Annotated in this window: 59 protein-coding genes and 2 pseudogenes (1 of these 61 running past the window's edge); 23 read left to right on the forward strand and 38 right to left on the reverse strand. The window is 39.9% G+C overall.

All coding sequences use genetic code 11. The features are described from left to right. Positions 1 to 391: 391 nt before the first annotated feature. The 24 genes from CVS91_RS06920 to obgE form a co-directional block, all read right to left on the reverse strand. Complete coding sequence (locus CVS91_RS06920) at positions 392 to 1150, reverse strand: tRNA 2-thiocytidine biosynthesis TtcA family protein (protein ID WP_021093450.1); 759 nt, start codon at positions 1148 to 1150, stop codon at positions 392 to 394. After that, positions 1147 to 1830 carry a 5'-methylthioadenosine/adenosylhomocysteine nucleosidase gene (locus CVS91_RS06925; RefSeq protein WP_021084954.1) on the reverse strand — a complete coding sequence of 228 codons (684 nt, stop codon included), beginning with the start codon at positions 1828 to 1830 and terminating at the stop codon, positions 1147 to 1149. The genes CVS91_RS06920 and CVS91_RS06925 overlap by 4 nt, the downstream gene beginning before the upstream one ends. Then, positions 1827 to 2756: an ACP S-malonyltransferase gene (gene fabD, locus CVS91_RS06930; RefSeq protein ID WP_107831224.1), complete on the reverse strand. Its 930-nt coding sequence runs from the start codon at positions 2754 to 2756 to the stop codon at positions 1827 to 1829. Before fabD ends, CVS91_RS06925 begins: the two co-directional genes overlap by 4 nt. 9 nt (positions 2757 to 2765) lie before the next feature. After that, positions 2766 to 3350: an FKBP-type peptidyl-prolyl cis-trans isomerase gene (locus CVS91_RS06935; protein WP_234409687.1), complete on the reverse strand. Its 585-nt coding sequence runs from the start codon at positions 3348 to 3350 to the stop codon at positions 2766 to 2768. A gap of 55 nt (positions 3351 to 3405) precedes the next feature. Next, on the reverse strand, positions 3406 to 4248 hold the full coding sequence (locus CVS91_RS06940; RefSeq protein ID WP_107831228.1) for a tetratricopeptide repeat protein: 843 nt from the start codon (positions 4246 to 4248) through the stop codon (positions 3406 to 3408). Between the two features lie 13 nt (positions 4249 to 4261). Continuing rightward, complete coding sequence (locus CVS91_RS06945; protein WP_002939415.1) at positions 4262 to 4768, reverse strand: OmpA family protein; 507 nt, start codon at positions 4766 to 4768, stop codon at positions 4262 to 4264. Positions 4769 to 4821: 53 nt separating this feature from the next. Beyond that, positions 4822 to 6078, reverse strand: coding sequence for a Tol-Pal system protein TolB (gene tolB / locus CVS91_RS06950; RefSeq protein WP_021086247.1), 1257 nt, complete (start codon positions 6076 to 6078; stop codon positions 4822 to 4824). A 24-nt stretch (positions 6079 to 6102) separates the two neighbouring features. After that, positions 6103 to 7050, reverse strand: coding sequence for a TonB C-terminal domain-containing protein (locus CVS91_RS06955; protein ID WP_002939376.1), 948 nt, complete (start codon positions 7048 to 7050; stop codon positions 6103 to 6105). 1 nt (position 7051) lies between these two features. Beyond that, a complete protein-coding gene (locus CVS91_RS06960; RefSeq protein ID WP_107831230.1) occupies positions 7052 to 7450 on the reverse strand; it encodes a biopolymer transporter ExbD in 399 nt (132 codons plus the stop codon). Continuing rightward, complete coding sequence (locus CVS91_RS06965; RefSeq protein ID WP_009294341.1) at positions 7451 to 8035, reverse strand: MotA/TolQ/ExbB proton channel family protein; 585 nt, start codon at positions 8033 to 8035, stop codon at positions 7451 to 7453. Next, positions 8036 to 8425: an ATP synthase F1 subunit epsilon gene (gene atpC / locus CVS91_RS06970; protein WP_002939398.1), complete on the reverse strand. Its 390-nt coding sequence runs from the start codon at positions 8423 to 8425 to the stop codon at positions 8036 to 8038. Positions 8426 to 8443: 18 nt separating this feature from the next. Then, positions 8444 to 9841, reverse strand: a complete 1398-nt coding sequence (atpD, locus tag CVS91_RS06975) for a F0F1 ATP synthase subunit beta (RefSeq protein WP_002939420.1) — start codon at positions 9839 to 9841, stop codon at positions 8444 to 8446. Between the two features lie 11 nt (positions 9842 to 9852). Further along, complete coding sequence (gene atpG / locus CVS91_RS06980) at positions 9853 to 10740, reverse strand: ATP synthase F1 subunit gamma (protein ID WP_002939426.1); 888 nt, start codon at positions 10738 to 10740, stop codon at positions 9853 to 9855. 9 nt (positions 10741 to 10749) lie between these two features. Further along, the gene (gene atpA / locus CVS91_RS06985; RefSeq protein ID WP_009294343.1) at positions 10750 to 12267 is read right to left on the reverse strand and encodes a F0F1 ATP synthase subunit alpha; all 1518 of its coding nucleotides are present in this window, start codon (positions 12265 to 12267) and stop codon (positions 10750 to 10752) included. Positions 12268 to 12281: 14 nt separating this feature from the next. Further along, positions 12282 to 12812: a F0F1 ATP synthase subunit delta gene (locus CVS91_RS06990; protein WP_103578919.1), complete on the reverse strand. Its 531-nt coding sequence runs from the start codon at positions 12810 to 12812 to the stop codon at positions 12282 to 12284. Then, the gene (locus CVS91_RS06995; RefSeq protein WP_012001332.1) at positions 12812 to 13324 is read right to left on the reverse strand and encodes a F0F1 ATP synthase subunit B; all 513 of its coding nucleotides are present in this window, start codon (positions 13322 to 13324) and stop codon (positions 12812 to 12814) included. The genes CVS91_RS06990 and CVS91_RS06995 overlap by 1 nt, the downstream gene beginning before the upstream one ends. Before the next feature lie 9 nt (positions 13325 to 13333). Further along, positions 13334 to 13756: a FoF1 ATP synthase subunit B' gene (locus CVS91_RS07000; RefSeq protein WP_009294346.1), complete on the reverse strand. Its 423-nt coding sequence runs from the start codon at positions 13754 to 13756 to the stop codon at positions 13334 to 13336. A gap of 95 nt (positions 13757 to 13851) precedes the next feature. Then, the gene (locus CVS91_RS07005) at positions 13852 to 14712 is read right to left on the reverse strand and encodes a ParB/RepB/Spo0J family partition protein (protein WP_107831232.1); all 861 of its coding nucleotides are present in this window, start codon (positions 14710 to 14712) and stop codon (positions 13852 to 13854) included. Positions 14713 to 14727: 15 nt separating this feature from the next. After that, a complete protein-coding gene (locus tag CVS91_RS07010; RefSeq protein ID WP_002939402.1) occupies positions 14728 to 15510 on the reverse strand; it encodes a ParA family protein in 783 nt (260 codons plus the stop codon). Further along, complete coding sequence (locus tag CVS91_RS07015; RefSeq protein WP_107831234.1) at positions 15507 to 16142, reverse strand: biotin--[acetyl-CoA-carboxylase] ligase; 636 nt, start codon at positions 16140 to 16142, stop codon at positions 15507 to 15509. Before CVS91_RS07015 ends, CVS91_RS07010 begins: the two co-directional genes overlap by 4 nt. 1 nt (position 16143) lies before the next feature. After that, positions 16144 to 16932 carry a bifunctional hydroxymethylpyrimidine kinase/phosphomethylpyrimidine kinase gene (thiD, locus tag CVS91_RS07020; protein WP_107831236.1) on the reverse strand — a complete coding sequence of 263 codons (789 nt, stop codon included), beginning with the start codon at positions 16930 to 16932 and terminating at the stop codon, positions 16144 to 16146. A gap of 16 nt (positions 16933 to 16948) precedes the next feature. After that, positions 16949 to 17854 carry a methionyl-tRNA formyltransferase gene (gene fmt, locus CVS91_RS07025; RefSeq protein ID WP_107831238.1) on the reverse strand — a complete coding sequence of 302 codons (906 nt, stop codon included), beginning with the start codon at positions 17852 to 17854 and terminating at the stop codon, positions 16949 to 16951. Between the two features lie 16 nt (positions 17855 to 17870). Further along, positions 17871 to 18206, reverse strand: a complete 336-nt coding sequence (locus CVS91_RS07030; protein ID WP_107831240.1) for a GDP-mannose dehydrogenase — start codon at positions 18204 to 18206, stop codon at positions 17871 to 17873. 46 nt (positions 18207 to 18252) lie between these two features. Next, the gene (obgE, locus tag CVS91_RS07035; RefSeq protein ID WP_107831242.1) at positions 18253 to 19311 is read right to left on the reverse strand and encodes a GTPase ObgE; all 1059 of its coding nucleotides are present in this window, start codon (positions 19309 to 19311) and stop codon (positions 18253 to 18255) included. A 175-nt stretch (positions 19312 to 19486) separates the two neighbouring features. Here obgE and polA point away from each other — a divergent pair, with 175 nt between their 5' ends. Beyond that, the gene (gene polA, locus CVS91_RS07040; RefSeq protein ID WP_107831244.1) at positions 19487 to 22123 is read left to right on the forward strand and encodes a DNA polymerase I; all 2637 of its coding nucleotides are present in this window, start codon (positions 19487 to 19489) and stop codon (positions 22121 to 22123) included. 98 nt (positions 22124 to 22221) lie between these two features. On the opposite strand, the gene CVS91_RS07045 is transcribed toward polA, so the two are convergent. Continuing rightward, positions 22222 to 22656, reverse strand: a complete 435-nt coding sequence (locus CVS91_RS07045; RefSeq protein WP_234409685.1) for a DUF2809 domain-containing protein — start codon at positions 22654 to 22656, stop codon at positions 22222 to 22224. Positions 22657 to 22990: 334 nt separating this feature from the next. Between CVS91_RS07045 and CVS91_RS07050 the strand changes: the two genes are divergently transcribed. Further along, entirely contained in the window at positions 22991 to 24658 is a 1668-nt protein-coding gene (locus tag CVS91_RS07050) for an anaerobic C4-dicarboxylate transporter (RefSeq protein WP_107805659.1), read from the forward strand. 44 nt (positions 24659 to 24702) lie between these two features. Here the strand turns inward: CVS91_RS07050 and flhB are convergent, their stop codons facing one another. After that, positions 24703 to 25776: a flagellar biosynthesis protein FlhB gene (gene flhB, locus CVS91_RS07055; RefSeq protein ID WP_002942594.1), complete on the reverse strand. Its 1074-nt coding sequence runs from the start codon at positions 25774 to 25776 to the stop codon at positions 24703 to 24705. Positions 25777 to 25920: 144 nt separating this feature from the next. Between flhB and CVS91_RS07060 the strand changes: the two genes are divergently transcribed. The 3 genes from CVS91_RS07060 to rpmA all read left to right on the forward strand — a co-directional run bounded on the left by CVS91_RS07060 (position 25921) and on the right by rpmA (position 27574). Then, complete coding sequence (locus CVS91_RS07060) at positions 25921 to 26883, forward strand: hypothetical protein (RefSeq protein ID WP_107831246.1); 963 nt, start codon at positions 25921 to 25923, stop codon at positions 26881 to 26883. 107 nt (positions 26884 to 26990) lie between these two features. After that, positions 26991 to 27305: a 50S ribosomal protein L21 gene (gene rplU, locus CVS91_RS07065; protein WP_002942523.1), complete on the forward strand. Its 315-nt coding sequence runs from the start codon at positions 26991 to 26993 to the stop codon at positions 27303 to 27305. 11 nt (positions 27306 to 27316) lie between these two features. Continuing rightward, the gene (rpmA, locus tag CVS91_RS07070; RefSeq protein WP_002942569.1) at positions 27317 to 27574 is read left to right on the forward strand and encodes a 50S ribosomal protein L27; all 258 of its coding nucleotides are present in this window, start codon (positions 27317 to 27319) and stop codon (positions 27572 to 27574) included. A gap of 117 nt (positions 27575 to 27691) precedes the next feature. Here rpmA and uvrA read toward each other — a convergent pair whose 3' ends face one another. After that, positions 27692 to 30520: an excinuclease ABC subunit UvrA gene (gene uvrA, locus CVS91_RS07075; RefSeq protein ID WP_107831248.1), complete on the reverse strand. Its 2829-nt coding sequence runs from the start codon at positions 30518 to 30520 to the stop codon at positions 27692 to 27694. A gap of 173 nt (positions 30521 to 30693) precedes the next feature. On the opposite strand from uvrA, the gene CVS91_RS07080 reads away from it, so the two are divergent. The 14 genes from CVS91_RS07080 to CVS91_RS07145 all read left to right on the forward strand — a co-directional run bounded on the left by CVS91_RS07080 (position 30694) and on the right by CVS91_RS07145 (position 42776). Further along, positions 30694 to 30978, forward strand: coding sequence for an NADH-quinone oxidoreductase subunit I (locus tag CVS91_RS07080; protein ID WP_002942606.1), 285 nt, complete (start codon positions 30694 to 30696; stop codon positions 30976 to 30978). Between the two features lie 102 nt (positions 30979 to 31080). Further along, the gene (gene ndk, locus CVS91_RS07085; RefSeq protein ID WP_002942517.1) at positions 31081 to 31494 is read left to right on the forward strand and encodes a nucleoside-diphosphate kinase; all 414 of its coding nucleotides are present in this window, start codon (positions 31081 to 31083) and stop codon (positions 31492 to 31494) included. A gap of 14 nt (positions 31495 to 31508) precedes the next feature. Then, positions 31509 to 31868, forward strand: a complete 360-nt coding sequence (locus CVS91_RS07090) for a hypothetical protein (RefSeq protein ID WP_002942543.1) — start codon at positions 31509 to 31511, stop codon at positions 31866 to 31868. A gap of 11 nt (positions 31869 to 31879) precedes the next feature. Next, on the forward strand, positions 31880 to 32026 hold the full coding sequence (gene rpmF / locus CVS91_RS07095; RefSeq protein ID WP_002942540.1) for a 50S ribosomal protein L32: 147 nt from the start codon (positions 31880 to 31882) through the stop codon (positions 32024 to 32026). A 3-nt stretch (positions 32027 to 32029) separates the two neighbouring features. Continuing rightward, complete coding sequence (plsX, locus tag CVS91_RS07100; protein WP_021084931.1) at positions 32030 to 33019, forward strand: phosphate acyltransferase PlsX; 990 nt, start codon at positions 32030 to 32032, stop codon at positions 33017 to 33019. Positions 33020 to 33022: 3 nt separating this feature from the next. Further along, positions 33023 to 34027, forward strand: coding sequence for a beta-ketoacyl-ACP synthase III (locus CVS91_RS07105; protein ID WP_107831250.1), 1005 nt, complete (start codon positions 33023 to 33025; stop codon positions 34025 to 34027). A 197-nt stretch (positions 34028 to 34224) separates the two neighbouring features. After that, on the forward strand, positions 34225 to 34824 hold the full coding sequence (locus CVS91_RS07110) for a peroxiredoxin (protein ID WP_002942572.1): 600 nt from the start codon (positions 34225 to 34227) through the stop codon (positions 34822 to 34824). 122 nt (positions 34825 to 34946) lie between these two features. After that, positions 34947 to 36029, forward strand: coding sequence for a PilZ domain-containing protein (locus CVS91_RS07115; protein ID WP_107831252.1), 1083 nt, complete (start codon positions 34947 to 34949; stop codon positions 36027 to 36029). 8 nt (positions 36030 to 36037) lie between these two features. After that, positions 36038 to 38326 carry an ATP-binding protein gene (locus CVS91_RS07120; RefSeq protein ID WP_107831254.1) on the forward strand — a complete coding sequence of 763 codons (2289 nt, stop codon included), beginning with the start codon at positions 36038 to 36040 and terminating at the stop codon, positions 38324 to 38326. Positions 38327 to 38385: 59 nt separating this feature from the next. Continuing rightward, positions 38386 to 38997, forward strand: coding sequence for a glycerol-3-phosphate 1-O-acyltransferase PlsY (plsY, locus tag CVS91_RS07125; protein WP_107831256.1), 612 nt, complete (start codon positions 38386 to 38388; stop codon positions 38995 to 38997). Then, entirely contained in the window at positions 38994 to 39320 is a 327-nt protein-coding gene (locus CVS91_RS07130; protein WP_002942574.1) for a dihydroneopterin aldolase, read from the forward strand. The genes plsY and CVS91_RS07130 overlap by 4 nt, the downstream gene beginning before the upstream one ends. Before the next feature lie 76 nt (positions 39321 to 39396). Next, positions 39397 to 40068, forward strand: a complete 672-nt coding sequence (gene hsrA / locus CVS91_RS07135; protein WP_002942555.1) for a homeostatic response regulator transcription factor HsrA — start codon at positions 39397 to 39399, stop codon at positions 40066 to 40068. A gap of 38 nt (positions 40069 to 40106) precedes the next feature. Next, positions 40107 to 41324 carry a sensor histidine kinase gene (locus tag CVS91_RS07140; RefSeq protein WP_199906247.1) on the forward strand — a complete coding sequence of 406 codons (1218 nt, stop codon included), beginning with the start codon at positions 40107 to 40109 and terminating at the stop codon, positions 41322 to 41324. Positions 41325 to 41327: 3 nt separating this feature from the next. Beyond that, the gene (locus CVS91_RS07145; protein WP_107831258.1) at positions 41328 to 42776 is read left to right on the forward strand and encodes a Ppx/GppA phosphatase family protein; all 1449 of its coding nucleotides are present in this window, start codon (positions 41328 to 41330) and stop codon (positions 42774 to 42776) included. 858 nt (positions 42777 to 43634) lie between these two features. Here CVS91_RS07145 and CVS91_RS07150 read toward each other — a convergent pair. The 10 genes from CVS91_RS07150 to CVS91_RS07195 form a co-directional block, all read right to left on the reverse strand. Further along, a complete protein-coding gene (locus CVS91_RS07150) occupies positions 43635 to 44513 on the reverse strand; it encodes an excinuclease ABC subunit A (RefSeq protein WP_103586188.1) in 879 nt (292 codons plus the stop codon). Beyond that, positions 44510 to 44827: a flagellar motor switch protein FliN gene (gene fliN / locus CVS91_RS07155; protein ID WP_002942551.1), complete on the reverse strand. Its 318-nt coding sequence runs from the start codon at positions 44825 to 44827 to the stop codon at positions 44510 to 44512. The genes CVS91_RS07150 and fliN overlap by 4 nt, the downstream gene beginning before the upstream one ends. Further along, positions 44824 to 45243: a chemotaxis protein CheX gene (locus CVS91_RS07160; RefSeq protein ID WP_107831260.1), complete on the reverse strand. Its 420-nt coding sequence runs from the start codon at positions 45241 to 45243 to the stop codon at positions 44824 to 44826. The genes fliN and CVS91_RS07160 overlap by 4 nt, the downstream gene beginning before the upstream one ends. Before the next feature lie 77 nt (positions 45244 to 45320). Further along, positions 45321 to 46070 (reverse strand): tryptophan synthase subunit alpha, encoded by a 750-nt coding sequence (gene trpA, locus CVS91_RS07165; RefSeq protein WP_107831262.1) that lies wholly within the window; start codon positions 46068 to 46070, stop codon positions 45321 to 45323. Then, the gene (trpB, locus tag CVS91_RS07170) at positions 46063 to 47244 is read right to left on the reverse strand and encodes a tryptophan synthase subunit beta (RefSeq protein WP_107831264.1); all 1182 of its coding nucleotides are present in this window, start codon (positions 47242 to 47244) and stop codon (positions 46063 to 46065) included. The genes trpA and trpB overlap by 8 nt, the downstream gene beginning before the upstream one ends. Next, positions 47237 to 47848: a phosphoribosylanthranilate isomerase gene (locus tag CVS91_RS07175; protein WP_107831266.1), complete on the reverse strand. Its 612-nt coding sequence runs from the start codon at positions 47846 to 47848 to the stop codon at positions 47237 to 47239. Before CVS91_RS07175 ends, trpB begins: the two co-directional genes overlap by 8 nt. Further along, positions 47835 to 49451, reverse strand: coding sequence for an anthranilate phosphoribosyltransferase (gene trpD, locus CVS91_RS07180; RefSeq protein WP_107831268.1), 1617 nt, complete (start codon positions 49449 to 49451; stop codon positions 47835 to 47837). The genes CVS91_RS07175 and trpD overlap by 14 nt, the downstream gene beginning before the upstream one ends. An 83-nt stretch (positions 49452 to 49534) precedes the next feature. Next, complete coding sequence (gene recR / locus CVS91_RS07185) at positions 49535 to 50107, reverse strand: recombination mediator RecR (protein WP_009294391.1); 573 nt, start codon at positions 50105 to 50107, stop codon at positions 49535 to 49537. Continuing rightward, entirely contained in the window at positions 50104 to 51360 is a 1257-nt protein-coding gene (locus CVS91_RS07190) for an ArsS family sensor histidine kinase (RefSeq protein WP_103580839.1), read from the reverse strand. Before CVS91_RS07190 ends, recR begins: the two co-directional genes overlap by 4 nt. After that, positions 51357 to 52028 carry a response regulator transcription factor gene (locus CVS91_RS07195; RefSeq protein WP_009294394.1) on the reverse strand — a complete coding sequence of 224 codons (672 nt, stop codon included), beginning with the start codon at positions 52026 to 52028 and terminating at the stop codon, positions 51357 to 51359. Before CVS91_RS07195 ends, CVS91_RS07190 begins: the two co-directional genes overlap by 4 nt. 123 nt (positions 52029 to 52151) lie before the next feature. Between CVS91_RS07195 and dnaJ the strand changes: the two genes are divergently transcribed. From dnaJ to CVS91_RS10710, 3 genes and pseudogenes are all read left to right on the forward strand, one after another. After that, on the forward strand, positions 52152 to 53294 hold the full coding sequence (gene dnaJ, locus CVS91_RS07200; RefSeq protein WP_107831270.1) for a molecular chaperone DnaJ: 1143 nt from the start codon (positions 52152 to 52154) through the stop codon (positions 53292 to 53294). Positions 53295 to 53592: 298 nt separating this feature from the next. Beyond that, positions 53593 to 54189, forward strand: a pseudogene (locus CVS91_RS10705) (HAMP domain-containing protein); the annotation flags it as partial. Positions 54190 to 54537: 348 nt separating this feature from the next. Continuing rightward, positions 54538 to 55047, forward strand: a pseudogene (locus CVS91_RS10710) (methyl-accepting chemotaxis protein); the annotation flags it as partial. An 896-nt stretch (positions 55048 to 55943) separates the two neighbouring features. Here CVS91_RS10710 and pyk read toward each other — a convergent pair. Further along, positions 55944 to 57395, reverse strand: coding sequence for a pyruvate kinase (pyk, locus tag CVS91_RS07215; RefSeq protein WP_107831275.1), 1452 nt, complete (start codon positions 57393 to 57395; stop codon positions 55944 to 55946). Between the two features lie 92 nt (positions 57396 to 57487). On the opposite strand from pyk, the gene CVS91_RS07220 reads away from it, so the two are divergent. Beyond that, positions 57488 to 57671, forward strand: the 5' end (the start) of a protein-coding gene (locus CVS91_RS07220; protein WP_021089010.1) for a TRAP transporter substrate-binding protein. The gene runs 878 nt beyond the window's last position; 184 of the gene's 1062 nt are visible here — the first part of the coding sequence; its start codon is at positions 57488 to 57490; its stop codon lies off the right edge, out of view.

Here is a 57671-nt window from a genome sequence, read left to right on the forward strand (position 1 = left end):
AAGCCTTTGGTATGCCTATTTCGCTCCTATCTTGCTTTGTAATTATTTGATAGTTTTTATATACACTAAGAGCCTCGTCAGTTATCCTTGTTGTACCACCTTGCAGCACAAGACCTTGCTCGTTTTTGTCTTTAAATTTCACGCTATAAATGCTTTGCTGTGTATCTTTTATGAGCTAAAGAATTTATAAATTTCGTGCAATGTCTTTTATTATTTGCAAGAGCGTTTTGAAATTTGGCACTTTTTGACTGCTCTCTTTGAAGTATCCTTGCTTTTGCCCCAGTTACTACTGAGATATACTTTATAAAAATAGTCGTGACTTTTTTGGGAGGTGATTATAAAAATTTAATTTTTAAATTTAGCTCAAAAGGGCAAAAATGAAGAGTTAAATTTACTCTTCACTGCCTTCATTGATACCAAAAAATGTATCTGTGTGGATGTTTTCAAATGCTGCTTTAAGCGAAGTGAAGAGCTTTGGATTTTCTTTCTCTAAATTTGCTAGAAGTTGCTTGGTCTCATATCTAGCGTGTGGCATCTTCACGTCAAATCTCATCGCAGGACACGCCTCATCGCCAACAACTCTTAGCTCATTTTTGATCGCATTTTCGCGAAGCTGTCTCTCACGCACAAAGATAAATGGCCTGATCACGACGATGCCATTTTTTGCTTTATATTTTGGAGCAAGCGTCCTTAGCGCGCCATTGTAGGTGAAATTCATAAAAAAGCTCTCTGCTGCATCGTCCAAGTGGTGAGCGATCGCAAGCTTGTTAAAGCCGTGATTTAGCGCATAAGTGTAAAGATAGCCCCTTCTCATGCGCGAGAAAAAGCTGCAAAAGCTAGAATTTTTGCGGATCTTCTCCTTTGATATCTCAAATATCGAGCTATCGATCACCTCGTGCTCTATGCCATGCTCGTTGCAGTGCTTGGTAAGATATGCGTAGTCTTCGCCCATGCCGTAGCTTAGCGTCACAGCCTTAAACTCAAATTTCTCAGGCGTGACATTTTGGATGTGCTTTAGCACGTGAGCGAGTGCGAGGCTATCTTTGCCGCCGCTAAGACCAAGCAAGATCTTATCTCCGCCCTCTATCATCTTGTATCTAGCGTTTGTCTGACCAACTTGCCTTAGTAGCCTTTTGCTAAGCTCTATCATAAGCTCTCCACCATTTCTAGGATAAATTTAGCGCTGACGTTTGCTGAGTCTTGCAAAAATTTATCAAAGTCAAATTCAGCCTCATTGCCAGCTCCGTCGCTGATGGCTCTAAGGATGAAAAATGGCACGCCAAGCGTCTCGCAAACTAGCGCAACGCTCGCACCTTCCATCTCGGTAGCACTCGCGTTAAATATCTTTTTGATCCACTCTTTTTTCTCGTTGTCACAGATGAACTGATCGCCAGTTGCGATAATACCTGAATTTAAGCTCATGCCCTTTTTGCTAGCGACATTTTTAGCTAGCTCATTTAGACCTTCATCGCTTTTTACAAATATGCTAGTCCCTGGCACAAAGCCGTATGGATGCCCAAATGCCGTGATGTCAAGGTCGTGCTGCACAAGGCTAGTGGCATATAGCATATCGCCTATCTTTAAGCTCTCATCAAGCGAGCCAGCAACGCCCGTAAAAAGCAGCTTTGAAGCCTTAAATTTCTCTATCATCAAGGTCGCAGTGATCGCCGCATTTACCTTGCCGATCTTCGAGTAGGCGATGACTAGGTCCTTGCCTTTATAGTTTGCCTCGTAAAATTTGTTATTTGCATATTCGGTAGTTTTATACTCGCCAACCATCTCAAGGATCGGCGTTATCTCCTCTTGCATCGCTCCAAGTATCGCTATCATCTCTCCTCCAAAATCTTCACAACCTCTTCAAAGCTCGCCATGTCAGTGGCGCTGTATGTTGGTTTTTCTGTGATCTTTTTGTTTATGCCTTTAAGTGTCGCAGCACCTAGTTCGATAAAGCAATCAACCTCGTTTTCATAGTTTTTGATGCTTTGCTTATAGCGAACTGGATGCGTTAGCTGCTCTTTTAAAAGCACTAGCGCTTCGTTTTTATCAGTGTAAATTTTTGCATTTACGTTTGAAACGACTGGGGCAAAATTTGCAGCCAAAACGCCCTCAAGCTCGTTTGCTAGTTTAACGCTAGCTGGCTCAAGTATCGGGCAGTGGCTAGCTACTGACATATTTAAAAGCATCGCTCTTTTTGCACCTGCTTCTTTAAATTTTGCTTCGTATTTAGCAAGGTCAGCCCTCACGCCAGCTACAACTATCTGACCATCGCAATTGTAGTTCGCAGCGTAAATTTGCAGTCCCTCATCCTGAGCTTCCTTACAAATCCCCTCAACGACTTCATCGCTAAGACCTAGCACCACCATCATGCCGGCGTCTTTGCCAACGCAAGCTTCTTGCATAAATTTACCACGTAAATTTACAAGTCTAATCGCTTCAACAAAGCTAAACGCACCACTAACCGCAAGGGCTGTAAATTCTCCTAGCGAGTGACCTAGGCTAAACTCTGGCTTAGCTTTTATGCGCTCACTAAAAGCTAGATAGCTCATAAGCGAGTTTAAAACGATAGCAGGCTGAGTAAATTCTGTCTTATCTAGCTTGTCGTTTTGAGTAAATAAAAGCTCTTCAAAATCAATGCCTGTGTCGTTGCAAGCGTCATTTAATAGAAGTTTTGCCGAAGAGAAATTTTCATAAAAATCTTTCCCCATGCCAACACTTTGCGAGCCTTGACCCGCAAAAATAAAAGCAAATTTCTTCATTTTGACTTCTTAGTGGTGGTGATGTCCATGACCGCCGCAACCGCAACCACCTTCGCCATGTCCGTGACCGCCGCAGCACTCATGCTCGTGATCATGATCATGTCCTCCACAACCGCAAGTGTGAGCGCCTGCTACCATGCCAGTTGCTTTTTCATCTTCAGTTGCGTCTCTAACTTCTAAAATTTCAACATTAAATAGCAAGTCTTTGCCAGCGTATGGGTGGTTAAAATCAACTGTTACTTCATCATCTTTGATCTCTTTAACGATGACGCGAACACTTGAGCCATCTTCGTTTTGACCAAAAAGCTCCATGCCTTCATGTAGGTCTATACCAGCAAATTGCTCTTTTGGAAGTGACTGGATGGCATCTTTATTGTATTCGCCGCAACCCTCAACTGCTTTAATGTTTATAGTAGCTTTGTCGCCTGATTTTAGTTTGCTAACTTCTTCTTCAAGCTTTTCTATAATATGGCCATGTCCTGTAATAAAAGAAATTTGACCACCTTCTTGCATATTTGACTCTAAAATTTCGCCAGTATTAGCGTCTTTTAGTTCATAAAACATTGTTATAACTTGATCTTTACTCACAATAATCTCCTTGGAATTTAGTTTTGATTAATGTGAGATTATATCTAAAAAAGAGTAAATTTTAGTTTCTGTTGGGAGCGGCTTTGGCTTCTTTGCTATCTGGATAGCCTACTTTTAAAGCCTTATAAAACCTGTTGGCACTTTGAGTATCACCGATCTTATCAAAGCTTATAGCTGTGTGATACAAAAGTTTTGGAGTGTAATCAGCCTTATCTTCACTTTGTATACTTTTTTTATAGTATTGTATGGCTGTGCTGTATGATTTTTGACTATAAGCAACTTCACCTAGATAATAATTTGAAGCACCAGTTTTATAGCCTTTTTTATTTAAATATTCAAAATATTCAGCTGCTTCTGTGCTATTGCCAGAATTTAAAAGCTTAATGCCATCAGCTAAAATGTCTTTGTCGCTTTTGCCACTAAAATTTGAAGTTGGCTTATTTTGTTGTTTTGCATTTGCATTTTGCTTTGGTTGAGCAGCGTTTTTATCCATTATTGCACCTAATTTATTTAAGGCAGCAGTAATATTTTTATAGTTTTTATCTTGTATATCTCTAGTCTCATCAACATAAGCTTTTAATGATGTCAAACTTACACCAGAATCGCTTATACCGCCATTGACTTTGGTTTCGATATCGTTCATTCTTTGCTCAAGCTTGTTCATTCTAGCACTCATGCTCTCGATTAAGCTTTGCAAACCTTGAAGTTGCTCTGAAACATTATCCATGTTTTCTTCGATATTTTGAACGCTTCTTTTGTTGCTTAGAGTTGCCTTTTCATCATCTGTTAGTCCATACGGATTTGCGCTATCCATATTACCTGCATCAAATGCTGAAACTTCTTGAGCTGAACCTATAGAGAAAGCGGCTCCAAGAAGAGCCGCAATGATTATTTTTTTATTCATTATTACTTACAGATTAAGGAAGTACTTTGAAATCTGCACGTCTGTTTTGAGCGTCGCAAGCTTTTGTTTTGTCTGTACAAACTGGGTTGCTTTCGCCAAAGCTTACTACAGCGATTCTATCAGCGCTAACGCCATTTCTTACAAGAGCGTCTTTAGCACTTTTAGCACGTTTTAGACCAAGAGCATAGTTATACTCATCTGTACCCCACTCGTCGCAGTTACCTTCTACTTTTATAGAAAGAGCTTGAGCGTCAGCTTGGTTAAATACTGATGCATTTGAGCTAACAACACCTTGTTGGTCAGCTTTGATATTAAATTTATCAAAGTCAAAGTATACACTTTTAACTTGGCTCTCGATGTTAGCGATAAGAGCTGCTAATCTATCAGCATCACTCATGCTACCTGAGTTATCTGCAGATTGATTTGAATTTGCATTCATATCAACTTCAGGGTTTTTAGAGCTACAACCGCTCAACAATAAAGTTGCAACTGCAACACTTGCTAGAACTACTTTTTTCATTCCTTATCCTTTTTGAAAAATTTGGTCGAATTATAACATATTTTTTTTAAATATTACCAATCAATAGATTGAATTTTACCTACTTTTAGTGGAAATTGGAAACTTCTGTTTTCATTTAATCTAACAACGCCAAGCGAGCTTTGACCACCAAGTTCTTTGATAAATACGACACTTTGACCGTCACTTGAAAATCTTGGATAGTTATTTTTACCATTTGCTGTAAGCTGACGGATAAAATCTGTTTGAGTTGAGATTAGATAGATATTAAAGCCACCACTAGCCTCTCTACTTGAATAAACTACATAGTTTTCAAAAGTGCTTACTGAGTTGTTGTTTTTACCATGAAATACCATTTGCTCAACGCTTCCGCCTGAAGTTGCAGGTGTTGCAAAGATGTTTGGATATCCAAGTCTATCTGAGACAAAAACTATTCTGCTGTCATTATCTACGAAATTTCCATTTACATCAATGCCTGGATAGTTTGTGATCTGAGTTAATTTTTTGCTACCTGTATTATAGATGAAAATATCTGGTTGATCTTTTGGAGCCATAGTTAATAGAATTTTACTTCCATCTTTGCTAACATCAGATGCTATAAGCATACCCATACTATCTATTATCTTTGTTTTTGTGCCTGAATTTAGATCATATCTAAACAAAGTTGGTCTATTATTTACATAAGATGTATAGTAAAATTTACTCTGATCAGCGCCTGCCCATTTAGGGAAGATATTTAGACCGCCACTTACGATTGTCTTTTGATATGTAAGTGTGTAATCAGCCACTATAATAGAGCTTTGGCGAGCTGAAGTGTATTTTGCTAGAATGATAAATTTCTCCATCCAGCCAACTGGTGGTAAATTTAGCTCGTTTGTTAGCTCAACTATACTTTTGTGTGCCAAAAACGGATACTTTGCGCCATCTGGCATATTATAGACTCTCTCATACCTTGTAGTTGCAGTCTTTGCATCGATGAGTTTTACTCTTAAAGTAAGAGGTGAGCCCATAGAGCCCTCAAGAGCATATCTAAAGATAAGCTCAACACCTTTGTCACTCATTGTATTTGTAGCTGCTGTTCCTTCATAGCTTGAAGGCACGTGATCTTCGATAACCTCAAAGTCAGAGCTAACTTTCAAGTCGCCTAGCATGATCTTAAAGAATTTATCTTTAAAGCCTGCATCACTAACAGCTGTAGTTGCATCTTGCAAAGCTATCTTTGGCAAAGCAACACCTTGGTTTATAACAGATATGGTCGCATCAGCAGCATAAAGCCCTAGAGCAACGCACAAAAAAAGAAAAATTTTCTTCATCTCTACTCCGTAAATTTATAAATTTTAGTTTATTTTATCTTCTAAATTTAAATTAAAAGTAGTACTTTTGTCTGGATTAAATGGAAATTTCTCTGCAGTAAGCTTTTCCAGGCACTCTCTAACCTTTGCATTAAACTCTTCATTATATGATAGCTCTAAAATTTCATAGCTAAAATTTCCACTCTGATCTATCATGACTTTTACTTTGGCAAGATTTGCAGAGTCAGCTTTATAGCTTTGCCATCTTCTTTGAATTTGCTTTGTTATGGCTCCCATCAATGGATCATAAGTGCCGGTCATTTGTGACTTTGGAGCTGTTGGGTTTTGATCTATCTTTAAGCTCTTGATGATGTCGCTAGCCTCTTTTGCAGCTTTTGAGCTAGAAGCCTCGCTTTTTTTGCGACTTTGCACTTTATTTTCAGCCTTTTTTATACCATCATCTTTTTTAAGCTTAGTCGAGTCTATGTCGCTAAAGAGATCTTTTATATTTGGCTCTTTTGGTTTTGGCTTTTCAACTGGCTTTGGTGTAGGTTTAGGCTCAGGTTTTGGCTCTGGTTTGACATCCTCTTTAGGCTCTTCACTAGGTTTTGGGATTTCAGGCTTTGGTTCTGGTTTTTTAGGCTCAGGTTTTGGCTCTTCTTTTGGAGGAGTTGGCAAGCTTGGGGTTGGCAATGGCTCATCTGGCACAACAGGTTTATTTGTAGTCTCTTGTTTATCTTCTTCTGACTCTTTTTTAGGTTCTGGTTTTGTCTCTTTTACGACCTCTTTTGCTTGTTTTGGCGCTTTTATGGTTTGGTCAACTTCTCTATCAACCATAACTACATCCATAATAGCATCTTTGTCATCAGTATATTTTTTAGGAGGTTCGCTAAAAAAAGTAAGCTTTATAAACAAAGCAAGCACAATGATAATGTAAATACAAAACGCTACAAAAAACGAACTAAGCGTTGGAAATTTAACTTTATTAGGCATCTTAACCGTTTGTCTCTAAAGCTACTTTATTAAAACCAGCACCCTTTAAAGTCTTTAATACAAACATAACATCATCGTATTTTAAATTTTTATCAGCCTTTATATATATAGGCGAGGTTTTGTCATATTTTGCACTAATTAGTGCAATGTTATCTGGAAGTTCAGCAAGGCTCATTGTACTTTGATCTATTCTAACTTGTCCTTGTGCATTTATAGACACTATAAGATCTTTTTGTTTAGATGTAGATGTTTTTGCCTTTGAGCCATCTGGCAATGTTATATCTTCTTGATATGTTATAGTTGGCATTGTAACCATTAAAATAGCCAGCAAAACAAGCATGATATCAACAAGAGGCGTTATGTTTAGCTCTGGTGTTTCGTCGTCAAATTTAAGAGCCATCTATAACGTCTCGTCATCTTTTTTAAGTGCTATCATAACGTCAGCTTGACGCTCGATAACGCTCATTAATTCATAAGCTTTTCTTTTTATAAGCAAGTTAAATGTATATGCTGGGATGGCAACAAAAATTCCACAACCTGTCGCAACAAGCGCTTCTGAAATAGCTGGGGCTATAACTCCAAGAGATGAGCCTGCACCATTTCCTAGCTGCGAAAATGTCTCCAAGATAGATACGACTGTTCCAAAAAGACCGATAAATGGAGAAGTAGAAGCTATTACGCTAAGCCATGTAAGCCCACTTGTAGCATTTTTTTCGGCAATGCTTATGCAGACATTTAGCTTTTCTTTTGAGATTCTACCGCTTGCACATTTCTTTAAAGATGAGTCATTTGGTATATTCTTAGCGCCCATAAGCAATGCTTCAAGCGCATTTTGCTCGCGTTTTTGCCAAGCTCCTATGCCAGCCATTCTTGAAAAAAGAATTGTAAAACTAACTATAAAATATATTGACAACCAAGTTAAAACTATAATTGTAATAAAACTACTTCTTTGAATGTAATTTAAAAATATATCTATTCCGCCCACTTATCTTGCTCTCACTACATTTTCCATTTTTGATATAGTTGCTGCAAAAGCATTTGTATCACTGCTCATACTCTCTATCAAATTTCTAGCAGCTTCTAATGAATTTGCAAGCTCGCTTTCGCTGTTGCCAGAGACATAGACCGCGCCGTCAGCTAGTATAACTACTTTGCCCTCATCGATCTTTGCATAGCCCCAGTTGATAGCAACTACATCATGCTTTTTATGCTTATCTTCTATATCTATAATACCTGCTTTTAAAAGAGATATTAATGAGGCGTGGTTTGGCAAAACACCAAACTCACCCTCGCTACCTGGAAGCACTACACTACTCACGTCATCATTAAATATCTGACCTTGAGGAGTTACGATCTCTAAATGTAATTTATCCATTACGCTTCCTTTTTAAATTTAAGCCTTAAGTTTCTCAGCTTTAGCTAAAGCCTCATCTATATTTCCAACCATATAAAATGCTGCTTCTGGTAGATGGTCATATTTACCTTCCAAAATTCCCTTAAAGCCAGCGATATTTTCGTCAAGACTTACATATTTACCAGGGCTGCCAGTAAATACTTCAGCAACGAAGAATGGCTGAGATAAGAATCTCTCTATCTTTCTTGCTCTATCAACTGTTAGCTTATCTTCTTCGCTAAGCTCATCCATACCAAGGATGGCGATGATATCTTGAAGGTCTTTATATTTTTGAAGCACAGCTTGAACGCCGCGAGCTACCTTATAGTGATCTGCTCCTAAAATTTGAGGATCAAGCATTCTTGATGTTGAATCAAGTGGATCAACAGCCGGATAGATACCTTTTTCTGCGATCGATCTATTAAGAACTGTTGTAGCATCAAGGTGAGCAAAAACAGTTGCAGGAGCTGGGTCTGTAAGGTCGTCAGCTGGAACATAAACAGCTTGAACAGAAGTAATCGAACCTTTTTTGGTTGATGTGATCCTCTCTTGGAATTTACCCATCTCACTTGCAAGAGTTGGCTGATAACCAACAGCTGACGGGATACGTCCAAGTAGAGCTGACATCTCTGCACCTGACTGAGAGAAACGGAAGATGTTATCTATAAACATCAAAACGTCAAGTCCCATCTCATCACGGAAGTACTCAGCCATTGTAAGACCAGTTAGCGCGATACGGTTTCTTGCTCCTGGTGGCTCGTTCATTTGGCCATAGCACAAGGCAACTTTATCCAAAACGTTACTTTCTTTCATTTCGTGATAAAGGTCGTTTCCTTCACGAGTTCTCTCACCAACGCCTGCAAATACAGAATAACCGCTATGTTTAAACGCAACATTGTGGATAAGCTCCATAATAATAACTGTTTTACCAACACCAGCACCACCAAATAGACCAACTTTACCACCCTTTGCATAAGGAGCTAGAAGATCAACTACCTTTATACCAGTTTCGAAAATTTCACTCTTAGTGCTTTGCTCTTCAAATGGAGGAGGATCGCGGTGGATAGACCAGTGCTTATCAAAATTTATACCCTCGCCCTCGTCGATCAAATCACCAACTACGTTAAAAATTCTACCCAAAACTTTTTCGCCAACTGGCACACTTATAGGTGCACCAAGCGCTTTAGCCTCTAAGCCACGAGTAAGACCCTCACTCATATCCATAGCGATCGTTCTAACTCTATTATCACCTAGGTGAGCAGCAACTTCTAATATTAGTTTATGTTTCTTGCCCTCAACCTCAAAGAAAACTTCGATAGCTTCATTGATCTTCGGCAAGTAGTCATTAAAGTCAACATCGACCACAGGGCCCATAACTTGACTAATAACACCCTTCATTCATACTCCTTTTATTTCATTGATTCAACACCACTGATGATCTCGATAAGCTCAGTGGTAATAGACTCTTGTCTTGCTTTGTTGTAAGCAAGATTTAACTGTTTGACGCGTTGTTTAGCATTGTTTGTTGCATTATCCATAGCTTGCATTCTAGCGCTGTGCTCAGCCGCCAAAGAGTCAACTAAAGCATAATACATACTATACTCAAAATATTTATTGAGCAATTCATCCATAATCTTAGTATAGTTGTCCTCTGGCTCAAATTCCATCAAAGAATTTGTCTCAACCGCAACTATCTTAGAGGGCTCTATAGGCACAATATCATTTACTCTAATCTCTTGAGAAATCATATTTTTATAGCCATTGTGTATTAGCACAACCTTATCTGTTATGCCGTTTGTAAAATCATCAATAGCGTCTTTTATGATCTTTTGAGCTTTTTCATAAGTAGGAGAAGAGCTAGCTCCGACGTAAGTCTCAAGTAGTTCAACACCTTGAAAATTGAAAAATTCAATGCCTTTTTTACCAACAGCTCTTAGTCTAACTTTGATCTTTTTGGCTTTTAGCTCATCGATCATGCGCCTAACTGTCTTTATAGTCTGGACATTAAAGCCACCGCAAAGCCCTTTATCAGCGGTAACAAATATAATATCAACCTTTTCTACACTTTTTGTTGTGTTAAAAAATTTACTCTCAGTCATAACTGAAGCGTATTGATTGATCTTATAAGCTATCTCTGATAAAACCTCATTGATTTTAAGTGCGTAAACTCTAGAGTAGCGTGCAGCCTCTTCGGCTTTGCGAAGCTTTGCTGTTGAGACAAGCTTCATCGCACGCGTCGTCTTTTGAGTGTTCTGGACGCTCTTGATCTTTCGTTTTATATCTTTTAAATTTGACATATCTTAGCCCTAGTTAGCGGCAAAAGTCGCTTTAAAATCTTTCAACGCTTTATGTAAAATTTCTTCTACTTCTTTATCAAGAACTTTTTTAGTTCTGATCTGCTCAAAAATTTCAGGGTATTTTGCCTCGATATATGGATATAACTCAGCTTCAAATTTTGTTACATTTGCAGTTGCAACGTCATCTAAATAGCCCTTAGCACCAGCAAATATAATAACTACTTGATTCTCAACTGGAAGCGGAGAATATGGAGGTTGTTTTAGTACTTCAACCATCTTTTGACCACGCTCTAGTTGTTTTCTTGAGCTCTCGTCAAGGTCGCTTGCAAACTGAGCAAAAGCTTGTAGTTCGCGGTACTGAGCAAGGTCTAGTCTTAACGTACCAGAAACTTGCTTGATAGCTTTGATCTGAGCTGCACCACCGACACGAGATACAGAAAGACCAACGTTGATCGCTGGGCGGATACCTGAGTTAAATAGGTCGCTCTCAAGGAAAATTTGACCATCTGTAATAGAAATAACGTTTGTTGGAATATAAGCTGAAACGTCGCCCGCTTGTGTCTCAATAATAGGCAGAGCTGTCAAAGATCCAGCACCTAGTGCGTCATTTAGCTTACTTGCTCTTTCTAGAAGTCTTGAGTGAAGGTAGAAAACGTCACCTGGGTAAGCTTCACGACCTGGTGGTCTTCTTAAGATCAAAGACATCTCACGATAAGCAACCGCGTGTTTTGACAAGTCATCATAGATGATTAGCGCGTGGCGAGAGTTATCTCTAAAGTATTCACCCATTGTTACGCCAGCGTATGGTGCAAGGTATTGAAGCGCAGCTGCGTCACTAGCACCAGCGTTTACAACTATTGTGTAGTCCATAGCGCCATACTCTTCAAGTTTTTTAACGACTTGAGCAACGGTTGATTGTTTTTGACCGATAGCTACATAGATACAAATGACATCTTGACCTTTTTGGTTGATGATAGTATCGATAGCAACTGTTGTTTTACCAGTTTGGCGGTCGCCGATGATTAGCTCTCTTTGACCTCTACCGATTGGCACAAGTGCATCGATAGCTTTAATACCTGTTTGAAGTGGCTCATGAACGCTTTTTCTTGCCATGATACCTTTTGCTTTTTCTTCGACGAAGCGAGATTCAGTAGCTTCGATTGGACCTTTTGCGTCGATTGGCTCACCAAGTGAATTTACAACACGGCCGATCAATGCGTCGCCAACTGGCACACGTAGAAGTTTTTTTAGTCTTTTTACAGAGCTTCCTTCTGTAATGCCGCTAGTTTTTCCAAGGATAACTATACCAACACTGCTCTCTTCAAGGTTAAGAGCCATACCCTTTTCGCCGCTTTCAAACTCAACCATCTCACCAGCCATAACGTTTTTCAAACCATAAACGTTAGCAACGCCATCAGCGACTGAGATGACTTTACCGGTCTCTTCTACATCAACACTTAAATCAAAATTTTCAATACGCTCTTTGATTATCGTGCTAATTTCGTCAGCTTTAATTTTTGCACTCACGCTTTCACTCCTTTTTAAATTGCTTTTAATATATATTCACTCATTTGACTTTTTAGTCTGTCGATAGAGAAATTTACCTCGACACCTAAATCATCTAACTCAACTTTTACACCGTTGTAATCGCTCTTTGAGCCATCAAGCTTGATCTTAGAGTTAAATTTCTTAGAGAAATTCTCTTCCAAAGCTTTTAGCTGCTCAGCGCTTAGATCAAAATTTCCAACAACCTCGCCGCGATATGTATTTTCAAGTAAAGATTGCTCTATCTTCATCTCATCTAGTATCGCAGGTATAAGCTCTAGCCTTTTGTTTGCACCAAGAAGCTTTATAAAATTTGCAAATTTAACATCTTGATTTTTAACCAAAGATAGTACAAATTCAACCTTTTGTGAAGCCTTTAATGTCGGCAAACTTATAATGCTTTTAAATTTATCGCTAGCAAAAGCAGCAGCTAGTTCTGATAAATTTTCAACAAATGCATTAAGTTCATTGGACTTTACGTCGCTTAAGATCGCCTTTACGTATTTTTTAGCTACTACTTCATTCATTAGCTAACCTTTTTAAGTATGATATTTACAAGCTCTTTTTGATCGACTTTTAGGCTATCACTTGAGAAAATGTCGCTCAAAATTTCATTTACAACGCCTTTTGTCATCTTGCGCTCTTCAAATTCTTTTTGCTCTTTGTAGCCTTTTTCGATATTTGCGATATCGTTTTGAGCCTCTTTTTTAACTTTAGCAGCTAAATTTACAGCCTCTTTTTTCGCAGTTTCGATTAGAGCATTTGCATTTTGCTTAGCCTCTTCTACACGCTTTAAAACGTCATCTTTTTTAGCTTTTGACTCACGAAGCTTCTCTTGAATGCTCTCAAGCTTATTTGCGATCCTATCGATCCTGCTTTGATAAAGAGCTTTTAGTGGCTTAGCAGCAAAATAGACCAAAATAGCAAAGAAAAGTAAGAAGTTTAGCGTTCTCTCGACTATGTCGTAGTTTGTTCCACCATGCTCGCTAGCGTATGCTAGAAATGGAAGTGCTAGAAAAAATAAAATTTTTATCTTCATAAATTTCCTTTAAATTTTAGAGAGCTTAGCGTTTAAAGCTGCTCTAAGTTCAGGTAGTTTAGCTGATAGATCTGCCTTTAGGCTATCTTTTTGAGAGCTTAAAGCGTTTAAAAACTCATTATAATCAGCCTCTAAACTACTTTTTACCGCATTTATCTCTTTTAAAGACTCTTCTTTTGCCAAATTTAAGGCTTCTTGTCTTATTTTGTTAGCCTCAGATCTTGCATTTTGTATGATCTCCTCGATCTCTTTTTCATGAACGCTTAAGTCGCTTGCATTTTTGCTAGTGCTCTCTTCGTCATTTTTTATAGAGGCATTTCTGTCATCTATAAATTTAAGCATTGGCTTGTATAGCAAAGGATTTAAAATGGCGATCAAGACAAAGAGAACGATAGCCGTTAAAAGCATCAATGGCACATCTATTTCTAACATCCACTCTCCTTATTTTGTTATTAAGTTTTATTTAATATTCAAATCAAAGTCTGATTTTACAATAAAATACTAAAAATAAAAATAAATTTGTAATTCTATTTTAGCTTAGCGATAAATTCTTCTACCTGCGAAATGTCGCTAAATTCTAATATTAAATTTTTAGATTTTACTTTTGTTTTTATCTTCAAATTTTTAAAAATTTCTTGTAAATTTGATAACTTTTTGCTCATTTCCTCTGAAATTGGAGGCTTTGGCTCTTTTACTTCTTCTTTACTTTTTATCTTTTTTACTAAGATTTCTGTATCTCTAACACTTAGTTTTTGTCCGATGATCGTATCAACAACCATTCTTTCTTCTTCGCTACTAAGTCCTACGATGACTTTAGCGTGGCCTTGCGTGAGCTTGTCTTCTTGCAAAAGTCTTTGTGTGTAGTCGCTAAGTAGCAAAAGTCTCATTGTATTTGTTATCTGGGTTCTACTCTTATGGATGATGTTCGCTAAGCCATCTTGCGTGATCTTATACTCATTTATGAGCTCTTTATATGACTTTGCAAGTTCGATTGGATTTAAATTTTCACGTTGTATGTTTTCGATAAGCGCAAGCTCTCTTAAATTTTGAGACTTGATATCAGCGATGATCGCCTTTATCTTGCTTGCTCCAAGCATCTTTGTGGCGCGGTATCTACGCTCACCAGCTATTAGCATATAGCCGTCATCTTTTTTGATGACGATTATTGGTTGTATTAGTCCGTGTCTTTTGATGCTGGCGCTTAGCTCCTTTAAAGCCTCTTCGTCAAAATGCGTCCTTGGCTGGTAAGGGTTTGGTAAAATTTCATCTATATTTATCTCTTCGACTATCTCAGAGTCGTTTAAATTTGCGATCTCTTTGCTGTAGGCCTGCTCTACATCTTCAAGTATCGCGCTAAGTCCGCGCCCTAATCCACCTTTTTTCGCCATTTTTTTCCTTATTTTTTAGTTTAAAATACAATATGCCAAATTTTGATATGCGATCGAGCCTGGTGATTTTATATCATAAAGTATCACCGGCTTACCAAAACTTGGGCTTTCAGCAAGTTTTACATTTCTTGGGACGACTACAAATTCCTCCTTGCCGTCCTTGCTTTTAAAGAGCTTATTTTCAAAATGCTGCTTTAAATTTGCAATTGTCTCTTTTGAGAGATTATTTTGCGAGCTAAACATAGTTGGCAAAAAGCCCTTTATATTTAGCTTTGGATTTATCGTTTTTTTGATGATCTTAACTGTGTTTAGGATCTGCGCCAAGCCCTCAAGTGCGTAAAATTCGCACTGGATCGGGATGATCACACTATCGCTTGCGCTAAGAGCATTTATCGTGATGCTGCCAAGCGCTGGAGGACTGTCGATGATGATAAAATCATAGTCATCTACAACTTCTGAAATTTTGTTTTTAAGGATTAGTTTATAGTCTTTGCTTTGATCGTTAAATTCTTGCTCGATGCCGACAAGTCCAATGTTTGACGGAGCTAGAAAAAGCGTTGGGATCTCAGTTTTTAGCACTATTTGTGAGAGCTTTTTCCTATCTGTTAAGACGTGATAGATGTTAAACTCGTAGTCGCTTCTGCTAAAACCAAGCCCAGTCGTCGCGTTTGCCTGTGGATCGATGTCTATTAATAATACTTTTTTCTCAGCAACCGCCAGTGATGCGGCTAAATTTACGGCTGTTGTGGTCTTGCCAACGCCGCCTTTTTGGTTAGCTATTGTTATTATCTCGCTCATCTTAACGAATATACCTTTTCCCCATTTAATAATATCGCTCCATCCTCGCAAATTTCAGCATCCTGAAGCGAAACAGCTCTATTTGCAATATGCGTAATAAAACTTTTTGACTTGCAAAAGTCTATCCTAAATTTGCTAAAAATTGGCTTCCATAAAATCTTTTTATTAAGCATGCTAACAAAGCCCCAAACTAGCTCATCTACGCTAGCTTTTATATCCAAAATGCCCGCATTTTCAGGCGCGCTAGCTAAATTTATCCCCATGCCGCAAATGTAAATTTCATCAACTTTATTTGTCAAAGTACCGCCTATTTTACGATCGTCCACGTAAAAATCATTTGGCCATTTTAGCCAGCACCTTGAGCCAAGTTCGCTCAAGACTTCACGCATCAACATAGAAAAATATATCGAGATCGAGGGCGGAGGTATGTCACTTGGCAGCTCATCTTCGCCTATGCAAAATGACATAAATAAATTCCCGCCAAGCCCCTCCCAGCTGTTGCCGCGGCTGCCGATCCCTTTAGTTTGATTGTGCGCCACGATCATGTGCGGTGGCTTTATCTCTCCGTTTTTTAGGGCGTCTATCAAAAATTCCTGCGTCGAAGGCAGACTTTGAAAAAACTCTACTTTCAAATCACACCTTAAATTTATAGAAGTGATTTACTGGATTTTGTCCGCCGCCGATGATGACTGCGTTTTTGATAGCATTAAAGATATAATCATGCGCGTTTTTTACGCTCTCTTTTAGGCTAAGCCCATTTGCTAAATTTGAAGCGATCGCACTTGATAGCGAGCAGCCTGAGCCATGTGTCGCAGTCGTTTTTATGCGCTCGTCGCTAAAAATTTCATACTCTTTGCCATCATAAAATATATCAAGCGACTTGCCTTCTATCTCGCCACACTTTAGATAGACGCTCTTTGTGCCAAATTTCAAAAGCTCCTTGCAAGCCTCTTTTAGCTCGCCCTCGCCATTTAGCTCACGCTTTAAAATTTCGCGCGCTTCAAAGATATTTGGCGTGATCACGCTTGCAAGTGGGAAAAGCTCCTCCACGATCGCGTCTTTTGCAGCGCCCTCTAGCCAGATGTCGCCATTTTTACAGCTCATTACAGGATCTAGCACGACTGGCGGTAAATTTTTGATCTCTCTTAGCGTTTTTGCGACGCTTTTGATGATCTCAACGCTTGGGACAACGCCTATTTTTATCACATCAACTCTTATATCATCAAATATCGCTCTTATCTGATCCTCGATGAGCTTTGGCTCAACTAGCTGCATGCCAAATATGCCCTTTGTATTTTGAGCAGTGACCGCTGTGATCGCTCCCATCGCATATACTCCGTGTGCTATAAATACCTTTATATCAGCTAAAACTCCAGCTCCGCCGCTTGGATCAACCCCTGCTATACTTAGCGCATTTTTCATAACCGCTCCTTTAAATTTATTTTAATTCATCGCCAACGCTAAGGCGCTTACCATTTATATATGCTTTTGCGTTTGTTGGCTTTTTGCTTGGCTCTTGAAGCTCGTAAATTTTAACTGCCCCACCCTTGCAAGCAACCACGACGTGGTCCTTTTCTACGCTTAAAATTTCTCCGCTTTTGCCACTTTTTTCGCTTAGCTCAAGCGATAAAATTTTTAGTCCGCTTGCTAGATAAATCCCTGGCCAAGGTGTGAGCGCGCGAAATTTATTATAAATTTGCCCTGCCTCTTCATCAAAGCTAAAAAGTCCGTCGCTCTTGCTTATCTTTTTGCAGTGCGTGGCCTGCGCGTCGTCTTGCTTTTGTGGCTTTAAATTTTCAAAATTCTTAAGCACTTTTACGATTAGCTCGCCGCCAAGCTCGCCTAGCTCACTAAAAAGCTCACTTGACATCTTACTCTCGCAAGGCGTGTAGATGAAGTCTAGCATATCGCCAGTGTCAAGCCCAGCGTCCATTAACATAGCTGTGACGCCAGTTTGCTTCTCGCCTGCTAAGATCGCGCTTTGGATTGGGCTTGCGCCTCTATATTTTGGCAAGATTGAAGCGTGTAAATTTATACAAGTTACCACGTCAAGCACGCTCCCAGGCAAAATTTTGCCATAAGCTGCCACCACGATAAATTTAGGCTCAAATGCCTTTAGCTCAGCAACCACCGCCTCATCTTTTAGCGTATTTGGTGTAAAGACTGGCACGCCTACTAGCTCATTTTGTGCGTAAATTTTGACCTCACTTGGGGTTAAAATTTGCTTTCTGCCAACTGGCTTATCAGGCTGGGTAAAGACCGCTTTTATGTTAAAGCCAGCTTCTTTTAAATGCCTAAGTATCCTAACAGCATAATCAGGCGTCCCCATAAAAACTACATTCATCACTTTCCTTTAAATTTCAACGACTTTTATTTTGATCTGCGTTTTTACTGCTTGGCGGCCAAGAGGCGCATGGATCTTTCTGCCAGCTAATCTTTTGCAATACCAAATTTCTTAGCTCATTAACGCTAACTTTGCCATTTTGATCGGCATCTAAGCTCTTAAATTCCTCACTAGTGCATAGATCTGGCGCTATTTTTAGTTCAGAAGGCGCCTTGCACGCCACCCACTCATCTAAATTTAGCATGCCGTCGCGATCTATGTCATTAAAATCCAAAAACATATATATTGGATCCGCTGGATCGCAGCTATATGCACCAAGACAAAATAGCATAATGCAAAAAATTTTCTTCATTTTATCTTCTTAAATTTTTAAGTTTAAAGCACCAAAAATTCGCAACTCAAAGCTCCTTTTTTAGCAGCTCAAGCAGTGCAAATTTAAGCTCGTCGATGTTCTCGTTTGTCGCTGATGAGATCGGCAAGACAAAGTATGGCTTTTTCGCGTCAAAGCTGTATAGGTCTTGCTTATAGACAAATTTACCAACTTGTTTTGGCTCTAAATTTATACTTTTCATAAATTCTTTTATATTTTCATCTAAATTTTCAGCCGCATCGACTCTGGTGATCGCGATAGCATAGTCCCTGCTAGCAAGCACACTTGAAAATTTAGCAACCTCCTCTTTTAGCACGCTAAACTGCTCGCTCATGCTTCTGTAGTTCGCACTATCTATCATAAAAAGCAAAATTTTATTTCTCTCGATATGCTTTAAAAACTGCACGCCAAGTCCGCGTCCATCACTTGCTCCCTCGATGATGCCAGGGATATCAGCCATGACAAAACCGCTAAACTCATCGACCTCGACAAGTCCGAGCTTTGGCGTAAGCGTGGTAAATTCGTAGTTTGCTATCTGTGGTTTGGCGTTTGAGACGGCTGAGATGAGGGTTGATTTGCCGACATTTGGAAAGCCAACAAGTCCCACGTCAGCTATCAGCTTTAGCTCGAGCCTGACCTCTACGCTCTCTTCTGGCATGCCCTTTTGAGCGTACTCTGGAGCTTGGTTGATAGAGTTTTTAAAGTGAAAATTTCCTAGTCCGCCCTTGCCACCTTTTAATAATAGCGTCCTTTGCCCCTCTTCTACCATGTCGCAAAGCAGCTCATTTGTCTGTGCGTCATAGACTGCCGTTCCTGGTGGCACGATGAGCTCTAGGCTCTCGCCCTTTTTACCAGTCATTCTTTTGCCCATGCCAGCCTCGCCGTCGCTCGCTCTCATCGCCCTTTTGCCCTTGTAGTTTGCCAGTGTGTGGGTGTTGTTGTCGCAGACAAAATATACATCTCCGCCGTCACCGCCATCACCGCCGTCTGGACCGCCTAAAATGACGTGCTTTTCGCGGCGAAAGCTTACTGCACCAGCTCCGCCATGCCCTGAGCTTAGGGTTAATTTCACGCTATCTATAAACATTTTTTACCTTAAATTTATCTATTATTTAGTTTGAATTTTAGGCGAGATTATATCTTTTAAATGATTAAAATTTGTTTTGCGTTTAAAATCTCACTTTGCTTTTAGCATCTGATAAATTTATAAAATCAGCCAAATTTTTGCCTAAATTTCATAAAATGGCGCAAAAGGATAGAGAATGAAAACACTTACGATTATTGATACTTTTGGCTTCTTTTTTAGGCTTTACTACGCTATGAGCGGGCTTAAAAATCGCGAGGGCAAACCAAGTGGCATGATAAGTGGCTTTGCAAATTTCATAGCGAGCCTAAAAGATGAGTACCAAAGCGACTACCTCATCTTCGCACTTGATAGCAAGGGCAAGACCCTGCGCCACGAAATTTTGGGCGAATACAAAGCAAACAGGAGCGAGCCGCCAGCTCAGCTAAAAGAGCAGCTGCCAGTTTGCATAGATATGATAGAAAAAATGGGACTTTACAGCCTTAGCCGCGATGGCTACGAGGCCGATGACATCATCGCGAGCGCGGTTAAAATTTGCAAAGACAAAGATATATTTGTGCGAATAGTCACGCATGATAAAGACCTTTACCAGCTCATAGAGGACGGCAAAGTGAGCATCTACAGCCCACAAAGCAAGATCGACCACGATAGCGCTAGTTGCTTTGAAAAATATGGCGTCTATCCAGCTCAGGTGAGGGACTTTCTAGCCATCGCAGGAGACAGCTCAGACAACATCCCAGGTGTCAAAGGTATCGGCGCAGTGGGAGCTAAAAAGCTTTTGGCTGAGTATGGCAGCTTAGAGGGAATTTATGAAAATTTAGCCCTTATTAGAAACGAGCGCACCAAAAATATGTTAGCAGCCGCAAGAGACGAGGCGTTTTTGAGCAAAAAACTAGCCACGCTCTTTGATGATGCGATCACTTCGCTTGATCTTGAGCAGTCCAAATTTCCAGAGCAAAATCCTTTGATAAACATCTCAGAAATTTTAAAAGAGTACGATCTAAACAGGCTTCTTAAGAGCTTGCAAAAAGAAGAAAATGCTGAATTTAAGCTTGGCTTTAGAGCAAATTTACTACTTGATGAGGCAAGCATCGAAAAGCTACTCTCAAGTGTCACGCCAGAGACCATAGTCGCCTTTGACACTGAGACCACGGGCGTTGATAGCAAGAGCGCAAAGATCGTTGGTTTTAGCTTTTGCTTTAACGACGAGGACGCCTACTACGTGCCAGTGGCCCACAACTACCTAGGCGCGCCAAAGCAAATAGACCTAAAATTTGCCACTTGGGCGGTAGGGCAAATTTATAAAGGTTGCGTGATCGGACAAAATTTAAAATATGACTTTGAGATCGTGAAAAACAACCTTGGGCTCAATCCTCCAGCAAATTTTAAAGATACGATGATACTTGCGTGGCTTAACGATCCAAACTCAAGTGTCGGCATGGACGCGCTGGCAAAGAGACTTTATGACTACGACACGATCAAATTTGAAGATGTGGTCAAAAAGGGGCAGACTTTTGGCGATGTGCCGCTAGAAAATGCCGCTAAATACGCGAGCGAGGACGCTTGGATAACGCTTAAATTTTATAAAACTTTTCAAAACACGCTTGATAAAAATTTACTAGCCCTTGCCGATACACACGAGTTTCCTTTTATCCTCACGCTCTTTGACATGGAGCAAAACGGCATCAAGATAAACGAAGCTAAGATGCAAAAGCTCATCCTTGAAAACGACACCAAACTAAAGGCGCTAACAAGCGAAATTTACGAGCTAAGCGGCGAAAATTTCAATATAAACTCCGTAAAACAGCTTGGCGTCATACTTTTTGAACACCTAAAACTCCCAACCAAAAAGAAGACAAAAACAGGATATAGCACCGATGAGAGCGTGCTAGCTGAGCTTACGGACGCTCATCCAGTGATAGAGAAAATTTTATCTTACCGCGAGCTATATAAACTACAAAGCACCTACTGCGAGCCGCTTTTGGCGCTTGCGAAAAAGGATGAGGGCTCACGAATTTACACGAGCTTTTTACAAACTGGCACGAGTACTGGCAGGCTTTCAAGTAAAAATCCAAATTTACAAAATATCCCAGCTCGTGGCAGCCTCGCAAAGGACGTCAGAGAGTGCTTTGAGGCGCGCGAGGGATATAGCTTTGTGGGGCTTGACTACAGTCAGATCGAGCTTAGACTGCTAGCTCACTTTAGCCGTGATCCTGCGCTGCTTGAGGCGTTTAAAAATGACGAAGATATCCATGCAAGGACGGCTATTAGTATATTTGGTAGCAGCGACGGGCAAAATAGAGCCGTGGCAAAGAGTATAAATTTTGGCCTAATTTATGGCATGGGCTCAAGCAAACTGGCAAATCAAGTAAATATCACAAGAGCCGAGGCAAAAGAGTATATAGAGCGCTATTTCAAGGCATTTGCGACGATCAAAGACTTTTTGGAGAGCATAAAAATTTCAGCCAAAAACGACGGCTTTGTGCAGACACTGCTTGGCAGAAAGCGCTACTTTGACTTTAAAAGTGCCACACCTATGCAAATAGCGATGTTTGAACGCGAGGCGGTAAATACGGTCTTTCAAGGCTCCGCGGCAGATCTAGTTAAGATGGCGATGGTAAAAGTTAGAGCAAATTTAGATGAAAAAGCGAGTATGTTGCTTCAGATCCACGACGAGCTGATCTTTGAAGTAAAAGACGAGTTTGCGCAGGAATTTGGCAGAGCGACGCAAAAGACGATGGAGGAAATTTACACGCTAAATGTGCCACTTAAAACATCGCTAAATATCGCCAAAAACTGGGGCGAGCTGAAGTAGAGTAATTTTGGGCTGGCCTATCTAAATTTAAATGAGCTAGCCTATTTTTATCTTGTTTTTATCTTGTAATTTAAACGGCATATATAATAGATATAAATTTAGTGCGCTTTGCTTTTTTGCATAGATAAATTTTCAAACATATAAGCCAAAATGCAGCCAACCAGGTAGTAAATAATGTCCGCCCAGTCAAAGGTCCCACCAAAAATTATCCGTAATATTGAGCTTTTGACACCTAAAATTTCAAGAATTTTGAGGTATTGTAAGGCTTCTATAAAAAGCGAAATGACAAAAACGAAAATGGCTAAATTTATAGGAGCTACCCTAAATATAGCTCGCCCAAACGCATAAAGCATCGCAGTAGCTAGCACATCGCCGATATAGTGCCTTATAAAACCGCCTTTTATAAAGATAGCAATGTAAATTTCTATCACCAAAATAATAACGCCAGTCACCGCCCAACCTACTCTTCTTTTTTGGCTAAACTCATCTTTTTTTACAGGCAAATTTATAGCTTCTTTAGCATCTTCTTTCAAATTTATCCTTTTAAATTTATATCGCAGATTTTAACACAGATAAAAAATACTTCACAACTTTTTGCAATAATATAAAATAAAACTTAAATTTTTTTATTAATAATTTTTAAAAACAAAGCATGAAAAATTTAGATTTTATAGTTTATACAAAGTAAAATTTATAAATTTTAAAAGAGTGGTAATGATGCAGAAATTTAGACCAAAACCACCTAACACAAGCTTTTATCTAATACAAAACTCTCGCTTTTGTCAAATTAATCTTAAAATATAAGTTTAATCTCAATTCATAAGAGATATAATCAACATTAAATTTACATTTAACTTAGGAGGTTTCATGGATTTTCTCATGAATTTAAGTGAAGGCGTGCAGTTTGCTATCCAGCTTCTCATCGTCCTTATCTGTTTGTTCTACGGAGCTAAAAAAGGCGGTATAGCGCTTGGTATGCTAGGCGGTATCGGTCTTATAGTTCTAGTTTTTGGATTTAACATCGAACCTGGTAAGCCTGCTATCGATGTTATGCTAACCATCCTTGCTGTCGTTGTGGCAAGTGCTACACTTCAAGCTAGTGGCGGTCTTGACGTCATGCTTCAAATAGCAGAAACCATACTTAGAAAAAATCCAAAATATGTAAGTATCTTAGCTCCATTTGTAACATGTACGCTTACTATTTTATGCGGAACTGGACACGTTGTTTATACCGTGCTTCCTATCGTTTATGATATCGCTATCAAAAACGGCATCCGCCCAGAGCGTCCTATGGCTGCAAGCTCGATAGCTTCACAAATGGGTATCATCGCTAGCCCAGTTTCTGTTGCTGTTGTAACCCTCACTAGCTTTCTTATCAACGCCAAAACTCACTTAGCTGGTTTTGATGGATACTTAGACCTTTTAAAGATCACTATCCCATCAACATTTTGTGGCGTTTTGGCGATAGGAATTTTTAGCTGGTTTAGAGGCAAAGACCTTGATAAAGACGAAGTCTTTCAAGCAAAACTTCAAGACCCTGAGTTTAAAAAATACGTTTATGGCGACAGCGCAACACTTCTAGGCAAAAAACTTCCTATGCACCAATGGGCTGCAATGTGGATATTTTTAGGCTCTATCCTTGTAGTCGCACTTCTTGGATACTTTAAAGATCTTCGCCCAAGCTGGACTACTTATAAAGACGCAACAGTCGTTCAAATAGTAGCAAACCTTCCAACTGAGCAAAAAGTCTTAAAAACCTTAAAGATAAAAGACGCCAGCATCCAAACTGAAGCTGCTGAGCTAAAAGTTTCAAATGACAAGCTAAACTCAAATCAAAAAGCTCAATCAGTCAAAATCATCGGCAAAGATGCAAATCAAACTCTTACTCGCACAGCTGATGGTGCAGTAACATATATAAATGAAAAAGGCGCAAAAGAAGAATTTCAAGGCGCTTATATAAACATAAGCAACAAACTAGCCTCTTCAAAGAGCCTAAGCATGGTTCATGTTATCCAAATTTTCATGCTTTTAACAGGTGCACTCATCTTGATATTTACTCCAACAGATGCTAGCAAGATCAGCAAAAACGAGATCTTTAGATCAGGCATGATCGCGCTTGTTGCGGTATTTGGTATCTCTTGGATGGCTGAGACAATGTTCGCAGTGCATACTCCGATGATGAAAGAAGCTCTTGGTGGCATCGTAAAAGAGCACCCTTGGACCTATGCGGTTATGCTACTTATCATCTCTAAATTTGTTAACTCTCAAGCTGCAGCCTTGGTTGCATTCGTGCCATTAGCACTAAACATCGACGTTAACCCAGCTGTAATCCTAGCCTTTGCGCCGGCTTGCTATGGATACTACATCCTACCAACATACCCAAGCGACCTTGCGGCTATTCAGTTTGATAGAAGTGGTACAACGCATATTGGTAAATTTGTTATCAACCACAGCTTCATCTTCCCAGGCCTTATCGGCGTTATAGTCTCTTGTATATTTGGCTATATCTTCGCTACTGCGTTTGGCTATCTATAATAGATAAATTTCTTGCTGCCTTTTGGTGGCAAGAAATTTTTTCATCAAAGTTTATCTTGAAATTTCTGCTTATTACTCATATAAACAAAGCTTAGCACTTCAGCCACAGCCCTAAAAAGGTGCGCTGGTATCGTGTCATCTACCTCACAAACCCTATAAAGCTCCCTTGCAAGAGGTGGATTTTCATAAATTTGCACTCCATTTTCAACCGCTACCTTTTTTATCTGAAGCGCTAAGAAATCAACCCCTTTAGCAAGTATTATCGGTGCCTCGTCGCGGCTTTTGTCGTATCTGATCGCCACGGCGTAGTGAGTTGGGTTTGTGATGACGACGTCAGCTTGCGGGATGTTTTGCATCATTCGGCGCTTGGCTGCACGCATTTGCGCTTGGCGGATCCTGCCCTTAACCTGCGGATCACCCTCCATCTGCTTGTACTCGTCTTTGATCTCTTGCTTGCTCATGCGAAGGTCTTTAAAATACTGAAAACGCACGATGAGTAGGTCAGCAAGACCGATCACAAAAAGTATAAAAAGCATGACGCTAACTAGGATGATGAGCTTCTCTTTTAGCCACGCGAGCTGGTCAAACATAGAAAAAAAGAGCGTGTGCGGAAGCTCTTTTATAAACTGCAAGAAAAAGTAAAATCCAACTCCAAAGACGATGCTTACCTTAACGACGATCTTTACGCTCTCGATCGCCTTTTTCATCGAAAAGAGGTTTTTTAGCCCTTTTAGCGGATTTATCTTGCCAAAATTTGGCGTTATAGGCTTTGTGGTAAATATAAAGCCAAACTGCATTACATTTGCGATTATGCCAGCAACCGCGACGCAGATGCAAACTGGCAGGATCATCAGAAGTGCCCTGCCAAAGGTATTTACAACGATCATTTTTACCGTTGGCAAAGTCAGTGGCTGACCGATAAATTTAGAGTAGTAAATGTAAAGCGAGATGACCTGATCTTTCATAAAATTTAGCATCGCAAGCAGCACGCCAATAGCAATAACTAGGGTCACAAAGCCTGATAGATCCTGACTTTTGGGGACGTTGCCGTCCTTTTTGGCGTCTTCTATCTTTTTGGGGGTCGCTTCTTCGGTTTTTTCCTGATCTTCGCCTGCCATCTTTGTCCTAAGCTCGCTTAAATTTGGGGCGATTATAGCCAAAATGCGGTTAAACTATCCGCTAAATTTAACTTTTGCAATTCAAAAAAACTAAGCCATTTTAGGCGTTTTTGGCTAAAATTAGCAAAATTAAGGAGAGGCAAAATGTCATTTTTAGAAAGCTTATTTAACATTTTTAAAGCCAAAAAATCGCCAAAAAGCGATGAAGAGCTACTTTTAGACGAGTATGCAAGCATTTACGCCGAGATAAAAGAGAAAAATTTAAACGAATACGACTTTTTGTGTGAGCTCATACGATTACTCTCTTTTTCAAGAGCTAGACGCTACGACTTTTGCCTTGAAAAGTGCCTAGCTGATGGCGACGCCGAGGCACTAAATGATCTCATTTTTCAATACGCTAAGCTAAATTTACTCCCAGGATGCAGCGGTGGATATGACCAGTGCGAGAAGCTCATACCAGCATTTTTTGCTATCGCTTGTGGCGACACAGATAGTATGGCAAGTATATTTCCAAAAGGCCTGCCACCTAGCAAAAACGGCTATAAATTTCTATGCGTCATGCATGATCTGCTCACGGCGATGCTTTGGCAAGATGAAAATTTACTCGCCCCTGCCCTAGAAAAAGCTAGCACCTTTGCAGAGTCTAAAAAGCCAGCAAATGAAAGAGAGGCGGTTAAATTTGTGCTTGCCTTGCATGAAAAAGATACGGCCGCTATGAGCGAGCATTTGCAGAAATTTTGCTCCACTTTTGGCAGGACAGATGCACCCAAATTTGAAAAACGCCTCTACATTTTCGCGCACGGACTTCACGCCTTAGCGCGCTACTTTTTACCGCCTGAACTCTTTAAAGAGATAAAGCTACCAAAAAATGAAAATTTTAGTAAATTTTACGCAAAGAGGCTCTTTCAAAATGAAATTCCCAAGCCAAAACTTTATTTTACTTTTCCGCCTGAATTTAAACTGATAAATGTGATCTTAAGTGCGCCAGTAGCTAAAACGCTGGTATATCAGCCACATTTGCCAAGTGATAAAACATTTTTCTTAGATCACACATCTATGATAAGAAATTTAGCCGATGAGATCATAAGATCAGGGGCATTAAAGTAGAATTTATAAACTTTTGGCTAATATTCACACCTTACAACCAACAAAGCTCCATAAATCTTTTGCAAAAAAGTGCTTTTTGGTCTTACCAAATTTTAGAAAGGTAGAGTATGTCAAAATACGCTATATTTAAGCATGGCGGTAAGCAATATCGTGTTAGCGAGGGCGAGTTCCTTAAGCTAGATCACTTTAGTGCTGAAGCTAAATCAACCGTTGAGATTACAGAAGTTTTAGCTGTAAATGACGGTGAAGTAAAGGTAGGTGCGCCATTTGTTAAGGGTGCAAAAGTTGTTCTTGAGGTCGTTAATGAAGGCAAAGACAAAAAAGTAGTTATCTACAAAAAACGCAGACGTAAAGACTCAAAACTAAAACGCGGCTTTAGAAGACAATTTACACGTGTAAAAGTCGTAAGTATCGCAGCTTAAGGAGATAAGATATGGCACACAAAAAAGGTCAAGGTTCAACCCAAAATAACCGTGATAGTATCGGACGCCGATTAGGTGTTAAGAAATTTGGTGGCGAGTTCGTTCGTGCTGGAAATATAATCATCCGCCAAAGAGGAACAGCAACTCACGCTGGAAATAACGTAGGTCTTGGCAAAGATCACACTATTTTTGCATTAGTCGATGGCTTTGTAAAATTTGAAAGACTTGATAAAAACAGAAAAAAAGTATCTGTTTATCCAGCTGCATAACCCCAGGGGCGTTTGCCCCTTTTTCTTTTAAATCCACTCAAAATTTAGCAATTTTAATTTATCTTACTTATTATATAGCTTGGCATTTTAGCAAAACACCAAACTATTAAATTTATTTTATTTCGCTTTTAACAAAGCAAGCTCTTGCGCTAGAAATTCCCCAGTATAGCTGCCAGTTTTTTTGTAGTTTTTAGCTACATCTTTGACACTGCCGCACGCTATTACTTTACCGCCTTTTGCGCCGCCTTCTGGTCCCATATCTACGATATAGTCGCAGTTTTTGATGACATCCATATTATGCTCGATCACAAAGACAGAATTTCCAAGATCGACTAGGTGATTTAGCACCTTTACTAGCCTATCAACATCGGCAAAATGAAGTCCCGTCGTTGGCTCATCAAGGATATAAAGCGTATTTCCAGTGTCACTTCTACTAAGCTCTTTTGCTAACTTCACGCGCTGCGCCTCGCCGCCACTAAGTGTAACTGCATTTTGTCCAAGCGTGATATAGCCAAGCCCCACGTCTTGCAGCGTGGTGAGCTTTGAAGCGATCTTTGGCACAGCCTTGAAAAACTCAACCGCCTCATCTATGCTCATATTTAGCACCTCAGCGATGTTTTTGCCTTTGTATAAAATTTCCAAGGTCTGAGCGTTATATCTAGCGCCGTTACAGACGTCACAAACCACGTTTATATCAGGCAAAAAGTGCATCTCGATCGTGATCTCACCCTCGCCTTGGCACTTCTCGCAGCGCCCACCTTTGACGTTGAAGCTAAAGCGCCCTATTTTATAGCCCCTAAGTTTAGCCTCTTTGGTCTGCGCAAACAAATTCCTGATTTCATCCATCACGCCAGTATAAGTCGCTGGATTTGAGCGTGGAGTGCGGCCTATCGGGCTTTGATCGAGATATATGACCTTGTCTAAATTCTCAAGTCCGCTTAAATTTACCCCAGCTATCTTTTTCACTTTTTTAGCTCTGTTTAGCTGCTCCTGCGCCTCTGGAAGCAAGGTCTGAAGTACTAGCGAGCTCTTGCCAGATCCTGAGACACCGGTGATGCCAACTAAATTTCTAAGTGGAAATTTAGCGGTTAAATTTGAGATATTGTTGATATTTACATTTGAAATTTCAAGCCACTTTTCAGCTTTCCTATTTTTTTGATAGTCGATCTTTTTCTTACCATTTATGTATTGTGCAGTCTGAGTGTCTGAGCTTAAAAGCTCTTTTGCCGCGCCTGCAAAGACCACGCTGCCGCCAAATTTACCAGCTCCAGGGCCGATATCTACGATATAGTCAGCCTCCTCTATCGTCTTTTTATCATGCTCAACGACGATTACGGAGTTGCCTTTGGCTTGCAAATTTCTAAGCGTCTTTATGAGCTTTATCGTATCACGCTCGTGCAGACCGATACTTGGCTCATCAAGCACGTACATGACGCCACTTAGCCCACTTCCTATCTGGCTCGCTATCCTGATGCGCTGCGCCTCACCACCGCTAATCGTCCTAGCATCACGTCCAAGCGACAAGTAGCCAAGTCCCACGTCATACAAAAAGAAAAGCCTCTCGTTGATCTCTTTTAAGATGGGCTTTGCGATCGCCTTGTCATAGTCGCTAAGATAGGCAAAATTTTTCTCATTTGAGAAAAATGCGGTGCAGTTTTCTATACTCATATCTAAAATTTCACCAAGCCCAAGGCCAGCGACCTTGACCGCTAAGCTTTGAGGCTTTAGTCTATGACCGTTACAAGCGTCACAAATTTTCTCGCTCATATACTCGTCAAAGTCTTTGTAATCCTTCAAGAGCCCGTGTGAAATTTTAACTACTCCGTCAAATTTTCTAAGTAGCTTGTTTCGTTTCCAAAAGAACTCAACATCCTTGACGTTGCCATATAAAACAAGCCTCTTTTCATCCTCACTAAGCTCATAATATGGCTTTTTGATATCGATGCTGTTTTGCTCACAAAAGGCAAGTAAAAATTTATAATAATAGCTCATGTTGTAGCCGTAAAGTAGCTTGATAGCGCCGTTTTCTATCGACTTTTCCTCATCAATGATCTTGCTCATATCTAGGCTATACCTTATACCAAGTCCGTCGCAGTGCTCGCAAGCGCCCTTTGGCGAGTTGAAGCTAAAACTTAGCGGCTCAAGCGGTGTAAATGAAATTTTGCAGTCAAAACAAGCCATGTGCTCGCTGTAATGTATAAAACTCTCTTTTAAGCCAAGCTCATCGGCATTTGCGATCTCTATCTCGACCTCGCCAAAGCTCTCATTTAGCGCCTTTTCAACGTCGCTTGCTAGGCGCTCGTGATTTTGCTCGTCGATGGCGATCCTATCAACGATGACCTTTATCGTATGTTTTTTCGTTTTTGCAAGCTCGATCTCCTCATCAAGCCTCACCACCACGCCATCTATCTGCGCCCTTACAAAGCCTTTTTGACGTAAATTTTCGATCAGATCCGCCCATGTGCCCTTTTTTTCACGCACTAGCGGCGCATAGATGATCACTTTTGCGCCAAGTGGGAGCTTTGAAATTTCATTTATGATGTCGCTCGCACTCATTTTTGAGATAGGTTTGCCGCATTTATGGCAGTGCTGCACGCCAACCCTTGCGTATAAAAGCCTTAGATAATCATAAATTTCAGTGATCGTACCAACCGTTGAGCGAGGATTTTTTGAAGTTGTCTTTTGATCGATCGCGATTGCAGGCGTTAGGCCCTCGATCTTATCAACATCAGGCTTGCCCACGCGGTCTAAAAACTGCCTAGCATAGCTACTAAGGCTCTCCATGTATCTGCGCTGCCCCTCGGCATAGAGCGTGTCAAAGGCTAGCGTGCTCTTGCCACTGCCGCTAAGACCAGTAAAAACTACTAGTTTGTTTTTTGGAATTTTAAGATTTATATTTTTTAAGTTATGTTCTCTTGCGCCAGTTATTTCAATAATATCGTTCATTAAATTTATACAACCTTTTTAAAATTTTAATCTGTAAATTTAGTCTAAAAGTGATAAAAACTTTATAAAGTAGTTTAGAGAAATTAAGCGTGTTATGAAAATTTAAGAGTATATTTATATCATTTTCAGTTTTTTTTGATATTCTACGCCAAAATTTTATTTAAGGAGAAAAAATGTCTGTAAAAATAACCGATATATGCATAAGCTGTGGCTCATGCATCGATGAGTGTCCAGTTTCAGCTATTGTTGATGATAGCGATAACCCAACTGGAGCAGATACATACTATGTTTATTCAAACAAATGCGTTGAGTGCGTAGGCTATAACGACGAGCCAGCCTGTGCATCTGCCTGTCCAACTGATGGTTGCATCGTTTGGGATGCCGTAGTAGCAGGACAACCTTCACGTGATCAAATCGGTGCTGATGCTCGCACTGGCAGCACTCCAGTTATCCAATAAATTTACAAAATTTAGGCTCAAATTTGAGCCTATTTTATTTTTAAGCTTTATTTGATATAATTGCCAACTTCATTTAAATAACCTAAATTTTAAGGAAAATTTATGCAAAGAACACTTTCTATTATTAAGCCTGACGCTGTTAAGAAAAATGTTGTTGGAAAGATTATAGATAGATTTGAAAGCAATGGCTTAAGAATCGCAGCTGCAAAGAAAATAAAACTTAGCAAATGCGATGCAAAAGCATTTTATGCAGTTCATAAAGATAGACCTTTCTTCAACGATCTAGTTGATTTTATGGTAAGCGGACCAGTTGTAGTTATGGTTTTAGAGGGCGAAAATGCAGTTGCTAAAAACCGCGAGCTAATGGGTGCAACTAACCCAAAAGAAGCAGCTCCTGGCACAATTAGAGCTGATTTTGCTGATAGCATTGATGCAAACGCAGTTCACGGAAGCGATAGCCTAGAAAATGCTGTAAATGAGATAAATTTCTTCTTTGCTTCAAGAGAAATTTGCTAATTTTGGACTAAAACTTGATCATTCCGTTTTCTAAAATAGCAAACAAAGAGATAAACTTTGAGCTAGTAAGAAACAATGATCTAGTTTTTAGTGGAATTTTAAAAAGAAAAGACCCTTTTTTAGTAAAATGCCAAGGCACTATAAAGGGCGAGATAAAATATATTTGCGATCGATGCGGTGATGAATTTATGTTGCCTATCGATCAAGACGTAGAGCTAAATTTAAGTGACGGTGTCTATAAAGACAGAGAAAATGAGCTTAGCGATACGGTTGAATTTTTTGATGGCAATATTGATTTAAAAGAAGTTTTTGAAAGTGAGTTAGAAGCTTTTAAGAGCGATTATTTTTATTGTGAAAAATGTAAAAATTTATAAAGGAGAGTAAAATGGCAGTACCAAAGCGAAGAGTGAGTCATTCTCGTGCAGCAAAACGTAGAACACATTACAAAGTTACACTTCCAGTGCCTGTAAAAGACAAAGATGGTTCTTGGAAAATGCCTCACCGCATAAACAAAACAACAGGTGAATACTAAAATATGATTCGCATTGCTATTGATGCTATGGGTGGTGATTTTGGTGCAGAGCCAATAATATCTGGCGTTATCGAGGCACTGAAAGAGGCAGAATTTAAAGCTGTATTAGTTGGCGATAGCAATGCCATAAAACCACTCATCCCACAACCCTATTTAAAAAATATAGAATTTATAGAAGCTACTGAAGTCATCTCGATGTCAGACGGAGCTACAGACGCACTAAAAAGAAAAGATAGCACGATCTACAAAGCTGTCGAGCTTTTAAAAGATAAAAATGTTGATGCTGTTGTTTCTGCTGGTCACAGCGGTGCTACTATGAGTTTAGCTACGTTAAGAGTTGGTAGATTGAAAAATGTATCTCGCCCAGCAATCGCTACGCTTATGCCGAATTCAAAAGAGACAGCTACTTTGGTTTTGGACGTTGGTGCGAATGTTGATTGCAGAAGCGAACACTTATTTCAATTTGCCATCATGGGCGAAGCCTATGCAAAAGAAATTCTAGGCAGAAAAGAGCCAAAAGTGGGTCTTTTGTCAAACGGCGAAGAAGAGAGCAAAGGCAATGAAGTCAGCAAAGAGGCTTTTAAACTAGTTTCTAGGCTTGATAGCTTTGTTGGCAATGCAGAGGGCAATCAAATTTTTGATGGCAGCATTGATGTCATGGTTTGCGATGGTTTTATGGGAAATATCCTACTAAAAACGAGCGAAGGTGTCGCTGACGCCATAGGCAAGATCATCAAAAAGCAAGTCAAAAAATCGCCCCTTGCCATGGCTGGATCAGTGCTTATGAGAAAAGTCTTTAAAACCCTAAAAAAACAGGTCAGCTACGATGAGTATGGCGGTGCTCCGCTTCTTGGCGTAAATGGTTGCGTCATCATAAGTCACGGCAAAAGCAACTCAAAAGCTATAAAAAATGCAATCTTTCAAGCAATTAAATTTGCTAATTCAAATATAAATAAAGTTATAGAAGAAGAACTTTCACACTTTGCAAGGTAAAATATGCCAAAAGCTTCATTGATCTCCATTGCGTCATATGTCCCAGAAAAAATTTTAACAAATTTTGATTTTGAAAAAATGGTCGACACGAGCGATGAGTGGATAGTGAAGCGAACCGGTATAGAGCAAAGACATATCGCAACGACTGAGATAACAAGCGATCTTGGCACAAAAGCTGCTGAGCTAGCTATAAAACGCTCAGGGCTTGAAAAATCACAAATCGATGCGGTAATCTGCGCTACGATATCTCCAGATCATCTTTGCATGCCTTCAACTGCTTGCAAGATAGCTTCAAATTTAGGCTTAAATTTTGGCATTACAGCTTTTGATATAAGTGCGGCTTGCACAGGATTTATCTATCTTTTGGAGCTTGCCAATTCTCTTATCGTAAGTGGTGCTAAAAAAAATGTCTTGATCATAGGAGCTGAAAAATTAAGCTCGATAGTTGATTATACAGATAGAAGCACATGCATACTTTTTGGTGACGGAGCAGGAGCAGCAGTGATAAGTGCTAGCGAAGAAAACGAGATCATCGACATCCACACTGCAAGCGATGGCAGACAGGCTGAGCTTTTGATAACTCCAGGATGTGGTAGTGCATTTCCAGCTAGCGATGAGACGCTAAAAAATAGACTAAATTTCATCCACATGAGTGGAAATGAGGTCTTTAAGATAGCGGTTCAAACGCTTAGCAAAAGCGTGATAGAAATTTTACACGCAAACAAAATGCAAAGCGAAGATATTGACTTTTTCATACCTCATCAAGCAAATATCAGGATAATAGACGCTGTAAAAAATAGGCTAAATTTCACTGACGAGCAGTGCGTTTTGACGGTTGCAAAATATGGCAACACAAGCTCTGCTTCGATCCCAATGGCGATAAATGATGCTTACGAAGATGGACGCATCAAAAATGGCTCTGTTTTGCTTCTTGATGCATTTGGTGGTGGCTTTACTTGGGGTTCGGCGATACTAAAATTTGGCGGTAGAAATTTTAGCGATCTGTAATTAACCGCTTCTATACCCAAAACTCTAAATTTAATAAAATTTCTACAACATCTTCTATAAATTTTTAAAAATTTCCATTCATTTTCAAATGCATATTAAAATTACAATGTTTTAAATTTCTAGATCTATTTAATTAGAATTTAAATTTTTATGGATATAATTTCGCAATCAATAAAATTTATTATTAAGGAGAAAATATGTTAGTAACAAAAAAAGCACCTGACTTTACAGCTGCAGCAGTTTTAGGAAACAATCAAATTGTAAATGATTTCAACCTTTACAAAAACATTGGCGAAAAAGGCGCTGTTGTCTTCTTCTACCCAATGGACTTTACATTCGTTTGCCCAAGCGAGATCATCGCATTTGATAAAAGATATGACGAGTTCAAGTCACGCGGTATCGAAGTTATCGCGGTTTCTTGCGACAACCAGTTCTCACACTTTGCATGGAAAGAGACTCCAGTAAATAAAGGCGGTATCGGCAAAGTTCGCTTCCCGATCGTAGCTGACATGACAAAATCAATCGCTCGCGGCTTTGACGTACTTCTAGAAGACGCTGGCGTAGCACTTCGTGGATCATTCCTACTTGACAAAGATGGCACAGTTCGCCACGCAGTTATAAACGACCTACCACTTGGTAGAAACATCGACGAAATGATCAGAATGGTAGATACTATGCTATTTACAAACGAGCACGGCGAAGTTTGCCCAGCTGGTTGGCACAAAGGTGACGCTGGTATGAAACCAAGCACTGAAGGCGTTGCTGACTACCTTTCACATAACGAAAGCAAACTATAATTATTCAAATTTCTAGGCAGCTTTGCCTAGAAATTTCCTCTCTACACAAATTTAAATATTTTTTTAATATAACTTTATATATGATAGCGATGTTTTAATAAATAACCTTTTTTGGAGACCCCATGGAGTTTAAGGGCAGGCAAGAACTTGTCGAAAATTGCGAGGATTGCATACTTGGTTTAAGAGCTAAATTTATAGATGAGGGCATCAAATTTTGCAGACAACTAACCCTTGTAGTGCCACACGAGCAGATGAAAATTTGCCTTGAGAGTATCTTTGACGCGCTATTCATCCAAAAGCCAAATGCCACACAAATTCGCGACGACTTAAACAGCCTAATACCAAAACTAAATGCAAAAGATGAGCTAGTAAATTTCTTGCTCTTAAATTTGACACTAAATTTTAGTCATGCCTGCGACAATGCGGTGTATGTTGGCTATTTTGTAAATGCCATTTCAAGGATGAAGGAAATTTTATATAATACGCAGGATCACCAAGAAGCCACGGTAAAAACGATGATCGATACTGGCTCATTTTTCTACGAAGATCCGATCAACACATTTACACGCATGAAAAATGCCAAGGTCCGCCCTGAGTTTTTAAATTTATACGACGGACTAAATATAAAATACGAAGCCGAAATTTTAGAGGTTAAAGAAGATAGCGTCGTTTTTCGCGTAGATATGATGCAAATTTTAGCCATGAAGCAAGATAACAGAGGCTTTATTTTACCAAACAACTATTTATCAAAACCACTTTGCGCTGATATCCTTGATTATAATATCGTAGATAAATGTGTTGCCTTTTCAAACTTTTCACGAAATACAACTATGTGTGCATATAAGAGAAAATTCCAGCGCGTCTTGCCAAACCGCTTTACAAAAATTTCTCTAAAAGGAGAGCAAGGCGAGCTTGTTGGCAGCCTTTATGACATCTCAGAGGGCGGTATGAGCATATTAAGCTCACAAGCTACAAATTTTAAAGACGGAGAAGAGTTGGAAGCAAATTTTGACATCATGCTCTCACCAGATGAAGTAAAAAACGTCTCTTTAAAGCTAAGGCTAGTCACTGAACTAGCATACAAGGGCTACATCAGATACTGCATGCAGCTAGTTGATGATGATAAAACGATAAAAGACTTCACGCAAAAGCGCGTCAAAGAGACACTTGACGAGCTTCGCTCACGCATAAATTTATACGAATAAGGCAATTAGTGAAAACCATACAAGAAAATTTAAAACTTTTTTACATCGGACTAAAAGATAAAGAGCCATTTTTTTATAAAAATAAGGACCTAACAACCCACGCAGCCATTATCGGCATGACTGGTAGCGGCAAAACAGGCCTTGGTATCACACTTTTAGAAGAGGCCTGCATAGACAACATCCCCTCTATCATCATCGATCCAAAGGGCGATATCACAAATTTAGCCCTCACCTTTCCGCAGATGAGAGCGGAGGATTTTTTACCTTATGTCGATGAAGCAGAGGCGGCAAACAAAGGTCAAAGCGTAGAGGAATTTGCCGCCTCTCAGGCCGAGCTTTGGAGAAACGGCATAGAGTCGAGCTTTCAAGACCTTGAGCGCGTAAAAATTTTAAAAGATAGCGCTAGCTTTAACATCTACACGCCAAAAAGCTCAGCTGGCATAGGCGTGGCGCTACTTAGCGACTTTGTCTGCCCAAATATTAGTGACGAAGAAATTTTTAGCAACTATATAAACTCACTCGCAGCGTCGGTGCTATCGCTTATTGGCATGAGTTCTGAGGATATGAGCTCAAAAGAGCAGCTGCTTATCTCCACTATATTTGAGAGCAAATTTAAAGAGCAAAAAGATGTCGGCATTGAAGAGCTTATCAATTTCATAGCAAATCCGCCGTTTAAAAAGATAGGCGTTTTTGACGTGGATACCTTCTATCCAAGCAGTGAGCGCCTAAAGCTTGCCATGAAGATAAATGCTCTCATCGCAAGCCCAAGCTTTAAGGGCTGGACGCAGGGCGTTAGACTAGAAATTTCAAAGATGCTTTTTGATGAAAACGGCAAAGCAAAGTGCAATATCTTTACGATATCACACCTAAATGACGCTGAGAGGATGTTTTTTGTCACACTTTTGCTAAACGAGATCATCGCGTGGATGCGCGGCACAGAGGGCACTAGCTCACTTAGAGCGATCCTATATATGGATGAAATTTTTGGCTTTTTCCCGCCAAATGCAAATCCGCCGTCAAAAACACCTATGCTCACACTCTTAAAACAAGCCCGTGCTTTTGGTCTTGGCTGCGTCTTGAGCACGCAAAACCCAGTCGATCTTGACTACAAAGGTTTAAGCAACATCGGCACTTGGTTCATCGGCCGCCTCCAAACAGCGCAGGACAAAGCCCGCGTGATCGACGGCCTAAGCGGCATCGCAGGCTCAAGCTTAGATAAAGCCTCGCTTGAAAATCTCATATCAAATTTAGCCAAAAGAAATTTCTTACTCAAAAATATAAACGAGGACGGACTAAACGTCATCTCCACGCGCTGGGCACTTAGCTATCTAAAAGGCCCGCTAAGCCGCGAGCAAATTTCAAATTTGATGAAAGATAAAAAAGAAAATTTACGCACTCAAAGCGTGGATAAAAGTGAGATGAAATTTAGCGCAAAGCCTATCATCTCAAGTGCTATCACGCAGCTTTATGCTAACTCAAAAAGCCTCACGCCAAATTTACTTGCAAGCGCAAAGGTTAGAATTTATGATGCTAAAAAGGGCATAGACAGCGTTTGCGAGGTGAGCTATCTTTACGAGCTTAGTGAAAATGACAAAGAGCCAAACTGGAGCGAGGCTAGCGAAGGCATGCACGTTGATGCGAGTGAAAATGAGCCAAGCGGCGCAAGCTTTGCTGCTGTGCCAAATTTCATAACGAGCGCTAAAAATTTTGACGTTTTAGAGAAAGATTTTAAAGAATTTTTGTATAGAAATTTCAAATTTAACACCTTTGAGGCGATGGGAATTTACTCAAAAGAAAACGAGCCAAAAGAGGAGTTTTTCATAAGACTTCAGGATAAGTGCAACGAAATTTTAGAGGAGCAAACCGCAAAACTCACGGCTAAATTTGAAAAAGAGCAAAAAAGCTTGCAAGATAAGCTAAATAAAGCCCTTGCAAAGCTCGATAAAGAGCAAAAAGAGATGACCACAAGCGGCCTTGACGCAGCTATAAATATAGGCGCAAGCATATTTGGAGCGCTATTTGGCAACAAGCTCTTATCTCGCCAAAACGCCGGCAAGATCGCATCAAGTGCAAGAAGCGCAAATAAGGTCTTAAAAGAGCGAAGCGATGTCAAGCTTAGCGAGCAAAGCGTAAATGATATAAATTTGGCAATAAGCGAGCTCGAAGAGAAATTTACCCAAGAGTGCGATGCGCTAAAAGAGGCAAATGATGTTAAAAACATCACGATAAATGAAACGCAAATTTCGCCAAAGAAAAGCGACATCTACGACGAAAAAATCGTGCTTTTGTGGAGATGATTTATAAAAAAATTAGTATTTTTTTAATATCATTTCTCTTTAAATTTAAAAGGTAAAATATGCAAAATTTAATACTTTATGCCGTTAGCTACCTGCTTGGTAGCATCCCATCAGGGCTCATACTAGCAAAAATTTTTGGACATGTTGATATAAAAAAAGAGGGCAGCAAAAGCATAGGCGCGACAAATGTTTTAAGGGTTTTAAAGCAAACAAACCCAAAACTCGCCAAAAAGCTAGCCATTTTAACCGTAGTTTGTGATGTGCTAAAGGGTGTTTTGCCACTCATCGTAGCCTCTTTGCTTGGAGCTAGCCAAAGCGTGCTTTGGACGATGGCAGTTTTAAGCGTTGCGGGACATTGTTTTTCTATATTTTTAGGCTTTCAGGGTGGCAAAGGCGTGGCGACTGGGGCTGGCGTGCTCGCATTTTTCTTACCAGTTGAGATAATAATCGCTCTTGTAGTTTGGTTTTTAGTCGGTAAATTTTTAAAGATAAGCTCGTTAGCATCGCTATGCGCGCTGATAGCTCTCATCGCATCAAGCTTTATCGTCCACCCAGAGCTTGATGAAATTTACACTCACGCGCCGATACTTATCATCGCATTTTTGGTAGTTTATAAACACATACCAAATATCGTTCGCCTGCTTTCAGGCAAGGAGCAAAAAGTCGTATGAAAAGTGAAATAACAACGATCATTAAGGATTATAAATTTCAAACCGTTATCGGGATGTTTGACTTTGAGCGAGTTGCAAAGCAAGAGGTAAAAGTAAGCTTAGAATTTCGCTCAACTAGCTTGATTGATTATGTTTTGGTGGCTGATTTTATAAAAGAATTTTACAATGAGATGAAATTTCAAAGCGTAGAAGAGTCGCTAGAAGCGACCTGCAAAGCGCTAAAAGAGAGGTTTAGCTCGCTTACTAGCTTGGATATGGAGATTTTAAAAACCGAGATTTTACCAAATGCAATTGTCGGTGCAAAAATCAGCACTGTTTTTTAAAAATTTATTAAAGTATCTTGAAATATTTCTTAATTTATGATACAATCGACCATAAATTTTAGTTTAAGGAAAAGAAATGCGTATTTTAATAGTAGAAGACGAAGTAACGCTAAATAAGACGATTGCTGAGGGGTTGCAAGAGTTTGGTTATCAGACAGATAGCTCTGAAAATTTCAAAGACGCTGAGTACTACATCGGCATCAGAAACTATGACTTAGTTTTGACTGACTGGATGCTTCAAGATGGTGACGGCGTTGATCTTATAAACATTATAAAACATAAATCTCCACGCACTTCAGTTGTAGTTCTTTCTGCAAAAGACGACAAAGAGAGCGAGATAAAAGCGCTTAGAGCTGGTGCTGATGACTACATCAAAAAACCATTTGATTTTGACATTTTAGTAGCTAGACTAGAGGCTAGACTACGCTTTGGTGGCACAAATATCATTAAGATAGACGAGCTTATCATCAACCCTGACGAAGAGAAGATCACATATCTTGGCCGCGACATCGAGCTAAAAGGTAAGCCATTTGAGGTGCTTACTCACCTTGCAAGACACTCAGATCAAATCGTATCTAAAGAGCAACTACTTGACGCTATCTGGGAAGAGCCAGAGCTCGTAACTCCAAACGTTATAGAGGTTGCTATCAACCAAATCCGCCAAAAAATGGACAAACCACTAAATATTTCGACAATAGAAACTGTTAGAAGACGCGGATATAGATTTTGCTTTCCCAAAAAAGCTTAAGAAATAGATTTATACTGCAATTAGCATCTGGTGCGATGATGCTAATTGCCGTTGTTTCGGTGATGCTCTATCACTACATAAGAGTCACCGTTTTTCAAAGCGTAGTTAGTGAGCTAAACCAGCAAGCCACAGCATACAAGAACAATCCTCAAAATTTCAATCCAAACAATCTAAAATCTTTTACTATAGAAATCCCAAACAAAACTCTAGCCACCGTAAAAGCAGGCGAGCTTAAAGGTGAAAAGCCCTACCTTGTGATGCAAAAGATAAAAGATAAGAGCATAACCACTCTAACAACAAGGCTAGATGACAGCAGCTACTTAGTCCTAGAAAAAGAGACGACGCTTCAAAGCCAGATAGTCGAAGAAATTTTTATAGATATTATAATCGTAAATGTCACAGCGATACTTTTGGTGCTATTTTATGCACTATTTTTATCAAGAATGCTTTTAATACCTATAAAAATTTTAAGTCACAAGCTTACAAATTTAGATGAGAAATTTCTAAAAGAGATCGATATCAAAAGCCTGCCAGATGAGTTTTTATCACTTGGTAACAGCATAAATAGGCTAATTACTCGCATACAAACTTTTGTCTTATACCAAAAAGAGCTTTTTGTAGGCGTTGCACACGAGCTAAAAACTCCACTTGCCGTCATGAAAACCAAAAACGAGGTGACACTTTTAAAGCCAAGAGATAGCGAAAAATACATAGAAGCGCTAAAATCAAACAACGAAGCGATCAACGGCATGAACGCTATGATAGGCTCAGTCCTTGAGATAGGTCGTCAAGAGGGCGCGCAGTTTGAAGAGCCAGTAAATACCGACGTGATCGCATTTTTGAAAAAACTTGGCAAAAACTACGAGGTGCTCGCAAAAGGCGAAGAAAAAAATCTCGCACTCGATCTAAAACCAGAAATTTTTAACCTAAATATCCAAACCAGCCTGCTAACTCACATAGTGCAAAATTTCGTCCAAAATGCTATCAAATTTTCTCCAAAAAATAGCACTATTACGATTAACTCAAGGCTTGAAAAGAGCAAATTTATCATCGAGGTTACCGACGAGGGCGTGGGCATAGACGAGAGTAAGGACTTGTTTGCTCCATTTAAAAGATACGGCAACAAAGGTGGTGCTGGACTTGGACTATTTCTCGCAAAAGGCGCAGCACAGGCACTTGGCGCTGAGATATCTATCAAAAATAGAGAGAACACAAACGGAGCAGTTGCAAGCCTCGTTTTAAATTTAAAAGGATAAAAAATGGCAAAGAGAACCGCAGTGATCGATCTTGGCTCAAATTCTATGCGTATGGCGATATTTGAGCGCACATCACGCTTAGCATTTTTTATACTAGCTGAATACAAAACCAAAGTGCGACTAGGCGAAGGTGGATACGGCTCAAACAACGAAATTTCAGAAGCTTCAATGCAAAAAGCGATCAAAGCTTTTGGCGAATTTGATAACATCATAAAAAGCTACAAATGCTCCAAAGTCCTATGCGTAGGCACTTCAGCGCTTAGAGATGCTCCAAACTCAAGCGTTTTGATCTCTCTTTTAAGAAAAAAACTTGGCATAAATTTAAAAGTGATTGACGGCAAGGAGGAGGCTACTTTTGGAGCGATAGCGGCTAAAAATTTGCTTCATAATCTAGCCGAGTGCGTCACTATCGATATCGGGGGAGGCTCGACCGAGCTTGCTAGGATAAGTAACGGCAAGATAGTTGATGTCCTCTCGCTTGATATAGGCACAGTGAGGCTAAAAGAGCTGTTTTTTGATAAGAAAAATTTAAACAAACTACCAAAATTTCTATCGCAGATCACGGCGCAGATAGATGAGCGATTTAAGTGCCCAAATTTAATAGCGATCGGCGGCTCTTTAAGAGCGATCTCATCAGCCATAATGAGTAAAAATTTATATCCGCTCTCATCACTGCATGGCTTTTGCTACAAGCTTAGCGACGAGCAAGCCTACATCGAGAGCATCGCAAACGTGAGCGTGCTTGAACTAAATAAATTTCCTATAAAAAAAGATAGATATGACACCATTAGAGAGGGCGCACATATATTTTTAGCCCTTGCCAAGGCGCTAAACGCCAAAAACGTCATCACAAGTGGCGTTGGCGTAAGAGAGGGCGTCTTTTTAAAAGATTTTTTGCGCCCAAGTCTTAAATTTCCAGAAAATTTTAACCCAAGCGTCAAAAGCCTACAAGATCGCTTTATCCTCTCTTGTAACAAAGCCGTGGCAAGATACGCAAAGGATATTTTTGTGGCGCTTAAAAAGCTTCATGGGCTAAATGAGAGCTATCTTGAGACGCTGCTAATTGCCGCAAAGCTCCACAACGTCGGTCAAGAGATAGGCTTTTATGGCGATCACAAAAACTCAGCCTATATCATACTAAATGCCCTAAACTACGGCTTCTCGCATGAGCAAAAGGCACTAATAGCCGCAGTCATCGGCACAAATGGCAAGAAAAATATTTATGAGTTTGAAAAGTATAAAAATTTATTACCAAAGGCTGAGTGCGTAAGGTGGCTAAGCTTCATCCTTGCGCTAGCCAAGGCACTTGATATAACCTGTGAGAAGCTAAATTTAAGCTTTGAGTTTAGCGGCCACACACTAAAAATAGAGGGCGCAAAAGAATTTGCCATGGCAAAAGAAGAGATAAAAAAGATCGCAAAACCTGAAATTTTTGCCATTTCGTTTGTGTAGGGTAAAAGTAGTTGATATTTTTAAAAAACGCTAGTGTATTTGGGTAAATTTTAAATTTCTTTCATTTTTGTAAATTTGCTTTATTAAAACAGGTAAGTGTCAGGCAAATTTTAAAATTTCATGAACGAGTAATTTCGGCTCTAAAATTTGAGCTAAGCGGTAAGTGAAGCCAAATTTTAGTAGTCAATTCTTAGGGGTGAATGGAATTTTAAAATTTGCAAAATAGATTTTTAGAAATTTAAATTTTGCTTCTTTGTTAAGGGGGAAGAGGCTTGAATTACGGTCTGCTTGCAGTTGCGAGCTAGCGAAGCAAAGAAGTTCTCTTCCCCCTTAACAATCCCCTAACCCCGACAACGTTAGAAGTGGCATGCAATGGTGCATACGCACTGCATGCGGTTAAAAAAATACGATAAATTTTAAAATTTCATGAGCGAGCAATTTCGGCTCTAAAATTTGAGCTAAGCGGTAAGCGAAGCCAAATTTTAGTAGTCAATTCTTAGGGGTGAATGGAATTTTAAAATTTGCAAAGACAGCTTGACTAAGTTTGTAAATTTCTTTTTATCCAAAAGGGAGACAAGGGGACTTGAATTACGAGGCCGTCCCCTTATCCCCCTTTTTAAATCCCCTAAACCCCTCGCACGTTCAAGGGGCATGCGATAGCGTTTTGCGCCGCATGCGTTTTATCATCATGTAAGTGTCAAGCAAATTTTAAAATTTATGAACGAGCATATCACGGCTCTAAATTTAGTGCTAAACGAAGTGCAGCCTAAATTTAGTAGTCTGCTAAGGCGAGTGAGTAAGATTTTAAAATTTGCGAAAATGCTCTTCTAAATTTTTAAATTTAGTAGCAAAACGGGACTAAAATTCCCCGCTCATTTTATCTTTGTAGTTATTTAGGCTATTTTGACGCTCTTGTAAAAATGAGCCAAGTTTTTTCTTATTTTCTTCAAAAAATACCGCAAAGTCCTGCTCATTTTGGATCTTATCCTCGCCAAAGCTATCAAGCATGACGTTTGAGCTGCCAACTATCACTAAATAGCGTCTATTTTCGTAGCTTAGAAGCATTAGCTTGTTTGTGCGATCAAGGTATTTTTCGTAGATGATATTGACGCCGCTATTTTGGTTTTTAAGCAGCCAGTTCATCGACTTTGTGTCGTTTTGTGGCTGATTTTGTGGTGTTTTAAACCCGCTAAAGTCACTACTTTTTGAAGTGATATATCTTTTAAAAACATATAAAAATATAAGAAGCGCGATGAGCACACTTAGGACGATGAAGTATCTCGAATCAATATTAACCATAGGTTCATTTTCTGTCTTTGGCGTGCTAGCAGTTTCTATCTTTGCGCTTGCTTGAGGCATATTTTGCACCTGAGTTTTTGTATTTTTTAGTGTTACGCGGATGCGAAGTCCGAAGCTGTCAGTTGTCTTTGAAGCATTTACGATGATCGCATCGTTTGAGCGTAAATTTAAAACTAAAGAGTTTTGCTTTGGCTCTATCTCTAGCTCTTGAATGATCTTTGAGTTTATATCCTTGCTCGCGCTTTGATCGTAGCTTAGAGAATTTAGTATCAAAGAGGTCGTATCTTTTTCTCGCTTTTGAAAGATGTTGCCCTCGTAAGGCGCATCAAAGCTAAGCATGATATCAACCCTGTCGGTGCGCTCATAGATGTTGTATGTTAGCAAGTTTGAGGCAAATATCTGCGTAGCAAAAAGCACAAAAAATAGTATAAATTTCATAAAAGTTCTTTTTTGAAGTACTGAATAACTGACTTTGAGTCCAAAATTTCATTTATCCTGATGGCTAAATTTTTCTCATAAACCATTACTTCGCCTTTTCCAAAAATTCTATTATTTATATATAGCTCCACGCTCTCGCCAGCTGGTTTTTCGAGGTCTATGACCGAGCCAGCTTCAAATTTCAAAAGCTCATTTATGCTAACTGTGGTAGTTCCTAGCTCAGCTATAAAATCAACGCTTATATCCATAAGCTCATCATAGCTCTTAAAAAGCCCTAGCTGTTCTAGTGTCTCTATCGCACCTTCGTCGTTCATTGTATCTTGTAGCCTATTTGAAATGTTCTATTTTTTATCTTATATATAAATTTCTCTTTTAGCTTTATGCCAAAATTCTCAACCTCGCCCAAAAATTCAGGCGTTCCGAGTTTATAAGCATTTGGCTCTTTTTCATTTAGCAAATTTTTAGCCTTGCCGATGATCTGATTAGCTATCTCTTTACAAAGATCGTCCAGATCGCCACCATCGACATCTTCATGACCAAAAAAGGCATTCATGAAAATTTTCAAAGTATCTTTTTTAAAAAATAGATAAAACTGATACTCGCTTTTGCCCTTATAAACTGGTATGCTAGCCCCGTAAAATCCCTTACCAAGGCTCTTGCCAACCTCTAAATCCAGCCCCAAAGTATCCTTGCAAAGATAGCTCGTGGCTTCATCTATAACTTTTCTCATATCTCTTCCTTAAGACTTGAAATGCGCGTTAATTATACTTTGGTTTTACTAAATTAGCTATAAATTTATTAAGCATTTTAAAAGAGTTTATCGACCTCTTTAACTAGCTCTTTTACGCTAAATTTGGCGCAAAGCTTGACTATTTGCGTGCCTATGATCGCAGCGTCAGCATATTTTTTCACTTCACTAACATCATCTTTATTTTTGATGCCAAAGCCCACAGCCACTGGTAGATCGCTCTTTTTCTTAAGCTCTAGGACTAAATTTTTTATCCTATCCTCATCGGCTCTTTTTGAGCCGCTAACGCCGATAGCACCTAGCACGTAGATAAATCCTGAGCCAAATTTTAATATCTCATCCGCCCTGCCCCCAGAGGTGACGCTAATAAGTGGCACAAGGCATAAATTTAGCTCCTTGCACTTTAGAGCAAACTCCTCGCACTCCTCACAAGGCAGATCCGGCACGATAAAGCCACTCACTCCAGCTTCACGTGATCTTTTTAGAAATTTATCAACGCCATAAGCAAAGATGATGTTGTAATAAACTAAAAAAACAAGCGGCTTTGTCACTTTTGCCTTGCAGCTCTCAAGCATATCAAAGACAACGTCGGTATTTACGCCACTTTGAGCTGTCTCAAAGCTAGCTTGCGCGATGAGTTTGCCATCAGCCAGTGGGTCAGAGTATGGGATGCCGATCTCAAGCAGATCAAGCGCGCTCTCATCTAAATTTTCTAAAAATTCCTTAGTTTTCTCTAGGCTTGGATATCCAGCCACGATGTAGCCGATGTTTGCTTTTTTGCTGTTAAATGCGCTTCTTACCTTATCCATAAATTTTTCCTTTTTCGTAGCCGATAACTGTGTTTATGTCCTTATCACCCCTGCCTGAGATATTTACGACGATGACGCTTTTTTTATCAAGTTTTGGGCAAAGCTTCTCCAGATACGCCACCGCATGCGCGCTCTCGATAGCTGGGATGATGCCCTCCATCTTGCTTAGAAAATACAACGCATTTATGCACTCATCGTCGGTCACAGCTTCATATCTTACCCTTTTGATGTCGTTTAGATGGGCGTGCTCTGGGCCGATACCTGGGTAGTCTAGGCCTGCTGAGATGCTGTGAACTGGCGAGATCATGCCGTATTCATCTTGCAAGACCGTCGTTTTCATGCCGTGGATGATGCCGGTTTTGCCTTTGCTAAGCGTAGCTGCGTGATAAGGGGTATCTATGCCAAGGCCGCCAGCTTCTATACCTACTAAATTTACGATATCATCGTCCAAAAATGCGCTAAAAATGCCAATAGCATTACTGCCGCCACCAACGCAAGCGATGACGTAGTCCGCCTTTTTGCCATAATTTTCAAGCTGGGCTTTTGCCTCTGTGCCGATCACGCTTTGAAAGTCACGCACGATCTTTGGATATGGGTGTGGGCCAACGGCTGAGCCGATGACATAAAATGCACTCTCTATCTCATTTACCCACGCTTGTATGGCCGCAGTAGTCGCCTCTTTTAGCGTTTTTAAGCCATCTTCTACGCTCACCACTTTTGCGCCAAGAAGCTGCATACGAAAGGCATTTAGCTGCTGTCTAGCCACGTCTGTTGCGCCCATATAGACATCACACTCTAAACCAAGAAGTGCCGCTGCAGTCGCTGTTGCCACGCCGTGCTGACCGGCTCCAGTCTCAGCTAAAATTTTCTTTTTACCCATCTTTTTAGCAAGTAGCGCTTGAGCCAGGGCGTTATTTATCTTGTGCGCGCCCGTGTGGTTTAGATCCTCACGCTTGAGGTAAATTTCATGTCCGTAGTGCTCGCTTAGGCGCTTTGCAAAAAAGAGCGGACTAGGCCTGCCAACGTAGTTTTTCAAAAGATCATCAAGCTCGTCTTTAAACTCTTTTGTCTTTGCGATGCTCTCATAAGCATTTTCTAGCTCATCAAGGGCAAACATCACCGTCTCAGGCACGAACTGCCCGCCAAATTTTCCAAAATACGCCTTACTATTCATCTTCTACCTCGCCTATGATCTTTAAAATTCTCTCTATCTTTTTCGCATCTTTTATGCCGTTTTCGTCCTCGACTTTGGAGTTGATATCGACTAGGTATGGCTTAAATTTCAGCGCTTCTTTGATATTGTGCTCGCCTATACCCCCAGCCATGCCAAATTTAAATTTAACCTCTTTTAAAATTTCCCACTCAAAGCTAGTGCCGTTTCCGCCAGCATTTTCGCCCTTGCAGTCAAAAAGCGCCATGTCAAAATGCTTAAAATCAACCTCTGGCAAGCTATCTTTCACGCTAAAAACCTGCCAAATCTCAAGCCCCATATCTTTTAAATTTGCCTCTAAATTTTCACTCACCACTCCATGCACCTGAGCCACGTCAAGACCAGCAAACTGGCAAATTTCCATTATCTCACAATCACTTTGCTCCGCAAAAACTCCAACTACTTTTTTACCCTTGCTGTGGGCAAATTTCGCTATCTGCCTAGCTAAATTTAGCTCGACCCTTCTTTTGCTTTTGGCAAAGATTAGCCCGATAAAATCAACATCCAAAGCGCAAACCGCACTTGCCTCATCTAGCGTTTTGATGCCACAAATTTTAACTAGTGCCATTAGCCCCAGCCTTTATAAACTCTTCATAAAATTTATACGCCTTACCTGAATTTATTGCCTCAAGCACCATTTTTTTGGCCTCGTCTGGGCTCTTTGCGCCATCAGCCGCGTAGAGTGCAAACATCGCGTTAAAGACCACTATGTCAAATTTTGCCCCCTGCTCCTCGCCTTTTAGCGTGCGGATCAAGGTTTTGGCGTTTTCTTCAGGTGTGCCGCCCTCGATGTCGCTGTGAAGCGCTCTTTTAAAGCCAAACTGCTCTGGCGTGATGCTGTATTCAAAAATTTCGCCATTTTTTAGCTCCACAACGCTTGTTTCATTGCAAAGCGTGATCTCATCAAGCCCATCATCGCCGCGAACGACTAGAGCATGCTTTCTGCCAAGGATTTTAAGCGTCTGGGCGTAGAGTTTTAGAACAGGCTTATGATAGACGCCAACTAGCTGGTTTGTAAGGTTTAAATTTGGATTTAAAAGCGGTCCAAGCACGTTAAATACGGTTCTTATACCAAGTCTTTGGCGCACTTCTCTCACCTCGCCAACTAGCGGATGGAAAAATGGCGCGTGGAAAAAGGCTAAATTTTTACTAGCTAAATTTTCACGCTGTTTTGCCAGTGATTTTTCACTTTTTACGCCTAAAATTTCAAGCACATCAGAGCTGCCTGACTTGCTTGAAACTGCCTTGTTGCCGTGTTTTGCGACCTTTATGCCAAGGCTTGCAAGGATAAATGCCACCGTGGTTGAGATATTTATCGTCTTAAAGCCATCGCCTCCAGTGCCGCAAAGATCGATCATAGGTGTATCGTCGCGGTAAGTTTGCGAGTATTTTAGGATATTTTTTGCAAGCGCAGCGAGGCTTTTTGGGTATAAGCTCTTTTCGCTAATGAGCACCAAAAGGGCTGAGAGCTGCACGATCTCGTACTCTTTGCTGGCTATTATCTCGCAAATTTGCTCAAAGTCACTATCATCAAGTGGGATATTCTCTTGAAGCTTGATAAGATAGGGCTTAAGTGAGCGGATTTTAGGCTCTTTTACCTCTTCTTTTGCCTTGTAATTTACAAAATTTTCAACGATCTTTTTGCCGTATTGCGTAAAGTAGCTCTCAGGGTGAAACTGGATGCCAAAGATCGGCTTATCTTTAACGCTGAGCGCCATAACTACGCCATCATCGCTCACCGCATCGGCGCTTAAGCAAGCTGGGAGCTCATCGACATAGAGCGAGTGGTAGCGCATAACCTCAAAGCGCTCAGGCAGCCCTGCAAAGAGTGGCTCTTTGTTTTTCACGTCGATAAATGAGGTCTTGCCGTGAAGTGGGTCGTCTAGTCTTTTTATCTTTGCACCAAAACTAAGCCCTATGGCTTGGTGTCCAAGGCAAATTCCAAGCACTGGCACGCCAAGGTCTGCTTTTAAAATTTCTAAGCAAACTCCGCTATCTTTTGGGTGCTTTGGCCCTGGGCTTAGGATGATCTTACTTGGGTTTAGTTTTTTGATCTCTTCAAGCGTTATCTTGTCGTTTCTAACGCATCTAACCTCTTCGTTTGTGAGCTCTTTTACGTACTGCTCAACGTTGAAGACAAAACTATCGTAGTTATCTATAAGTAAAATCAATCTCTATCCTTTTAAATTTAGCGGCGATTGCGCGGACTAAATATTATAAATTTAGGTGAGATTATAACTAAAAGAAATTTTAATTAGGCTTTTGTGCGGCTCTCGTAGGCTTTTAAGAGTGAGAGCATATCGACATTTTCTAAATTTACACCAGTTGGCACGCCCTGAGCGATCTTGCTAAATGAAATTTCACTCATGCCAAGCTTATCCTCGACGTAAAGCATGAGCGCGTCTGAATTTAGCCCTGGCGTAAAGGCGAAAACGACCTCTTTTGAGCCATTTTGCTTGATAGCACTTCGTAGCCTCTCTATGGCGTCCTCGTCGATCTCGTCAAGCACGAAGTAAAGGCCATTGTAGATGCCATTTTGCTCAAAAACCAAGATATCTTTTGGGCTCTCAACTAGCAAGATGACCTCGCTATCCCTGCTCTCGTCGCTGCAAATGTCGCAAATTTCATTTTCGCTTAACCCACCGCAACGCTCGCAACGCTTGATAAATCTCACCGCATCCTCGATATTTTGCGCGAGCCTTAGCCCTGCAAAGCTATCTTGCATGCAGACAAAGTAGGCAAATCTTGCGGCTGATTTTTTACCGACACCTGGGAGCTTAGCAAATGACTCAGTTAGCTCGTTAAATTTCTCTAAGCCCCTTTTCATGCGCGTTTTGCCTTTGCTCGAAGTAAAATTTTAAAGACGTGATAGCCGTCTTCGTAGTCATAAACTAGTTCAAATTTTTGCATCTGGCAAATTTGCTCGATGATGTAAAGTCCAAGCCCCATGCCACTTCCCGCACTCACCTTGTCGCCTCTAACAAAGGCTTGTTTGTAGTAATCAATCGGATGATTTAGCTTTTTGCCTAAATTTTTAACTGCTATAAATTCGCTATCGCAGATCAAAATAGCCTTTTTATCCTCTGCGTATTTTAGGGCATTGTCTATCAAATTTTTAATCGCCAAACTAAAAAGCTGAAAATCCACTCTTAATATGACGTCATCTCTGATGTCGCAGCTCACTCGCTCTTCAAATTTATCAAGCATGAGCATATCTTGCACCTGCTCTAAAATGAGCGAGAAATGGCACTCTTGATAGTTTAGCGCGTAGCTTTTTGAAAGAAGCTGCTCGACCTTACTAAATTCATTTATCAGCATCTCAAGGCGCTCAAAAACGTTTATTAGCCTCATCTTTTGAGTGTCGTTTGCGACCATCTCAGAGACGATCCTACCCTTGCCTATAGGCGTCTTTAGCTCATGCATGATCGCACGTAAAAATAGCTGCCTTGAGCGAATGAGCTCTCTGATCTTGCAAACGGCGTTATCAAACTCGACCGCAACCTGCCCGATCTCATCTTGCTCGTTTTCATTTAGCCTAGCAGTCATCGCCATCTCCATGTTACCGCTGGCAAATTTCCTGATATCTTTGCTAAGTCTTCTAAGCGGTAAAAGGCTTCTAAGCACCGAGACATAAAGCGAGATAAGTAGAGCTGAGATGATCAAAAATGCCACCCAAAGCGGGTCATTTACGTGCCTTGCGTCGTTGCTCTCAAGCAAGAGCTGAAAAGATGGATTTTTGATAAGCAGATACAAATCGCCTTTGTAATTAACCGACTGCATCATACCAAGAGGCGTGTGCTGCGTAAAAATGGCGTTTCCGCTTGTAGTAACTGAGGTGGCTAAATTTTTATTGCCGACGTATTCTAAGTTGAAATTTTTAAAGTAGTGCTCCAAATCTCTTGGAGGATTACCACGCTCGTAAAGCGCCACAAGATAGTTCATGGCGCTTATTTGCTTATCTTTTAGCTTCTCAAGCGCACTTTCTTGCTGAATGTTTGCAAATGTCACAAAGAGCAAGCACATCAGCGAGAAAGCGATGGCAAAGATGATAGTTATCTTGGTGGTTATGGAGTATTTCATCCGATAAGCTTATATCCTATGCCTCTAACTGAAAATATATGTTTTGGCGCTTTTGAACTATCGCCGATCTTTGTTCTAAGGCGTCCGATGATGACATCTAGGCTCTTTGAGTCCTTATCTTTTAGGCTCTTGCAGTTATAAACTAGCTGCTCTCTTGATACTGAAAAGCTGTGCTGTTTGATGAGATAGGTTAAAATTTCATATTCAGCTGGTGTAAGTGCAAGGGCTTCATTATTAAAGTAAATTTCATGGCGCTTGTCGTCTATCCTAAATGCGCTATCAACGACCTCTTCTTGAACTTCGTTTGTCTTTTTATATCTTCTAATAAGACTTGTGATACGAGCATACATCTCTTTTGGATCGTATGGTTTTGGCAAATAATCATCCGCTCCAAGCTGAAGTCCGACGACCTTGTCGCTGATATCACTGCGAGCTGAGCTTATGATGATAGGGATGTCGTATTTTTGGCGAATTTCTTTACAAACTTCAAGACCATCAATGCCCGGTAATGTAAGGTCAAGTATGAGCAGGTCATAGTTTTTTATGCCGGCACTTAGCCCTAGATATGGGTCTTCAAAGTTAGTCACTTTTATATTAAAACTATCAAGATATTCAGATAAAATTTGTGCAAATTCTGGATCGTCTTCTATCATTAAAACGTTAATCATAAATCATCCTTTTCATTGAAAAATAGTAGAGATTATACGGCAAAAATGTAAATTTTTTTTTAAATTTAAACTTTTTTGGATAAAATCTCACATTTAAAATAAGCTTAATAAACAAGGAAAAATGTGGAGTTTGATTATTACGAGATCCTTGAAATTTCAAGAAATGCAACTGGCGACGAGATAAAAAAAGCCTTTAGAAAGCTCGCTTTAAAATACCATCCAGACAGAAACGCTGGCGACAAAGAGGCTGAGCAGAAATTTAAACAGATAAACGAAGCCTATCAGGTCTTAAGCGATGAGCAAAAGCGCTCAATATATGACAGATACGGCAAAGAAGGGCTTGAGGGTAGATTTGGCAGTGGCGGCGGCTTTAGCGCTGATTTTGACCTTTCAGACATTTTTGACTCGTTTTTTGGTGGCGGTTTTGGCGGTGGCGCTAGACAGAGAAAAAGACGAAGCGAAAAATACTCAGCCGACCTTGAAATTCCTATAAATTTAGAGTTTAACGAAGCTGTTTTTGGCTGCGAAAAAGAGATCAAATTTGATCAAAAAGTGCCTTGCCCAACATGCAATGCAACAGGTAGCAAAGATGGCAAAAACAAAACTTGCCAGCACTGCGGCGGAAGCGGCAGAATCACACGTGGAAATGGCTTTATGAATATCGTTCAAGAGTGCCCATACTGCCACGGATCTGGCGAAGTGATAAGCGAGCCATGTCCTGACTGCAACGCAAAAGCCTATAAAATCCAGCAACAAAGCGTCAAGATCACGATCCCAGAGGGCGTTGATAGTGGCATGAGGATGAGGGTCGCTGGTAAAGGTAACATCGGTGCAAACGGCGTTCAAGGCGATCTTTACGTGAGCATAAACGTAAAAGAGGACAAGCACTTCATCCGCCACAACGACGATGTTTATATAGAAATTCCAGTCTTTTTCACCCAAGCCGTTCTTGGCGAGAGCATAAAAATCCCAACACTTCGCGGTGAAGCCGAGCTAAAACTGCCAGTTGGCGCGAAAGATAAACAGCAATTTATCTTTGAAAATGAGGGCATCAAGGGCGTAAATTCACGCAAAAAAGGCAGACTTGTAGCTCAAATTTCTATCCAAACGCCTGATAAGCTAAGCGACGAGCAAAAAGAACTTTTAAACAAGCTTCAAGCTAGCTTTGGCATAGTTTCAGGCAAGTCAAGCACCGATGAGAGCGTCTTTGACAAGATAAAAAGCTGGTTTAAAGGCGACGAGCCAAAAGGCAAAAAGAAAAAATAAATTTAGATTTGTGGCGTTAAATTTGGCATCACAAATTTAAACATAAATAACAAATAATTTTGTATATAAAGCATTAATAATTCTATAACTTAATTTAATAAGTTATAATCACATTTTTCAATTATTTAATAGTCTTAATCATAATGTAATAGGAGGAATTATGAAGAAAAATACAGTCAGCAAAAAAATAGCTATAAGTATGATTTTAGTCTTATTTGTCAGCTTTGCCATAATACAGTCCATCATAAGCAAAGAGTTCAAAGATACTACTTTAAATTTAAGTGAAGAAAATCTAAATATGTTAAGTCTATCAATAGCTCAAACTATCCAAGCTACAATGAACTCTGGCGATTCTGCGATGATAAATAAATCCATACAAGAAGCAGCTAAGATAAATGGTGTAAATACAATAGACATCTACCGCGCTAATAGCGTTAGTGAGATATTTAGCTTAGAACAATTAAATATAAAAGATCAAATTATAGCTGATCAATTTAATAACCCAAAAGATTTAAATTTAAATATCGAAAATGATAAGGGACATTTTTTACGACTAATTAGGCCATTTAAAGCCAAAAACGAATGCATTACTTGCCATGCAAATGTCAAAGAAGGTGATGTATTGGGAGTAATGGATTTAACGTATTCTTACCAATGGATAGATGAAGATCTTAGTGAAAAAAGAAATATATTTATAGCCACATTTGTCTTTGCTTTACTAATCACCACCGTAGTTGTGCTCTTAATGCTTCGAAGCATAGTAGGTAAGCCTATTTCTGAACTGTCCAAAAAGACAAAGGATCTATCACAGGGCGAGGGTGATCTAACCGCGAGAATACAAGTAAAAAGTAATGACGAAATCGGACAAGTATGCCACGACGTAAATAAATTTATCGAAAAGACCCAAGATACTATAAAAACAGTCAAGGACATAGCACATAATGTAGAAATGCAGACTAAAGACCTAGGACAAAGTGCTAAAAATCTATTTGAATCTTCAAAAGAAGATAAAAAACAGGCCAAAACCTCAAATGAATTGACAAAAAGTGTTGGTAAAACTCTAGAAATATCAAAGAATATCTCAATACAAGCATCGTCATCAAATAAAGAATCTTATATTGAGCTTGAAGAAATGATAACAAATCTAAAAGATGTGGTTTCAAAAGTAAATACCGCAAGTTCAAAAGAACAAGAGATGGTTTATGGTATAAAATCAGTAGTAACTCAAACAGAAGAGATACGTAAAGTTTTGGAGATGATACAAGATGTATCAGACCAAACAAATCTCCTTGCTTTAAATGCAGGCATAGAAGCTGCACGAGCAGGAGAGAATGGGCGTGGCTTTGCCGTGGTAGCAGAAGAGATACGCATTCTAGCAGAGAAGTCAGAAAAATCTCTTGATGAGATAGGCTCTATCACTAAAAAAATAGTGGAAAGCATAAACGAGCTTAGTAAAGATTTAAATGCTAATGCGGCTAGTATCGTAACGTTAAGCACTGATGCAAACAACCTAATGAGTAAAGCCGAAAGCACTAAAGAGCGGACACTAAAATCTATAGAAATGTCAAACGATGTTGAGCATAAAGCTATCGAGATAGGTGAAAGTCTAGAAAAACTATTAGACGAAATGGATAGCCTTGTGACACTTTCTGATAGAAATGAAGAAATTTCAAATAGTCTTATGCAAGTCGTTGAAAATTTAAAAAATGCTTCAATGACACTTGAGAAGGATCTAAGTAAATTTAAAGTTTAAAATTCAAAATTTGAGCTAAGCTGCAAGCGAAGCCAAATTTTAGTCAATTCTTAGGGGTGAATGGATTTTAAAATTTGCAAAGCAATCTAATCAAATTTAAATGTTTGTTTTCTTTGTTAAGGGGGAAGAGGCTTGAATTACGGTCTGCTTGCAGTTGCGAGCTTGCGAAGCAAAGAAGCTCTCTTCCCCCTTAACGATCACTCCGACAACGTTAGAAGTGCATGCTTCAGTGCTTCGCACTGCATGCGGTTTATTTTTAGAAAATTCTGACAAGTTTTAAAATTTATGAGCGAGCATATCACGGCTCTAAATTTAGTGCTAAACGTAGTGCAGCCTAAATTTAGTAGTCTGCTAAGGCGAGTGAGTAAAGTTTTAAAATTTGCAAAGACAGCTTTATTAAATTTGTAAATTTCTTTTTATTCAAAAAGGGTGACAAGGGGACTTAAATTACGAAGCCGTCCCCTTATCCCCCTTTTTAAATCCCCCAATCCCCTCGCACGTTCAAGGTGGCATGTTTCAGTGCTAAAGCACTACATGCATTTAAAAACCATGGCGAAAATTTCTTTATCTAGTCATCGTCAAGTAAATTTTAAAATTTCATGAACGAGTAATTTCGGCTCTAAAATTTGAGCTAAGCGGTAAGCGAAGCCAAATTTTAGTAGTCAATTCTTGCGAGTGAATGGAATTTTAAAATTTGTCGCTACGAACTAAAAATTTAATTTTTACAAAAAAGATCAAGCGAATTTTAAAATTTACGGGCGAGCATATCACGCTTCTAAATTTAGTGGCAAAAATGAAGAATTTAAATTCAGTAAATTTTCAAGGCGAGTGCATAAAAGCGCATAAATTTAAAAGAAATTTTAGTGCCCGAAATATCAGGCACTAAATCCATAAATTTACTCGGTTGCAAGGTCTAAGTAATAATCAAGCTGGTCGCGTCTGATGATACGTATGAGGTTTGTGCTGCCCTCTACGCCTGTTGGGTGGCCAGCTGTTACAAGATAGGTCTTGTCATGCTCGACATATCCAGCGTCGTAAGCCTTTTTGATGACATTTGCAAGAAGGACATTTAGCTTTGTCTTTTCAAGCACAAGCGCTGGCGTCACGCCCCAAGCAAGGGTAAGCATGTGAGCTGTCTGCTCGTCGTGTGCGATAGCGATGATGTCGATGTTTGTGCGGTTTCTAGCTAGCTTTATGGCTGATTTGCCTGAGCCTGTGATAGAGAGTATCGCATTTGCCTTGATGCGAACAGCCAGCGAAGCTGCGCTATTTGCGACCATGTCAGTCTCGTCAAAAAAGTCAAATTCGTCAAATTTATTGTATGGATAGATGCTTTGCGTTTGGATGATCGTTTTGCTCATCGCCTCTACGACTGCGACTGGGTTTTTGCCGATCGCGCTCTCCTCGCTTAGCATAACCGCATCAGTGCCGTCTAGCACGGCATTTGCCACGTCGCTAATCTCCGCTCTTGTAGCAGTTTCATGCTCAGCCATGCTTAGCATCATCTGCGTTGCTGTGATGACTGGCTTGCTGGCTGCATTTGCCTTTTTGATGATGAGCTTTTGTATGGTTGGCACATTGTAAAATGGCACTTCTATGCCAAGATCGCCACGAGCTACCATGATACCATCGCTCTTTGCGATGATGTCGTCTATGTTTTCAACCGCGTCAAATTTCTCTATCTTAGATAAGATAGCCGCTTTGGAGCCAAATTCTTTTAAGATATTTCTCGCTTTTATCACGTCATTTGCGTCTTGCACGAAGCTAATGGCGACGAAATTTACGCCGTGTTTTGCGCCAAATTCCATATCTTCTTTATCTTTTGGCGTGATTATCTCGATACCAAGGGTGGTATTTGGGAAATTTACCCCTTTGTTTGAGTTTAAAATCCCGTCATTTTCGATGATCGTTTTTACTACATCTTTGCCCTCACCTGTAACTCTTGCTCTGATCGAGCCGTCGTAGAGATAGACGTACTCGCCAGCCTTTAGCATAGGTAAAATTTGAGGCTGATTTAGGCTCACTCTATAAACTCCCTTTTCGATCTTTTCACCGACGATATCCTCTGCGTAGATGCTAAGCTCGTCGCCAGCTTTTAAGTAAAATGGCTCGCTAAGCTTGCCAACTCTGATCTTTGGACCGCAGATATCTTGCAAGATGCCTATGCGTTTGTTTAGTCTTTTTTCGATGTTTCTTATCTTATCGATGTTTGATTTGTGGTATTCGTGTGTTCCGTGGCTAAAATTTAAACGAAAGACATTAACCCCTGCTTTAACCATCGCTTCCATCGTCTCTTCGTTGTCACTTGCTGGCCCTAAAGTCGCTACAATTTTCGTCTTTTTTATCATTTTTATGCCCTGTAATTTGATTTTTGCGATTATAACACATTTTAATAATGTAAATTTTTTGTATAATATGCAAAATTTTTAAAGGAGAGAGTATGAATAAATTTTTATTAGCATCTCTTGGCCTAGCAGCTCTTGCTTGCGCTGCCATGGGAGATGACAAAGTCTATAAGCTCAAGCTTGCAACCTCATGGGAGAGCACTATGCCAGTGCTTGGTGACGTGCCAAAAGAGCTAAAAGAGAAGGTCGAAAAGATGAGTAACGGCCGCATCGAGATCA

Source organism: Campylobacter concisus (genome assembly GCF_003048985.1).
Classification (GTDB): Bacteria; Campylobacterota; Campylobacteria; order Campylobacterales; family Campylobacteraceae; genus Campylobacter_A; species Campylobacter_A concisus_AY.

Coding starts and splice junctions, on each gene's coding strand:
- plsX (WP_021084931.1), top strand. CDS start 32,030: ATGATTCGCATTGCTATTGATGCTATGGGTGGTGATTTTGGTGCAGAG.
- CVS91_RS07110 (WP_002942572.1), top strand. CDS start 34,225: ATGTTAGTAACAAAAAAAGCACCTGACTTTACAGCTGCAGCAGTTTTA.
- CVS91_RS07150 (WP_103586188.1), bottom strand. CDS start 44,513: ATGAAATTTATACTATTTTTTGTGCTTTTTGCTACGCAGATATTTGCC.
- atpG (WP_002939426.1), bottom strand. CDS start 10,740: ATGTCAAATTTAAAAGATATAAAACGAAAGATCAAGAGCGTCCAGAAC.
- CVS91_RS06955 (WP_002939376.1), bottom strand. CDS start 7,050: ATGCCTAATAAAGTTAAATTTCCAACGCTTAGTTCGTTTTTTGTAGCG.
- CVS91_RS07130 (WP_002942574.1), top strand. CDS start 38,994: ATGAAAAGTGAAATAACAACGATCATTAAGGATTATAAATTTCAAACC.
- CVS91_RS07000 (WP_009294346.1), bottom strand. CDS start 13,756: ATGTTAGAAATAGATGTGCCATTGATGCTTTTAACGGCTATCGTTCTC.
- CVS91_RS07160 (WP_107831260.1), bottom strand. CDS start 45,243: ATGAGAAAAGTTATAGATGAAGCCACGAGCTATCTTTGCAAGGATACT.
- CVS91_RS07115 (WP_107831252.1), top strand. CDS start 34,947: ATGGAGTTTAAGGGCAGGCAAGAACTTGTCGAAAATTGCGAGGATTGC.
- CVS91_RS06960 (WP_107831230.1), bottom strand. CDS start 7,450: ATGGCTCTTAAATTTGACGACGAAACACCAGAGCTAAACATAACGCCT.
- CVS91_RS06925 (WP_021084954.1), bottom strand. CDS start 1,830: ATGATAGCGATACTTGGAGCGATGCAAGAGGAGATAACGCCGATCCTT.
- plsY (WP_107831256.1), top strand. CDS start 38,386: ATGCAAAATTTAATACTTTATGCCGTTAGCTACCTGCTTGGTAGCATC.
- recR (WP_009294391.1), bottom strand. CDS start 50,107: ATGAAAAGGGGCTTAGAGAAATTTAACGAGCTAACTGAGTCATTTGCT.
- CVS91_RS07010 (WP_002939402.1), bottom strand. CDS start 15,510: ATGAGCGAGATAATAACAATAGCTAACCAAAAAGGCGGCGTTGGCAAG.
- trpB (WP_107831264.1), bottom strand. CDS start 47,244: ATGAATAGTAAGGCGTATTTTGGAAAATTTGGCGGGCAGTTCGTGCCT.
- CVS91_RS07140 (WP_199906247.1), top strand. CDS start 40,107: ATGCTAATTGCCGTTGTTTCGGTGATGCTCTATCACTACATAAGAGTC.
- hsrA (WP_002942555.1), top strand. CDS start 39,397: ATGCGTATTTTAATAGTAGAAGACGAAGTAACGCTAAATAAGACGATT.
- CVS91_RS07050 (WP_107805659.1), top strand. CDS start 22,991: ATGGATTTTCTCATGAATTTAAGTGAAGGCGTGCAGTTTGCTATCCAG.
- fliN (WP_002942551.1), bottom strand. CDS start 44,827: ATGAACGACGAAGGTGCGATAGAGACACTAGAACAGCTAGGGCTTTTT.
- fabD (WP_107831224.1), bottom strand. CDS start 2,756: ATGAAGAAATTTGCTTTTATTTTTGCGGGTCAAGGCTCGCAAAGTGTT.
- ndk (WP_002942517.1), top strand. CDS start 31,081: ATGCAAAGAACACTTTCTATTATTAAGCCTGACGCTGTTAAGAAAAAT.
- flhB (WP_002942594.1), bottom strand. CDS start 25,776: ATGGCAGGCGAAGATCAGGAAAAAACCGAAGAAGCGACCCCCAAAAAG.
- tolB (WP_021086247.1), bottom strand. CDS start 6,078: ATGAAGAAAATTTTTCTTTTTTTGTGCGTTGCTCTAGGGCTTTATGCT.
- CVS91_RS07005 (WP_107831232.1), bottom strand. CDS start 14,712: ATGGCGAAAAAAGGTGGATTAGGGCGCGGACTTAGCGCGATACTTGAA.
- CVS91_RS07175 (WP_107831266.1), bottom strand. CDS start 47,848: ATGGCACTAGTTAAAATTTGTGGCATCAAAACGCTAGATGAGGCAAGT.
- rplU (WP_002942523.1), top strand. CDS start 26,991: ATGTCAAAATACGCTATATTTAAGCATGGCGGTAAGCAATATCGTGTT.
- CVS91_RS06995 (WP_012001332.1), bottom strand. CDS start 13,324: ATGAAGATAAAAATTTTATTTTTTCTAGCACTTCCATTTCTAGCATAC.
- rpmA (WP_002942569.1), top strand. CDS start 27,317: ATGGCACACAAAAAAGGTCAAGGTTCAACCCAAAATAACCGTGATAGT.
- CVS91_RS07060 (WP_107831246.1), top strand. CDS start 25,921: ATGTCATTTTTAGAAAGCTTATTTAACATTTTTAAAGCCAAAAAATCG.
- CVS91_RS07030 (WP_107831240.1), bottom strand. CDS start 18,206: ATGAAGAAAATTTTTTGCATTATGCTATTTTGTCTTGGTGCATATAGC.
- CVS91_RS06920 (WP_021093450.1), bottom strand. CDS start 1,150: ATGATAGAGCTTAGCAAAAGGCTACTAAGGCAAGTTGGTCAGACAAAC.
- thiD (WP_107831236.1), bottom strand. CDS start 16,932: ATGAAAAATGCGCTAAGTATAGCAGGGGTTGATCCAAGCGGCGGAGCT.
- uvrA (WP_107831248.1), bottom strand. CDS start 30,520: ATGAACGATATTATTGAAATAACTGGCGCAAGAGAACATAACTTAAAA.
- trpA (WP_107831262.1), bottom strand. CDS start 46,070: ATGGATAAGGTAAGAAGCGCATTTAACAGCAAAAAAGCAAACATCGGC.
- fmt (WP_107831238.1), bottom strand. CDS start 17,854: ATGAATGTAGTTTTTATGGGGACGCCTGATTATGCTGTTAGGATACTT.
- CVS91_RS07105 (WP_107831250.1), top strand. CDS start 33,023: ATGCCAAAAGCTTCATTGATCTCCATTGCGTCATATGTCCCAGAAAAA.
- obgE (WP_107831242.1), bottom strand. CDS start 19,311: ATGTTTATAGATAGCGTGAAATTAACCCTAAGCTCAGGGCATGGCGGA.
- CVS91_RS07190 (WP_103580839.1), bottom strand. CDS start 51,360: ATGAAATACTCCATAACCACCAAGATAACTATCATCTTTGCCATCGCT.
- CVS91_RS06990 (WP_103578919.1), bottom strand. CDS start 12,812: ATGAATGAAGTAGTAGCTAAAAAATACGTAAAGGCGATCTTAAGCGAC.
- pyk (WP_107831275.1), bottom strand. CDS start 57,395: ATGATAAAAAAGACGAAAATTGTAGCGACTTTAGGGCCAGCAAGTGAC.
- atpC (WP_002939398.1), bottom strand. CDS start 8,425: ATGGATAAATTACATTTAGAGATCGTAACTCCTCAAGGTCAGATATTT.
- rpmF (WP_002942540.1), top strand. CDS start 31,880: ATGGCAGTACCAAAGCGAAGAGTGAGTCATTCTCGTGCAGCAAAACGT.
- CVS91_RS07080 (WP_002942606.1), top strand. CDS start 30,694: ATGTCTGTAAAAATAACCGATATATGCATAAGCTGTGGCTCATGCATC.
- atpD (WP_002939420.1), bottom strand. CDS start 9,841: ATGAAGGGTGTTATTAGTCAAGTTATGGGCCCTGTGGTCGATGTTGAC.
- CVS91_RS06945 (WP_002939415.1), bottom strand. CDS start 4,768: ATGAAAAAAGTAGTTCTAGCAAGTGTTGCAGTTGCAACTTTATTGTTG.
- CVS91_RS07145 (WP_107831258.1), top strand. CDS start 41,328: ATGGCAAAGAGAACCGCAGTGATCGATCTTGGCTCAAATTCTATGCGT.
- polA (WP_107831244.1), top strand. CDS start 19,487: ATGAAAACACTTACGATTATTGATACTTTTGGCTTCTTTTTTAGGCTT.
- CVS91_RS07195 (WP_009294394.1), bottom strand. CDS start 52,028: ATGATTAACGTTTTAATGATAGAAGACGATCCAGAATTTGCACAAATT.
- CVS91_RS06940 (WP_107831228.1), bottom strand. CDS start 4,248: ATGAATAAAAAAATAATCATTGCGGCTCTTCTTGGAGCCGCTTTCTCT.